Origin of the sequence: Streptomyces synnematoformans, assembly GCF_039531005.1 — a bacterium.
Lineage (GTDB): Bacteria > Actinomycetota > Actinomycetes > Streptomycetales > Streptomycetaceae > Streptomyces > Streptomyces synnematoformans.
Map to the genome: position 1 here is coordinate 1 of NZ_BAAAPF010000005.1, position 57,671 is coordinate 57,671.

Sequence of the window (57,671 nt, forward strand, 5' to 3'; positions counted from 1 at the left end):
CCGCGTGCCCGCCCCCCCCACCCCCGCGCCGCCCCGCACCCGCCCCCGCCTCGTGTCCCGACCGCCCCGGACCCGGCCCAGGAGGTCCGCGTGACCGCACCCCGCACCCCGGCCCCCGCCCCCGATCTCGCCGAGTTGGAGCGCGGCGCCCGGCGGGCGCCCGCGCCCGGCGGCGACCGCCCCCTCGTCGACTGCGACAACCTCGTGCGCATCTTCCACGCCGAAGGCGTCTAGGTGCAGGCCCTCCAGGGCCTCGACCTCGCCGTCGCCGAGGGCGAGATGACCGCGCTCGTCGGCGCCTCCGGCTCCGGCAAGTCCACCCTGCTCGGCATCCTCGCCGGCCTCGACGTGCCCACCGCAGGGCGCGCCCGCGTCGCCGGGCACGACCTGCTCGCCATGGGCCGCCGCGAGCGCCTCGCGTACCGCCGCCGCACCGTCGGCTTCGTCTGGCAGCAGGCCGCCCGCAACCTGCTGCCGTACCTGACCGCCCTGGAGAACGTCGCGCTGCCCATGGCGTACGCCCGTACCCCCCGCCGCGAGCGGCCGGGCCGGGCCGCGGACCTCCTCGACGCGCTCGGCGTCGGCGACTGCGCGCACCGGCGTCCCGCGGAGCTGTCCGGCGGCGAGCAGCAGCGCGTCGCCGTCGCCGTCGCCGCCGCGAACCGGCCGCGGGTGCTGCTGGCCGACGAGCCGACCGGGGAGCTGGACACCGCGAGCGGCGAACAGGTCTTCGCGGCGCTGCGCCGGGCCAACGGGGAGCTGGGCGCCACCGTGCTCGTCGTCACCCACGACCCGCTGGTCTCCCGCCAGGTGCGCCGCACGGTGCAGATCCGCGACGGGCGCACCGCCGCCGAGACGCTGCGGGACGGGGAGCTGACGGCCGCCGAGTACGCCGTGCTCGACCGCGTCGGCAGGCTGCAGCTGCCGCGCGAGTACGTCGAGCGGTACGGTCTGCGGCGGCGGGTGCGGCTGACCGCGGAGCCTGACCACGTGGGGGTCTGGCGGGCCGGCGGGCAGCCCGGCGAAGCGCACGACGCGGGCCGGACGCACGACGCGGGTGAAGCGCACGACGAGGGGGAGGACGCATGAGCGAGGACACCGGCAGAGACGCCGCGGCGGTACGGGATCGGGGCGCGGCCGGCGACCGCGACGGCGACCGTCGCGGCGACCGCGCCATGGTCGTCGTCCGGGACCTGCACCGCACGTACGGCAGCGGCGCCACCGCCGTGCACGCCCTGCGCGGGGTGTCGCTGCGGGTGCCGCGCGGCGAGCTGGTGGCGCTGAAGGGCCGCTCGGGCTCCGGCAAGACCACGCTGCTGAACCTCGTCGCGGGGCTCGACGTCGCCGACTCCGGCGGTATCGAGCTGGACGGCGTCGCGCTGTCCGGGCTCGGCGAGGCGGAGCTGCTGCGGCTGCGGCGGGACCGGATCGGGCTGGTCTTCCAGTCGTTCGGGCTGATCCCGATCCTGTCCGCGGCCGAGAACGTCGGGGTGCCGATGCGGCTGCGCAAGGTGCCGCCGCGGGAGCGGGAGGAGCGGGTGGAGCTGCTGCTCGCGCTGGTCGGGCTGGCGGACCACGCCTCGCAGCGGCCCGGGGAGCTGTCCGGCGGGCAGCAGCAGCGGGTGGCCATCGCCCGGGCGCTGGCGAACAAGCCGGCGCTGATCATCGCGGACGAGCCGACGGGGCAGCTGGACGCGGAGACGGGGCACGCGGTGATGGAGCTGCTGCGGGCGGTGGTGCGCGGCGAGAACGTCACGGCGCTGGTGGCCACGCACGACGCGGCGCTGCTGGACGTCGCGGACCGGGTGCTGGAGCTGCGCGACGGGACGATCACCGACCACGCGGACGACGCGGGCACGGCCCCGGCGGCGTCCCCGCAACCGTCCGCCACCTGACCCGGTGACCCGGGCCGGCGGCCCGGGCCGGGGGCCGACCTCCCGGCGGCCGGCGCCCACCCGGCCCGTACCCCACCCGCACCCGCCCACCCCTCCGCCCGCACCCCCGCCCCCGGTCCCGGCCCCCCGTCAGGGATACGTCAAGGTCCGCCGCGCGCCCCCCGCGCCGGGCGCACGCCCCCGCCCCGCGGCCGTACGCTCGACGGTGCCACACGCACGGAAGCGGACGGACAATCGAGTCATGACACGGGGCAAGCTGCGGATCTACCTGGGCGCCGCGCCGGGCGTCGGCAAGACCTACGCGATGCTCTCCGAGGCGCACCGCCGGCTGGAGCGCGGCACGGACGTCGTCGTCGGCTTCGTCGAGCACCACGGCCGGCCGCGCACCGAGGTGCTGCTGCACGGCCTGGAGCAGATACCGCGCCGGGAGCTGGACTACCGCGGCACGCGGTTCACCGAGATGGACGTGGACGCCGTCCTCGCCCGCCGCCCCGCCGTCGTGCTCGTGGACGAGATGGCGCACTCCAACGTGCCCGGCTCCCGCAACGAGAAGCGCTGGCAGGACATCAAGGTGCTGCTGCACGCGGGCGTCGACGTCATCTCGACCGTCAACATCCAGCACCTGGAGTCGCTGGGGGACGTCGTGGAGAACATCACCGGCGTACGGCAGCGCGAGACCGTCCCGGACGCCGTGGTCCGCCGCGCCGACCAGATCGAGCTTGTCGACATGTCGCCCGAGGCGCTGCGCCGCCGCATGGCCCACGGCAACATCTACGACCCCGGCAGGATCGACGCCGCGCTGTCCAACTACTTCCGCCCCGGCAACCTCACCGCCCTGCGCGAGCTGGCCCTGCTGTGGGTCGCCGACCGCGTCGACGACTACCTGCGCGAGTACCGCACCGAACACCACATACGCGACACCTGGCAGGCCCGCGAGCGCATCGTGGTCGGCCTCAGCGGCGGCCCCGAGGGCCGTACCCTCATCCGCCGCGGCGCCCGGCTGGCGACCAAGGGCGCGGGCGGCGAGATCATGGCCGTCTACATCGCCCACAGCGACGGCCTCACCCCCCTCACCACCGCCTCCCCCGAGGAGCTGGCCGTCCAGCGCACCCTCGTCGAGGATCTGGGCGGTACGTTCCACCACGTCATCGGCGACGACGTGCCGGACGCCCTGCTGGAGTTCGCGCGGGGTGTCAACGCCACCCAGATCGTGCTGGGCTCCAGCCGCCGCAAGGCGTGGCAGTACGTCTTCGGCCCCGGGGTCGGCGCCACCGTGGCCCGCGAGTCCGGGCCGGACCTCGACGTGCACATCGTCACCCACGGCGAGGTCGCCAAGGGCCGCGGGCTGCCGCTGTCCCGCGGCGCGCGCCTCGGCCGCGGCCGTATCGCCGCCGGCTGGCTGTCAGGACTGACCGGGCCCGCGCTGCTCACCTGGGTGATGCTGCGGCTCGACCGGGGCCTCGGGCTGGCCAACGAGGTGCTGCTGTTCCTCTTCGCCACCGTGCTGGCGGCCCTCCTCGGCGGCACCCTGCCGGCGCTGGCGTCCGCCGCCGTCGGCTCGCTGCTGCTGAACTACTACCTCACCCCGCCGGTGGAGACCTTCACCATCGCCGACGTGCGTAACATCGTCGCCCTCGGCGTCTTCTTCGGGGTCGCCGTCGCGGTGGCGTCCGTCGTCGACCTCGCCGCCCGCCGCACCTCCCAGGCCGCCCGGCTGCGCGCCGAGTCCGAGGTGATGTCGCTGCTCGCGGGCAGCGTGCTGCGCGGCGAGGCGTCGCTCGAATCGCTGCTGGACCGGGTGCGCGAGACGTTCGGCATGGAGTCCGTGTCGCTCTTCGAGCGGCAGCGCGACGAGGACGGCTGGACGTGCGTGGGCTGCGTCGGCAGCGACGGCGACGCCGGCGGGACGGCCAACCCCGACGACGCCGACGCCGACATGCCCGTCGGCGACGGCATGGCGCTGGCGCTCACCGGCCGCAAGCTGCCCGCCGCCGACCGCCGCGTCCTCGGCGCGTTCGCCGCCCAGGCCGCCGTCGTACTGGAACGGCAGCGGCTGGCCGCCGAAGCCGTGGAGGCCCGCAAGCTGGCCGAGGGCAACCGCATCCGCACCGCGCTCCTCGCCGCGGTCAGCCACGACCTGCGCACCCCGCTCGCCGCCATCAAGGCCGCCGTCACCTCGCTGCGCTCCGACGACGTGGCCTGGTCCCCGGAGGACGAGGCGGAGCTGCTCGCCGCCATCGAGGACGGCGCCGACCGGCTGGACGCCCTCGTCGGCAACCTGCTCGACATGTCCCGGCTGCAGACCGGCACCGTCACGCCGCTGCCGCGCGAGGTGGACCTCGACGAGGTGGTGCCGAAGGCGCTGGCCGGGGTGCCGGAGGGCAGCGTGACGCTGCGGGTCCCCGAGACCACGCCGATGGTCACCGTCGACGCCGGGCTGCTGGAGCGCTCGGTGGCGAACGTCGTCGAGAACGCGGTCAAGTACAGTCCGCCCGGCACGCCCGTCCTGGTGCAGGCGAGCGCCCTCGGCGACCGGGTGGAGCTGCGCGTGGCCGACCGCGGGCCCGGCGTCCCCGACAGCGGCAAGGACCGCATCTTCGAGCCCTTCCAGCGCTACGGGGACGCGCCGCGCGGCGCCGGCGTGGGCCTCGGGCTCGCGGTCGCCCGCGGCTTCGCCGAGGCGCTGGGCGGCACCCTCATCGCCGAGGACACCCCGGGCGGCGGGCTGACCATGGTGCTCACGCTGCGGGCGGCGCCCGGCCGCGGCACACCGGCGCCGGCCGAGCTGCCGGCCCAGGCGACGACGTGACGCCGCAGACCCGGCCGCAGAGGCCGCCGGCCCGGCCGCGAGCGGCTGCCGTCCGGCCGCACGCGCCGCCGGGGCGCCCCCGGGTCCGTACCCCCGCACACCCCCGCTGGAACGACTGGAACGAAAGGCGGCAGCCATGCACCGGGTGCTCGTGGTCGACGACGAGCCGCAGATCGTGCGCGCCCTGGTCATCAACCTCAAGGCGCGCGCGTACGAGGTGGACGCCGCCCAGGACGGCGCCACCGCGCTCAAGCTCGCCGCCGACCGCCGCCCCGACGTGATCGTCCTGGACCTCGGCCTGCCCGACATGGACGGCGTCGACGTCATCCGCGGCATCCGCGGCTGGACCCGGGTGCCGATCCTGGTGCTCTCCGCCCGGCACAGCTCCGACGAGAAGGTCGAGGCCCTCGACGCGGGCGCCGACGACTACGTGACCAAGCCCTTCGGCATGGACGAGCTGCTCGCCCGGCTGCGCGCCGCCGTCCGGCGCGCCGAGCCGTCCGCGCCCGCCGGCGACCCGGCCGTGGTCACCACGGGCACCTTCACCGTCGACCTCGCCGCCAAGAAGGTCAACCGCGACGGCGCCGACGTACGCCTCACGCCCACCGAGTGGCACCTGCTCGAAGTGCTCGTACGCAACGCGGGCCGGCTGGTCAGCCAGAAGCAGCTCCTCCAAGAGGTCTGGGGCCCCTCGTACGGCACGGAGACCAACTACCTGCGGGTCTACATGGCCCAGCTGCGCCGCAAGCTGGAGGCCGACCCCGCCCACCCGCGCCACTTCGTCACCGAGCCGGGCATGGGCTACCGCTTCGAGCAGTGAAACGGACCGCCCCGGACGGGTACCCTGCGGACATGGACCCCGCCCGCAGCGCCGACCGACCCGCCGGCCCGCTTCGCCGGCTGCTGGGCCGCCTCACCGGCGCCGCAGAGCCGCCGGCGGAGGACAGCCTGCCGCCCGACGAGGACACCGCGGAGGTCACACCCATCCGGCAGTGCCACGACCGCGCCGTGGTCACCGTCACCGGCAGTCTCCGCACCGTCACGCTGCAGCCGCGCGCCGGCGTCCCCGCACTTCAGGCGGAGCTGTTCGACGGCACCGACTCGCTCGACCTGGTCTGGCTGGGCCGCCGCGCCATCACCGGCATCGAGCCGGGCCGCAGCCTGACCGCCTCCGGCCGCATCGCCATGAGCCGCGGCCGGCGGGTGCTCTTCAACCCCAAGTACGAACTGCGACCCCTCGGACAGGAGCAGCGGTGACGTCATTCGAGAAGCCGGCCGACGACCGCGCCGGCGGGCCCGGCACGACCGGCGCCGGCCCGCCCGGGGCCGCGGCCGCGCCCGCTGCCGGGTCCGCCCCCGGGGCCGATGCCGGCGGGGACGCCTCCGACGTACCGCAGGGCGACTCGCACGCCGTCACCCAGGCCGCGATGGCCGAGGCGTTCGGCGGCGTCCGCGGCATGGTCGAGACCACGGTCCCCGGGCTCGTCTTCGTGCTCGTCTACACCATCGGCTCGGAGGTCAGGCCGTCCGCGCTGGCCGCGCTCGCGGTCGCGCTGCTCCTGGGCTTCTCCCGGCTGGTCACCCGCGGCACCCTCAAGCACGCCTTCAGCGGCGTCTTCGGCGTGGCCATCGGCGTCGCCTTCGCGATGATGACCGGCAACGCCAAGGACTTCTACCTCCCCGGCCTGCTCTACGGCCTCGGCCTGGCCCTGGCGTACATCCTCAGCACGCTCGCGGGCATGCCGCTGATCGGGCTGATCCTCGGGCCGCTGTTCCGCGAGAACCTGTCCTGGCGCACCCGCAACCCCGGCCGCAAGAAGGCGTACTCGAAGGCCAGCTACGCCTGGGGCCTGATCTTCCTGACCAAGTCCGCGATCCTCTTCCCGCTGTACTTCTGGGCCGACCCCAAGGAGTTCGGCTGGGTGATCGTGGCGCTGAAGATCCCGCCGCTGCTGCTGGCGGTCACGCTCACGTACATCTTCCTCAAGCAGGCGCCGCCGCCGATCGACGTGATCGCGGAGATGGAGGCGGAGGAGAAGGCGGAGGAGGAGCGGAAGAAACAGCGCCAGGCGGCAGAGCGGGAGTAGCCCCCGCCCTTGCTCGTGCCCGGCCGCGCCGCCGCCGGGTCAGCCTTCGCGCCGTACGGAAAGCAGCTCCTCCAGCTGCTCCTCGCGGGACTGCGCGGCGACGAAGAGCAGCTCGTCGCCCGCCTCCAGGGTGTCGTCCGGCTTCGGGGTGAGGACCGTGCTGCCGCGGATGATGGTCACCAGCGTGGTGTCCGCGGGCCAGTCGACGTCGCCGACGGTGGTGCCCGTGAGCGCCGACTCCTCCGGCAGGGTCAGCTCGACGAGGTTCGCGTCGCCGTGGCTGAAGCGCAGTAGCCGGACCAGGTCGCCGACGCTGACCGCCTCCTCCACCAGCGCGGACATCAGCCGGGGCGTGGAGACGGCGACGTCCACGCCCCACGCCTCGTTGAAGAGCCACTCGTTCCGCGGGTTGTTGACCCGGGCGACCACGCGCGGCACGCCGTACTCGGTCTTGGCGAGCAGCGACACGACGAGGTTCACCTTGTCGTCGCCGGTGGCCGCGATGACCACGCTGCAGCGCTGCAGCGCGGCCTCGTCCAGCGAGGCGATCTCGCAGGCGTCGGCGAGCAGCCACTCCGCCCGCGGCACCCGCTCCACGGCGATGGCGGTGGGCGTCTTGTCGATGAGCAGGACCTCGTGCCCGTTGTCCAGCAGCTCACCCGCGATCGAGCGGCCGACCGCGCCCGCGCCTGCGATAGCCACCCTCACTGTGCCGCTCCGTTCGCGCGTGCGCCGCTCACCGTCGGGCCTCCGTGTCCGGACCCTTGGCGCAGGCCGCCTCCACCTGCTCCACCTCGTCGGTCCGCATGATCACATGCACCAGGTCGCCGTCCTGCAGCACCGTCTTCGCGGTGGGCAGCACCGCCTCGCCCTGCCGGGTGATGAACGCGACCCGTACACCCGTCTCCTCCTGCAGCTCGGCCACCCGGTGCCCGATCCACGCCGCCGAGGTGTGCACCTCGGCCAGCTCGACCCGGCCGCTCGGGTCCCGCCACAGCGGCTCCGCCCCCGCGGGCAGCAGCCGGCGCAGCATCTGGTCGGCGGTCCAGCGGACGGTGGCGACCGTGGGGATGCCGAGCCGCTGGTAGACCTCGGCGCGGCGGGGGTCGTAGATACGGGCCGCGACGTTCTCGACGCCGAACATCTCGCGGGCGACGCGGGCGGCGATGATGTTCGAGTTGTCGCCGGAGCTGACCGCGGCGAAGGCCCCGGCCTCCTCGATCCCCGCGTCCTTGAGCGTGTCCTGGTCGAAGCCGATGCCGGTGATCCGGCGCCCGCCGAAGCCGGAGCCGAGCCGCCGGAAGGCGGTGGGATCACGGTCGATCACCGACACCGTGTGCCCCTGCTGCTCCAGCGTGCGCGCCAGGGTGGACCCCACCCGGCCGCACCCCATGATCACGATGTGCACGCGGCGTCCTTCCGCCATGTCGGCCGTTTCCGTTCAAGCTACACACCCTCCGGGCCCGCGGGCACCCCGGGTGGCGCCGCCCGGCGGGTGCGGGGAGCCGGGAGGCGCCCGTACGGTACGGGCACGGCGCGGCGCCTAGACTGGCGCCCGGCCGCAGTCCCGGCCGCCCCCTCCCGACCGCCGCTGCCCCAGGAGTCCGACCCGTGCCCGAAGAACCGCAGGCGCCCGCCACGTCCCCGAGCGCCGTGGGGGAGGAGTACGAGGTCGAGGTCGGCCCGGTGGCGCACGGCGGGCACTGCGTCGCCCGTACGGCCGAGGGCCAGGTGCTCTTCGTACGCCACACGCTGCCCGGCGAGCGGGTCGTCGCCCGCGTCACCGAGGGGCACGCCGGCGCACGCTTCCTGCGCGCGGACGCCGTACGGGTGCTGGAGCCCGCGAAGGACCGCATCGAGGCGCCCTGCCCCTACGCCGGCCCCGGCAGGTGCGGCGGCTGCGACTTCCAGCACGTCGCCCCGGGCGCGCAGCGGCGGCTGAAGGCCGACGTGCTCGCCGAGCAGCTGGACCGGCTCGCGGGGCTCACCGCCGAGGACGCGGGGTGGGACGGCACGGTGGAGCCGGTGCCGGGCGACAAGGTGCCGAAGGGCGAGGTGCCGGCGTGGCGGACCCGGGTGCACTACGCGATCGACCCCGACGGCCGGGCCGGCCTGCGCAGGCACCGCTCCCACGAGGTGCAGCCCGTCGACCGCTGCCTCATCGCGGCCCCCGAGGTCGAGGAGCTCGGCGTGCCGAGCCGGAGGTGGCCGCAGCTGGCCGCGGTCGAGGCCATCGCCGCCACCGGCTCCGGCGACCGCCAGGTCGTCCTCACCCCCCGCCCGGGCGGCCGGCTCCCCCTGGTCGAACTGGACCGCCCCGTCTCCGTCCTCCGCGCCGAGCCCGCCCGCACCCCCGGCGCCCCCGCCGCCGTCCACCGCGTCCACGGCCGCGACTTCGTCCGCGAACGCGCCGCGGGCCGCACCTGGCGCGTCGGCGCGGGCGGCTTCTGGCAGGTCCACCCGAAGGGCGCGGACCTGCTCGTCGAAACCGTGATGACGGGCCTGATGCCGAAGAAGGGCGACATGGCCCTCGACCTCTACTGCGGCGTCGGCCTCTTCGCCGGCGCCCTCGCCGAGCGCGTCGGCCCCAAGGGCGCGGTCCTCGGCGTCGAGTCGGGCAAACGCGCCGCCGCCGACGCCCGCCACAACCTCGCCGACCTCGACCGCGTCCGCATCGAACAGGGCAAGGTCGCCCGCGTCCTCCCCCGCACCGGCATCACCGAAGCGGACCTCGTGGTCCTGGACCCACCCCGCACCGGCGCCGGCCGCGAGGTGGTCACCCACATCACCACCCTCGCCCCCCGCCGCATCGCCTACGTCGCCTGCGACCCGGCGGCCCTGGCCCGGGACCTGACGTACTTCGCCACCGCGGGCTACACCCCGAAGTGGCTCCGCGCCTTCGACCTCTTCCCGATGACCCACCACATGGAGTGTGTGGCGATCCTCGTAAGGGCCGAAAGGGCCGCCTGACCTGCGGTTTTCGCGATGCGCATGATGTGCGTTGTGTGCGGTATGGGCGATATCTTGACGCTGAAATGACGCTCTCCGAGGTATCTTGACGCTCGTTGATCTTGCTCTGAGTGCCCCGATGAACTGGGCTGGTGGGCGCGGATCCTCCTGGTCCGGCGGGCCGGTAGCCGCCGAGGGCCTCACGGCGTGCGGCGTCGGCACGGCGTTTGAGACAGTGAGTGCCCACTGCCGGGCGCGACGTCGAGCAGGCGCTCGTCCGAGGTCGCGAGCCCTCCAGGACTCTTAATGGGTTTGGTCAAGCCGCCTAACGAGCTCGTGCATGGTTGGAGGTGACACGTCGACGGGTGCAGACTGCCCGGCGTTCACACTTGTTCATTGGTCGTGAGGGTGACCGACCGCTGGTGAGAGAGCAGTGCGGCGACCGCTTGGATGATGTCGCTCATGTGCTCGCGTCGACCGTGGTGGCGGGTGAGAGCTCGCCAGTTCTTGAGATGGGCGATGCCGTGCTCGACATGGATACGGCGCGAGGAATGGGCCTTGCGCCGTTGCTCGTGGATCTCCTCGTACCAGTCCGGGGCGTTCTTCTTGAACTTGCGGTGTGGCGGCGTCACCGCGCGTCCGCCGGTCCGGGCACCCAGGCCCTGGTAGCCGGCATCCGCAAGGATCTCCACCACAGGAGCGCCGGACAGGACTCTGACCAGCCCTAACTTGCGAGCATGCGTGATGTCCGCACAACTCGCGGGCTCAGCCGGGCTGCAGTACGGCAGGCGGCCGTCCGCGTCCGTGAAAACCATGGACTTGACAGCGTTCTGCTTGTTCTTGCCCGAGATGAACTTGTCCCGGTCCTTGCGTCCGGTTGGTCGATCACCTCGGCGAGCCTGCGGAGCCGAAGGCCGGGAGCGATGGTGCAGCCCTGCTGGGCCAGGAGCGGCCGTCATTCACCGATCGCACGCGTGATGGTGGCGCGGTCCACACCGAACCAGCAGGCCAGCACGTCGTGGGTGACGCCGTGGCGGAGGTGAACCAACGTGGCCAGGAGCCGGTCGACGAACACGAGCTTGTGCTTGGCCCCGGCGCCGACAGCCCTCCGCCGCGGAGGCGAAGCGAGTGCCGCCTGATGTCGTTCGTGCCACAACGGGCCGACCTCCGCGATGAGTTCGGCGATCACCTCTGAACTCAGGCCGGTGACCTGCTGACTGCGAATAACCGCTGCACGCATCGGGTTCCCCACCACGCAAACCATGATCCGCGATCAAGGTCTCGACGTGCCACCTCCAACCATGCACGAGCTCGTGAGCGGTCCGTACTCGGCCAGCGTGACAGGTGATCCGAGGCACCCATGACACTCGAATCCGCACAGAGACGAACAGCGGATGCCGACATAATCCTTGACGACCCATCAGCGGAGTATCTAGTCTCACTCTTCTGGGAGCGTTCCCACAGGCTGAGCGAACTGCCGTGTTCACGCCGCCTCTCCGGACGACCGGCGGGCGTTCACTTCCCTCCCCCACACGGAGGTCATGGTGCCCCACTCGAACCGGCGCTCCTGTGCGGCGCCCCGCTTCGCGTCTCTTCCCCGCTTCATGGCCTGGGCCGCGGTCGCCATTCTCGCGGCCGGCACTGTCGTCGGGGTTGCGGCTCCCGCCCAGGCGGTCAACACGACGTACTACGTGGACTCCGCCAGTGGCGCAGACTCCAACACCGGCCTTGACCAGTCCCATCCGTGGAAGAGTCTCAGCAAGGTCAATGCGACGACCTTCGGCGCAGGCGACCGCATCCTGCTCAAGGCCGGTGGCGTGTGGACCGGGCAGCTGTGGCCAAAGGGCTCCGGGGCAGCGGGTTCGCCCATCGTGATCGACTCCTACGGCAGCGGTGCCAAGCCCCGGATCAACGGCGCCGGCACGGTCGCCGACGCGGTACGCCTGTTCAACCAGCAGTACTGGACGATCCGCAACCTCGAGGTGACCAATACCGCCCCGCCGACCGGCACCCCCGGGGCCAATCTGGGCGACTTCCGCGGCATTCACGTCGGCGGCAACAACAGCCAGACCCTCGATGGGTTCGTCATTGACGCCGTCAACGTTCACGACGTCACCGGCCAGGTGAACTGGATCGGCGGCGACACGGCCGGCAACAAGCCGGGCATCACTTTCCGGACCGGTTGGGACGCGTCGAAGAAGACCGGAGGGATCGTCTTCGACACCACCGTGCCGAACATCGCCGCGCCGCCGAGCACGCCGACCATCCTCAACGACGTAGTGATCCAAAACTCGAGGATCTCCAACACGTCGTTCGCCGGAATCTCCGTCAAGCAGTACACGGGTTCGAGTCCGGGCGCGGTCGGGACCGGATGGGGCACCCGCGCCAGCGCCACGGACACGAAGTTCAAACCCCACACCAACTTCACGATCCGGGACAACTACATCACCCAGGCCGGCACGGCGTACGGCTGTAACGGCATCTACTTCACCGACGTGCGCGGTGGCACGATCGAACGCAACGTCGTGGACAAGACCGGCACCTCCGGCATCGAGACGTACTTCGCCGACGACGTCACGATCCAGTCCAACGAGGTCTTCGGCACCTCGAAGAAGGCGGGCGGGGCCGACTCCAACGGCATCGACGCCGACAAGGGCACCACCGGCCAGGTCGTGCAATACAACTACGTGCACGGCAACGGCGACGGCATCCTGCTGTGCCAGTTCTCCTTCGGCGACGTCGTGCTGCGCTACAACGTCATCACCAGCAACACCCGCTACCAGATCTACCTGCACTCCGACGCCGCCGCCAGGGCGCAGATCTACAACAACACCCTCTACAACGACGCCAGCAACTATCTGATCTACGGCTACGGCAAGTACCTGGACTCCAGGTATGCCATCAGCAACAACATCCTCTACTCGACCAGGGCGAACGCCACCCTCTCGACCAGCTCCACCGTCACCTACAGGAACAACCTCTACGGTGGAGCGACCCTGCCTGTCCCCGGCGGAGACTCCGGGGCCGTCGTGGCGAATCCGCAGTTCGTGTCCGCCCCGATCGACGCGCCCTCGGGCACGCCCGACACCGGTCCCGCTCTGGCCGCCGCGTACGAGCTCAAAGTCGCCGCGGGCTCCCCGGCGGTCAACCGTGGCGTGAGCATCGCCGGCAACGGCGGCCGTGACTACGAGGGGAACGCGCTCTACACCGGCGCTCCGGACATCGGCGCCTTCGAGCAGCCGAACGGCGGTGGCTCGACTACTCGTTATGAGGCGGAGACCTCGCCGGCGGTGTGCACGGGCACGATTGATGCCAACTGGTCGGGCTATTCCGGCAGCGGGTTCTGCAACGGCGACAACGCTGCCGGTGCGTACGCACAGTTCACGGTCAATGCGAGCACGGCGGGGACGGCGACGGTGAGCGTGCGATTCGCCAACGGGACCACGACCGACCGGCACGCTGACCTGGTGGTGAACGGCTCGACGGTGCAGACGGTGTCATTTCCGGGTACCGGGGCGTGGAGCACGTGGGGCATCAAGACGGCAACCATCTCGCTCGCTGCGGGCAGTAACACGATCCGGCTCAACCCGACCACGACCGGCGGCCTGGCCAACATCGACTACCTCGACGTCACGACGCCCTAGCTAGTGCTCTGACCGGGAAGGTTCACCGGGTTGGAGTCTCGAACCCAGGGATCTAGTCTCGGTGGGTGCGCAGTCCGACCCAACCCGCGTTGTCGCGCGCCGACGTCGAGTCGGTGCTGGCCGACGGCCTGGGTGCCGTCAGCATCGTCAATGCTGCCGAGCTGAGCGGCGGCACTTTCGCCACCGTTTGGCGGGCGGCGCTCGCCGACGGCCGGGAGGTCGTGGTCAAGGTGGGGCCGCCGTCGGCGGCTGGCCTGCTCGCATACGAGAGGGGGTTGATCCCGGCCGAGGCGGAGTATTTCCGCCTGGTGCGCGATCGCGCACCAGGCGTTCCGGTGCCGTCGGTCCTGGCCGTCTGCGACGACTGGATCATTACGACGCTGATGCCGGGCCGCCCGCTCGCCGACGAGGATGCGCCGCGTGCCCGCATCGAGTTGGGCGCGGCGGTCGCCGCCGTGCATGAGATCTCCGGCCCACACTTCGGCTACACCGGCGACCGGCCGTCCGGACAGGACTGGCCGACCGCCTTTGCCGCCATCGTCGCGGCGCTGCGGGCCGACGCCGCGGAGTGGAACGTGCCGTTGCCGCCGCTGGAGGGGGTGGTCGAGCGGCATCACGACGTGCTGGCCATGGTGACCCGTCCGGCCCTGCTGCACTTCGACCTGTGGGACGGCAACGTGCTGGTGTCCCCGTCGGGCGGGCTCGCCGGCCTGGTCGACGGTGAGCGCTACCTTTACGGGGATCCACTGCTGGATCTGGTGTCACCGGCGCTGTTCCGGCGGATCGAGGACGAGCCGGAGCACCCGTTCCTGCGCGGTTACCGCCCGGAGCCGTTCGACGCGGCCGCCCGGATCCGGCTGTCGCTCTACCGGCTTCACCTCTACGTCCTGATGATCGCCGAGGGCCCGAGCCGGGGCATCCAGCGCACCGACGGCCGCCACGACTACCTGACCGGCCTCTTGAACGCGGAGCTTGCCCTGCTCACCTCATGAGCGCGGGGAGCACCCCACCGAGGAGCCGGCCGAGGGGACCGTGCAGGGACCAACCCCGCGAGAGCGGAGGTGAGTCGTCGTTGACCCTGAGCACTGCGTTGCCGGCGTGGGCGTCCTGCCGCAGCCGCACCTCGCGCCACCAGTTCTGGGAGCGTTCGAGGATCAGCCATGAGCCGTCGTAGTACTCCGGCCACTTCGTCATGGAGTCGGACTCCGGATCGAAGCGGTACACCGGGCCGGTGATCGGCTCCTGCGGAGAGCCGGTCTCCGGCAGCCCGAAGCGCTCCGGGTGTTCGCCGGTGCGTTTGTGCCGGACGTCTGTCGGAAGCTGTGCGAAGTCGCAGGCTGATGCGCTGATTTTCGAGAACTTCCGAGCGGTTTGCCGCTGCGGTGCGCTCGGCACGGCGGGGTAACGCCGGCCGCTCAGCCGACGTCGCGAAGCCGGAGGCTCTGCCGGACCACGAGTGTCCCGGCCACCCGGAGTGGCTCCGGCTCCTCGCCGTCCGTGTCGAGGGCCCGGCGGATCGCCTCGGCGCCGACCCACTGGAAGGGCAGGGCGAGCGTGGTGAGACGGGGGGTGACGTCGGCCGCCAGCGGGATGTCGTCGAAGCCGACCACCGACATCTGCTCGGGCACCGGCACATCGGCGGCGTTCAGCGCCGCCAGCGCCCCGATCGCGATGAGATCGTTGATAGCCATGATCACGTCCACGACCGTGCCGTCGGCGAGCAAGGAGCGTGCGGCGTGGTGGCCGCCGCTGCGGCTGAGCTCGCAGGGCAGGACGCGGACGTCGGTGACCGGGGCGGGGCAGTCGGCGAGCCCTTCGAGGAACCCGGCTACCCGCTCGTCGGCGTTGAAGTGCCCGCGTGGCCCGCCGAGGACGGCGACGCGACGATGTCCCTGCTCGGCGACCAGGCGGCCGAGGGTTCGCGCACCGCCCCGATTGTCGAAGCCGATCCAGGGGAACGGCAGATCGGTCTCGCCGACGACGACCACGCGGCCGCCGTCGTCGGCGTACGACCGCAAGGCGTCCAGCAGTCGGCCGCCCAGCGCCGCGGCGTCGATGCGCCCGGAGGTGAGCACGAGCGCCCGGGGACGTACGGCCCGGGCCACCTCGATCGCCCGGAGCTGGCCCGCCACCGAGCCGCCGGTCGAGGAGACCGTGACGAAGGCGTCGGCCGCGGAAGCGGCCCGCTCCATCGCGGCGATCAGCAACGCGATGGTCGGCGTCGTCATGTCGTCGGCGAGCAGGCAGACGGCATCGCTGCCGCGCCGCATCGCGCGGGCGGCCGCGTCGGGCACGTAGTGCAGTTCGGACGCGGCGGCGAGCACACGCTCCCGGTAGTCCTGGCCGACCGGACGGGCGCTGCCGCCGAGCACGCGCGAGGCGGTCGCCACCGACACACCCGCCCGCCGGGCCACGTCCTGCAGCGTGATCGTCGGGCGCGCACCGTGGGGCATCGGCTGCTCCTCTCCGGTCACCTCGGACCAGCGCGGTGACCTTACCCGACGGCCCGCAGCGGCGTCGCCCGGCCGTCGGCCTTCCCGTCCGCCGGCGACGGGCGGTGCGTCCGAGGCGTGTCGGCCCCTGGCACCGCGCCTGCCGCAGCGGGCGACCAGTCGCGGTCGCCTACGAGGCAGGGCACGTCGAGCTACGGGCGCCGCGGGGTGCTGTCGCGGATGACGACCTCGGTCGCGACCGTCTCGGTCTGTGAGCCTGCCCGGTCGCCGAGGGCGAGACGCACCGCGCGAGCTCCCATCTCGACGAGGGGGGCCGCCACCGTCGTCAGCATCGGCATGACATCCACGGCCATGGGGATGTCGTCGAATCCGGCGACTCCGAGGTCGCGCCCCGGCGCCAGCCCTGAGTCCCGGAGCGCCGACATGGCGCCAACGGCCATCACGTCGCTGACGGCGACAACGGCGTCGATCCCGCCAAGCCCCCGCTCCACCAGAGACAACGCTGCCTGATAACCGCCGTCGCGCGTGAACGGCGCCTCGATGACGTCCCGCTTCGCGAGTACGATCCCGTCGGCCGCCGCGCCGCGCACGAGCCCGTCCGCGCGGTCCCGCGAGGTCCGCAGCTTGTCGGGTCCGCGGATCACCGCCAGTCGCCGGTAGCCGCGGCCGGCCAGAGCGGTCGTCAGCCGCTGTCCTGACTCCCCGTTGGCCAGCGAGATCGTCGGGAAGGGCAGGTCGGGCTGGCTGATCAGCACCGCCCGCCCGCCCGCGCCCTCGAACAGCCGCAGTTCCTCGGCGAGGGCGTCACGGTGCGGGCAGTCGGTGAGGCGGCTGCCGGCCACCACGATCGCCCGGGGCCGCTGCCCGCGCAGCTTCCGGACGAGCTCCACCTCGCGTTCCGGATCGCCGCCCGAGACGGCCATCGTGAGGGAGAGCCCGGCGTCGTCGGCGGCCCGCCTGGCACCCGCGGCGAGGGACGAGAAGTACGGATCGGCCACATCGCTGACGACCAGCGCCACCGCCATGGTGGAGCCGTGCGCGACCGCCCGGGCGGGGAAGTTCGGGGTGTAGTTCAGCTTCCCCGCCGCCGCCAGCACGCGGTCGCGCGCGCCCTCGTTGACCTTCCTGCTGCCGGGATGGATGGCCCGCGAGGCGGTGGCGTAGGAGACCCCGGCCTCCCGTGCCACGTCGTGCAGCGTGACGCGCCGTCCCCCGGTGGGGCCTGCCCGTCTGGGACCGGGCGGGTTCTGGTACACGCACGGAATCGTCTCACGTCGCGCTGCCGATGGTCAGGGACGAACGCCAGGTCACCGGCCCTTCCATCCCTTCGCCGGGGCTTCCGCGGCAGCTCTCCCGGCGACCCACACGCTGGCTCCCAGCGGTGCGTGGTGCCGGTTGAGAGACCCGCGGGCGGTGCATCACCGCGGCCGGTACCGGCTACACCTACCCCAACCCGGTGGAGCTCTCCGCGGAGAACAACAAGCCGTACCTGTTCTGGCGGGGCGGGAACTACAACCCGAACTGGTCGACCACGACCGGCGGCGACCAGTGGACCGACGCAGCCACTCTCGCCTCGGTTCCCGGCCAGCGGCCCTACGTGAAGGTGGCGTCGAACGACGCCGGCTCGGGCGGCGGGAAGTCATGGATTCACGACATCGCCGTCGACAGCCAGGGCCTACCCGTCATGACCTTCGCGCGGTTCCCCACGGACACAGACCACCGGTACCACTACGCGAAGTGGAACGGCACCGCTTGGGAGGACCGGGAGCTGACCGCCGCCGGCGGGACGATCGCCGAGAAGCCCGGTGAGATCAACTACTCCGGTGGCATCACGCTCGATCACACCAACCCGTCCGTAGTCCTCCTCTCCCGCCGGATCGGGTCCGTCAACGAGATCGAGCGCTGGACGACGACGAGCGGCGGAACGACGTGGGAGAGGGAGGCCGTCACCGCGGACTCCACGGTCACTCAGGTCCGGCCCATCGCCCCACGTGGCCTGGGCTCCGGGGAACGGCTGGGCATCCTGTGGATGGCAGGGCGCTATCCGAGCTACACCGAGTATCAGACGCACATCCAGGCGACCTCGTAGCCGGCGGTCGCCTGCTGTTGTCATGGACGTGACGCGATTCTATTCTCTCCGGAAGAAATGGGCGAGGATCGTCGAATATTCGATCGAAGCGCTTCGATGATAATTCGACGAGCACTGGAGAGAGGAAACGTCAATGGCTGCAAGAACAATGAAGGTCAAGGCCGTCCTCGTTGCCGTCTTACTGGCGGTGGCCGCGTTCATGGGCGGCGGCTCGGCGAAGCAGGCAGCTGCCGGCACAGCGGCTCCGTCGGACGCTTCGCAGATCGTTGCCGATATGGGCGCGGGCTGGAATCTGGGGAACCAGCTCGAAGCCAACGCCAACGGGTATCCCAGTGAAACGGCATGGGGCAATCCGAGGATAACCCAGGCCCTGATCGACAAGGTGCAGGCGGAAGGATTCAAAACCATCCGGATCCCGGTCTCCTACCTGCGCAACATAGGGCCTGGCCCAGATTATGCGATCGACTCATCCTGGCTGAACAGAGTCCAGGAAGTCGTCGACTACGCCTACAACCGAGGCATGTACGTGGTGATCAACATGCACGGTGACGGCTTCAAGACGATCGACGGTTCCTGGCTGATCTGTGACTCGTCCTCCCAAACGGAAATCAAGGACAAGTACCAGAAGGTATGGCAACAGATCGCGTCGAGGTTCCAGAGCTACGACGAGCACCTGATCCTGGAATCCATGAACGAAGAGTTCGACGGCCAGTACGGCCAACCGACTCAACCGTGCTACTCGAACATAAACGACTACAACCAGATCTTCGTGGACACGGTGCGGCAGGCCGGCGGTAACAACAGCTCACGGTGGCTGCTCATCCCCGGCTGGAACACGAACATCGACTACACCGCGGGCGACTACGGCTTCGCCCTGCCGACCGACGAGTATCGGTCCCCCTCCATCCCCGGCGATGAGCACCGGATCATGATCTCCGTGCACTACTACGATCCGTGGGACTTCACCGGAGAGGAAAGCGGAACCATCACGCAGTGGGGCCCGGCCGCGACCGATCCGTCAAAGACGTCCACCTGGGGGCAGGAGGACTTTCTGGACGGGCAGTTGAAGAAGATGTACGACAGGTTCGTCACGAAGGGATATCCGGTAGTCGTCGGCGAATACGGAGCGATCGACAAGTCGTCGTTCGACTCGGCGAGCAACACATACCGTGCTGACTTTGCGCGGACCCTGGCGGCCACAGCCAAGAAATACGGAGCAGTCAGCATCTACTGGGACAACGGTTTCAACGGACAGTACGGGTTCGGTCTGTTCGACCGAAACTCTCACGCCGTGACCCAACCGGGCATCATCAGCGCCATCATGAGCGGCGTCGGCGGCGGTTGACAGCACTCCGGGCCTGCCGTCCTGAACGGATGAGATCAAAAACCCGGCGACAGTTCTTCCCGGGACAGCGAAGGCGGCCGTTCTTCACGCTTCGAGGTGTCGAGCAACGAAGCACCGAGGAACGGCCGCCGAAGACGATGAGCAGGGATCCAGCGAGCGCGTCCAGGACGCGGCGGGCCGGAGAGTGGTTGAACAGCGCGCGGGCCTTGTCGATCACGATGCTGTAGAAGGCCGGCCAGGCGAAGGTCAACAGGCAGAAGACAAGCCCGAGCGCCAGCATCGCGGCAAGGACGCCACGGCCCTCGGGGGCGCCTCGCCGCCTCGCCATGCGGATCTGCGCGATCTCCAGCCAGACGCGGTTCTGGGCGGTGTGCTTGAGGGGCAGATTCCGCAGGCCGGTCGACCGGGCGGCCCGGATCCGGTCCTCCGTGCGGACCCGCAGCCGGTGACGGAGCTCGAGTTCGGCGATCGGCTGGCCGGTGGTGCTGGTGGCAAAGCAGATGAGTCGTTGCGACGCGGATCGCCCGAAGGGCGGTGTCACAGTCCCCGCCCATCGCGACTGCCAACGCGAGGTCCAGGAGGATCTTCCCGGGATCATGGACGGCCCGCGGCTTCCGCCAGGGCGCCAGCGCCGCGGATACCGCCTGGTCCAGGCCCGTCTTGCGGACCGTCTCCGTCAGCGGAACCGCACCGGCCTGCGAGACCACCTGCCGACCGTTTCCCTGGACACGGACACGCGGGCACGACGAGATAAGCTCGCTCACCTGGAGAGTGCTCTTTCCCTTGCAGCCAACAGGACCCTCAGCAAGTCCTACCGTTGCAGGTCAAGGGCACTTTCCGCGTTCCTGATCAACTCCTGGACAATCCACTTCGTGAAAACGCGAGGTTAGGGCATGTCCAGGGCGGTGGTGGCATCCCTGGTCTCGGCGCCGTCGACGACGGTACTCACCGAGTACGCGGCGCCGGCGGGGGCGCCCTCGTCGAGGCCGGCACATCGACGAGGGCGTGAGTCAGCGACGCTTCCGTCACTCCCACCCCATCGACACGCCGATGCTCTCCTCTTCCTTCACCGAATGGGCCCGCGGGGGCGCCGTGGAAGCCCTCAGAGCCTTCGTCGTCGAGGGACGCTGAGGGGGGCTCCTGGCCGAGACGGATCCCTGGAGCGGTTCGCCACGATCCCGGGGGACGGGGACACGTGAGGGACGTACTCGGTCGGCATGCTACTGGCGTTCGAAGGCCCAGACCGTGCCGGCGTCGGTGGACCCCGTGTTCCACCCCAGCTCGCCGGCCGAGGTCCCATACAGGTAAGACCTGTCGGAACGGTTGTTGTCGAGCCGGAACCCTCCCGACGCCGACTCCAGCGTCCACTGCGAATCGGGCCCGACGTAGCCGTCATTCCAGATCACCACACCGTCCGGCTCCGAATCGAGGTAGTTCCGCCCCGTCCGCGCGTTCCGGAACGACCAGACACCATCCGACTGCTGCACGGCGACCCAGTCCTGATCGTCGTACGAGGTGGCATCACCCAAGACCACGCGGTCATCCGCCTCCGAGTCCAGATACCCACCCGTCGCCACATTCCGGATCTTGTACGTGGCGCCATCGACAAGGTCACCGGTGTCGGCCTTCTTGTAGGCACGGAAGTAGTCGACGACGAATTCCTTGGGCTCCGGATCGTTGGGATTCACCGTGCCGTTCCATCCCGCGTTCTCGTACATGCTGAGCAGGAACGCCATCGGGTACGCCGGCGAGGCGTTGATCGTGTCCTTCAGCTCATTGTCGACATAGAGCTTGATCTGGGTCGGAGTCCACTCGAGAGCGTAGATGTGGAAATCCGTCGTCAGGTCGAACCCGGGGTAGATCGTGTGTTGGACTTCCGGGAGGCTGTCGTCAGACCACTTGTGCAGGCTGTAGTAGAAGCTCTCGAGGCCATGCCTGCCCGGCGCGTGCTCCTCGATGTCGATCTCTGAGCGCTCGCTTGAGGTGTCCTGTCGCCCGACCGTCCAGAACGCGGTGTGAGTTCCGTACCTCGCACTGGACTTGGCACGAATTTCGAAGTACCCGTACTGGGGCGTATACTTCATGATGGTGGGGATCGAGTGATCGTAGCGATCACCCTTGTGCAGGCCGGTCCTTTGCCCCGTCTGGATGCTCGAGACCTTCATCGGGTTGTCATTGTAGTAGGTCGGCTGATCGTCATCGATCTTCAGTACGAGGGCGTTGTCCCTGAAGGTGTAACGCGCCTCGGCCCGCCACTTCGGCGTTCTGGATTCGAGGTAGTTCGTGATCCACAGGTTGGTGTCGAGGCTGCCATCGAACTCGTCGTGCCGGTCGAGATCCCAACCGGGCTTCTCCAGCGGGTTCGGTGGGACGTCAGCCGCATCGGCCGACTGCGCGGCCGTCTCGGCCGGTTGCGTTGCCGCCCCGCCCAGTTGCGCGGTGGCAACGCTGAAGATCAGAACAGCGGCAAGCAGCGCCAAGGTTCGACGTACTCCTGCCAGTCGATGGATGCCCGGCTTCGCACTCGTCACGATCGCGACCTCCGTTGGCCTTCACCCGACCGCGCGCAGTGGTCTCTGGCGTGGCGCTTGCTGCGGCAGCCGCGTGGCGTCGGGGAGCAGACGGTGTCTCTGCGTGTGAGGGATCTGTCGTCCGGCAACACCGGAAAACGTATTCCGCATCGTCCTGCCGTGTGACAGCCATGTCAAGAGTCCACATCGGACGTGCCGTCGACCGCCTCCAGGCGGAGTGGCCGGCCAGCCACGCGGTCATCGAGGCACACCGGCGCGCCAGACCGACCCACCGGGATCGGCGGGCCGCAAGGGCGACGGCGAGCAGAACTTCCGGCGCCTGCTGCGCGGCCGCGGGCGACTACTCCGCACGGCGCTCTGCCCGCACCGGCCGCGACCGGCACCGGATCGGGTGGGCCAGGACCCGCACGACGTCCATGTCCACGACCAACTCGCCACCCGCGTCCGGTGCCGCGTCGCCAGCCAACTTCCATGCCCGCTCACGGACTTCATTCCGTACCGTCACATGGCCGGCAGTGCCCGGGAGCCCGCCCCGGCCAGGGCGTCGGCGAGCCGGGAGACGGCAGGGCCGGATGCGACCCGGGCCGAACACAGTGGGCTCGGCCCGCAGCATCGCCACGTCGGGCAGACAGTCCCGGCACCGGGCCTGCGGCCGAGGGGCGCAGCGTACGCGGCCGCCCAGGGAGGACAGGGTGCGCTCGATCACCCAGCGGTGCCGGCTGAGCCGGCCGGAGGGCTCCTTGCCGCGCCGGGCGATGCCCCGCTTACGGGACGCCGGGACTGGCGGCGGTCGCCGAGCGGAACTCATCCCGCGGGGGTTGTCCGGGTTCGCAAGGCCACCGGAGGGGCTCATCTGGTGCGGCTTTGGCGTGTGTTCACTTGTGCGGGGCCCCCTCCCCGGGAGTGGCGCTACGTTGTGTGCCGTCGGTCAGGTGGTGCGAGGGAGGCCAGCGACTGTGTTCGGGATCGCCCGGGGAGCGAAGGCTGATGAGCGTTGTGCTGACGTCGGTGCCGCGTTGGCTGGACGGGGTGCTCCCCGGCGGGTGACGAGATCGGCTCCGGTTGCTGTCCTGGTCATGGCCGTGATTGCTGCGGGGTGCGCATCAGATGGAGAGGGGCAGAGCGGCGACGGCTCGACATCTGAGCGTGGGCGCGAGGATGCCGGCTCGTCCCTCACCGTGATCGACACCGTTGACGTCGGCGGCGGCCCCCTTTCCGTAGCGGTCGACCCGGATGGTCGGTACGCCTACACGGCTGATGAGAAGGGCGTCTCGGTGGTCGATCTCGACCGTGGTGAGATGGTCGGCACGATCCCGATGGCTGTCGGGCCCAAGGAGATCCGGTTGAGCCCGGACGGTCACCAAGCTTTTGTTGCGAGCGGCTTCATCGCGGGTGCCGTGTCGTTCATCGACACCGCCCGGAGGAGGGTGACCGGCAGCGTTGCCGTCGACGGCGGGCCTCTCTACTCGCTGGCCGTCTCTCCCGACGGCCGTCAGGTCTATGCCGCCAACCGGGGAGGCGGGGTGGCGGTCATCGATACGAAAGCGCGGGAAGTGGAGACCAGGGCTTCGCTGCCGGATGCAGATCGTGGTGACGTGGTTCTCTCCCGCGACGGCCGTCGTGCTTACATCGCCAATTCCGCTCTCGGCCCGGGCGGAACAGCCAGCAAGACCGGGAACTCCGTCTCCGTGTTCGACACGGCGAAGGGCACCGTGGCCGCACGCGTCCCCGTCGACAGGGAGATGCCGTCCGACGTGGCGATCGCACCTGATGGCTGTTGCCTCTACGTCGCCCACTTTCCCAGCATGCCGCCTCCCACGGGATTTCCCGAGGGCTCTTCGGACTATGCCGCGGAGCAGGGCGCGTCCAATGCGTTGTCAGTGATCGACGCCGAAACCCGAACGGTGAGCGACACCATCCCGGTCGAGGGGAGGAGTACCGCGTTGGCCGTGGCTCCCGATGGCCGGCGTGTCTACGTGGGCAACGAGTCCGGCGCGGTCCAGGTGATCGACACCGGGAGTGGCGACGTGGCCACGACGTTCGACGTCGGTGACGACGTCAGCGGCATAGCGATCGCGCCCGATGGCCGTCATGCGTATGTCACGGAATCGCAGAGGGGCAAGCTCCACGTGATCGAACTGGCCACATAGCGGGGGCGGAGGCAACCTCGTCCACGCCGACCCGTTCGGGCGCGTACCCACCACTCCCACTTCACCCGACGGCAGTCGGACGGCGGGCCGGCAGAGGGTGGGGGGATCCGCTCCCGACGCGCGCGGGCGGCGTGGGCCGTGCGCGTGGCTCAGGCCCCGATGCCGGCAGGAGCCGGTCGGGTGGCGGTGGGTGTACCGTCTTGCGGTGCTTCCGCGTGCGGCTTCGTCGCGTCTCCACCATGACGCCCGTTTGACGCTCCGCGTCTTCGGAAGATGGCCGCTGACGTGCATGCTCTGGCGACCTCGCCCGGGTCGGTACCTTCCCGGCGGCCCGCCGCACGGAGTGCGTGGCGATGCCCCTGCGGGCCGGCGCGGCCGGCTGGGCTGCCGTGTCGTGAAACGGGTCGAAACGCATCCCACCGCGCTTGATTCGCCTAACTAACAGGAAATCGCCCGGCGAGAACGGCACGGCGAGGACTTCCCAGGGGTATTGCGGCGTTGCCTGAGGCCGCTTGGCATCTTCTTGCTACCCGTTTCCCGGGTGAATTCGTGTGAGATACATCTCCCGGACGGGAGTCCGACGCGTTAAAGTGGGCGCGCAGTGCCCGCCGGTGGCCGGTCGAGCAAGTCGTGCCCGGTGCCGGTGCTGTCCGTTCGTCAACTCAAGTTAACGGGGGAAACGTTGAGCGAGTCCAGTGCATATGTGGTCGTCGTGAACGGCGAGGAGCAGTACTCCATTTGGCTGGCCGGGCGGGACATACCCGACGGTTGGAAGTCGGTGGGAATGGCGGGTTCCAAGGATGAGTGCCTGGCATACATCGACACGGTATGGACGGATATGCGGCCGCTGAGCCTGCGGCAGGCGATGGCCGCAGACGACTAATTGTGGATGTCATTCCACCGGCGCGTGCCGCGTTCGACGCACTTGCGGCAGGCGTGAATACCGTATTGGCGAGAAATCCGAGGCTGGCGGTCGACTGGTGCCGGGCTGCCCTGGGGCTGCTGTCCGCCGTTCCGGACGGCGGACGGCAGCGGGCCGACCTGCTGTTGTCCATGGCGCGTGCGTACGCGCGCGTCGGTGAGCTGACACAGTGCCGTGCGGCTCTTGCGCAGTGGAGCGCGCTCGTCGGGCCGGACCAGGAGCTGGACCAGGCCGCCGACATCCTGGCGATCCTCTCACTCGCGGACGGCCGCTTCACCCACGCGCGCGTGATCCTGCGGGGAGCCGTGGGCCGTTCGGCCGCCGTGAACACCGGGAGTCTCCGGCTGGAGCTGGCGGCAACGGCCCTCTGGGATACCCGGTGGTCCTGGTCGGACGCCGCGCTGGCGGTGATCACGGAGGAGCAGCGCCTGCAGCGGGCGCACGCGTGGGTGCTGCTCGCCGTCGAGGCGCTCGACCGGGAGGAGGTCGATCACGCGCTGCGGCTGGTGAAGGACTCGGCGGATCTCGTCGACTCGCGGACCGACGAGGAACTGATCGAGCGTCCGGCCCTCATGTCCGACCTCGGGTGGGCCGAGACGCACCTCGGCCAGAGCGAGCGGGCCCGCCGGCGGTTCGAGCGGGGACTGCTGGTGTGCGAGGCGAGCGGCCAGTATCTGCCCGTCGCCCCGCTGCAGTCGGGACTCGCGGAGCTGGCGCTGCGGCAGGGAGCGCTGTCGGCCGCGACCGACAGGGCGGAGCGGGCGGTGGCGGTCGCGCGCTCCCTCGACCATCACGACCACTGGGCCATGGCCCTCGTCGTGCGGGCCGATGTCGCCCTCGCCGCGGGCCGCCACGATCGGGCGCTGGCCGACGCCGCGTGCGCGATGCGCGTCGTCGACCTGGACAGCCCGCAGTGGCGGCGGGCTCGTCTGGCCTGGGCCACCGCGGTCCTGGCGGCCGGCGACAGCAGGGCCTGTGTCCGTGCGGTACTGGATGTCGCGGGCGACGAACTCGGCGAACTCCCGGTGTGGGAGCGCCGGCGGGCGGCGCAGCTGCTCGGCCGGGCCGAGCGTGCCGCCGGACGGGTGCAGCACGCCGTCCGCTGGGAACGGGCCCGGGCCCGGTACGAGGCGCTGCTGGACATCCCCGAGAAGAGTGCCGCGGGGCCGGTGCTGGTGAGCCGGCGCGAGTTCGAGATCGCGCATCTGGTCAGCGAGGGCCGGACCAACCGGCAGATCGCCAGGCTGCTGGAGGTGAGCCACAAGACGGTGGAAACGCATCTCGCCCGCATCTTCGCCAAGTCCGGTGTCTCCAGCAGGGCCGAGCTGGCCGGCCTGACCGTCGCCAACCGGGTGGTCGCCCGCCCCCGCCCCTGACGGCGGGGCGGGCGCCCGCCCCGCCCTCCCGCGTACGAGCGCCCCGGGCTGCACCTCCGCAGCCCGGGGCGGCTACTTCACCACGGTGCCCGTACTGGTCATCACGAAGTCGCCGTGGTCGTTCCCGGGCATGGTGTCCTGAGGACGGTCGATCTCGTCGGCCAGCGACGGGACCTCCTCGATGCTGAAGCTGCGGTCGCGGACGCGCAGCGGGAACGGCTCGCCCGACTGCACCTCCAGGGTGATGTCGAGGCCCTCCCGGGGAACGGCCAGGAACTCCAGGCTCCACGGGGAGCCGGCGTCGGGGGCGTCCGCGCCACCGGTGACCTTCGTCCCGTTGACCACGGCGCTGCGCACCCGCAGGCCGGACGGGTTCGTCACGACGAGGACGGGCGGCAGCCGCCGCGAGGCGACCGAGAACCGAACGGTGCGCACACCGTCGGCGACGACGTTGCGGAGCACCTTGATCTCCGGGCTCGGGAGGTCGGCCGCCGGTGCCTTCCCGGTGCGGAACGGATAGCGGTTGCTGAAGAACTTCGGCAGCCGGCCGCTCTCGACGGACTCCGGCGCGTGGTCCTCGATCCACGCCTGGGGGACCGGATCGGTCGTACCCCAGCGGGCCCGCCCGGTGTCCGAGTCGAGGAGGTAGAAGAAGGTCCCCGGCTCCGGGTGCTCCTCGTCGAACCCTCCGGTGGCCAGGGAGGCGGACAGCAGCGCGACCGCCGTGACCGGGGCCACGGGCGCGGCCCACTTCACGAGCGTCCGCGGCACGGTGAAGGGGAGGCTGACGGGGGAGAGGAGCAGGACCAGCAGGGCCGCCGTGAGGAGGAAGACGGTCCAGGCGAACTCCAGCCCGGTGACGAGCAGCGCGAGATAGCCGGCGGGCACCAGGAGCAGGAGTCCGACGGCCGCCGCGACCGCGTACCCGACGTCGCGGAACGAGGGGTAGGCGAGCGCCGGCCCGACGGTGAGCAGGGGCAGGACGAACACGTACGCGGCCTCGGGCAGCAGCAGGAGGGCCGCGACCGTGAGCACCGCCCACCACACCGCGGCCGCCGCCGCGAGGTCCGCGGCACCCGCCTTCCTCCGGCACCACCGCAGCCACAGCGCCAGCGTGCAGGCGGTGAGGACCGCGAACGCCGCCAGGAAGAGCCCGTTGTTGTAGACGTCGCCGAGGGGGATGTCGTCGTAGCCGGGGTAGAACGCGCGGAGCGCCTGCCACAGCGCGAACGGTACGAGGCCGCCGAGCACCGTGCCGCCCGCCACGAGCGGCACGGCCGTGGCGAGCCGCCGCGGTGCGAGGAGGCCGCGCCGCACGCCGGTGACCACCCCGGCGCCCAGGAGCGCGAGGGCGAGGACGCCGAGCAGGTAGGTCACCCACAGGGGGTGGGAGACGATGCCGACCAGGGGGAGGGTGAAGTAGACCTCGTCCGCGGTGGACCGGGCGAGGTCGGACGAGGCGAGGTGGGCGCCGATCTCGGTGGCGTACTCGCCGTGATGCTGGAGGCTCTGCCGATCGACGTGCTCCAGTGAGTCGACCGGGGTGTGGTAGTGCATCAGTTCGCCGACGTACGCGAAGTTCATGGCCTGCAGGCCGGCATCCTCGAAGACCGTGAAGTCGGTGTGGTGGCCGAGCAGCCCGTAGACCGACTCGCTGACGGAACTGGCGACCGGCGTGTCCGTCTCGTTGAGCAGCCCGGCGGAGGCGCCGCTGGACTCGAACATGATGGACGGCCCGCTCCTGCCCCGCGCCTCGAAGTTGAGCGCGGCCCCCACGTCGTCCGCCCACCGGTGCTGTTCGACGAACGCCTGGGCGCCGAGGCTGCCGTACTCCTCGGCGTCGGTGAACAGCACCACGATGTCGTTCCGGGTCGGCCCGGCCGCCTTGAGGGCACGGGCCGCTTCGAGGAGCGCGGCGACGGCCACGCCGTCGTCGTTGGCCCCCGGGCTGTTGCCCACCGAGTCGTAGTGGGCCGCGAGCAGCACGGCCGGCCCGTCACCGGTGCCCTCCAGCCGCGCCACGACGTTCTCAAGACGCGCGCCGGTGACGTCTCCGGGCTCTTCCTCCTCGAACACCACGGCGCGCTGGACCTCGGCCGTCAGACCCGTCTTCCGGAGCGTCTCGACCAGGTAGTCGCGGACCTCGGCGGTGTAGGCGCCGCCGGTCGGGCGGGGATGCTGCGCGATCCGCTCCAGGTGCGGGTACGCGCGCTCCGCGGAGAACCGCGTGGCCGGTGCGTCGGCCGACGCCGCCGAGGGCGGCTGGACCGAGATCAGTGCCGCGATCCCGCAGAGCAGCGGGAGAAGGACCACCAGGGCCGCCCGCAGGACCGAGGCTCGTGTTCCAGGCATGCTCAGACTCTCCACTCGAAGGAAACCGGAAGACGGCGGTATCCGTTGACCTTGGTCGCCCGGAGCCGCTCGGGCTCTCCCGCGTGCCGGACCGCGGTGACGTGCTCGGCGAGGCGTTCCAGAAGCATCCGCAGCTCCAGCCGGGCCAGCGCGCCACCGATGCAGTAGTGGAGGCCGTGCCCGAACGAGAGGTGGCGGTTGGGCCGCCGGCGGATGTCGAACCGGTACGGGTCGGGGAAGACCCGCGCGTCCCGGTTGGCGGCGGCCAGCCAGCTGACCACCGCGGTGTCCGCGGGGACCGGCCGCCCGTTGACGACGGTGTCCCGGAGCGTGACCCGCAGCACGTGGGGCCCCGGCGTCGACCAGCGGAGCACCTCCTCCACGGCGGTCCTGACCGCCGCCGGGTCGGTGCGGAGGGCCTCCAGGGCGCCCGGTGACGCGGCGAGGCCGTCGAAGGCGCCGGTCACCGAGTGCTGTGTGGTCGCGTTCCCGGCGGCGAACACGTTGTCGCAGTTGATCAGTACGTCGTGCTCCGACATGCCGTGGCCGAGCAGGTGGCTGACGAGGTCGTCGCCCGGGGCGCGGCGCCGGTGCCGGACGAGGTCGGCGAAGTAGCCCATGATCTGCAGGTGGGCCGTCGAGGGCGACATCAGCCGGGGATCGTCCGGGGCACCGACCGCGAACTGCGTCAGATACCGGAGCCGTTCGTGGTCGGCGGCCGGCACGCCGAGAAGCTCGCACACCACGGTGTTGGGGAGCGCCGAACCCAGCGCCGCCGCGTCCGTGACCGGCTGTTCGCGGGCGGCCGTGACGAAGTCGCCGAGTTCCCGTGCGACGACCCGGGCGAGCGGCCCCGCGGTGGCACGGGCGAGGTGGCCGCCGATGACCCGCCGCAGCCGGTCGTGCGCCGCGCCCTCGCTCACCACGATCATCCGGCCGCCACCCGCGTCCGGCCGCTGCCGGTCGAATCCGATGAACATCCCGTACTCGGAGGTGAACGGGGCGTCCGCGGCGAGCACGGCCGTGCAGGCACGGTGCGAGAAGACCGACCAGAACCCGTTGTGCGTGGTGCTCGGGGGCGTCCACACCACGGCGTCGTCCGCCGCGAACCGCCGCCACAGCCCGGTCGGGTCGGTGGTGGCGTAGAACTCGTCGCTGCCGAGTTCGGCGACCGGGTACGCGGGGGACGTCACGTGTACACCTCGCTGCGGTGGCGCAGCTCGCGCAGGGGAGCGGCGAGGAGCGGGACGCCGGAGGCGAGCAGGGCCGCCGGGGCGAGCCAGAGGGTGTTCCGCGCTCCGGTCACCTCCGCCAGCACCCCCGCCACCAGCGCCCCCGCCGGGGTGGCCGCCATGGGGAGCAGGCGGTAGCTCGCGTTCATCCGGGCGTGCAGCTCCGGCGGGGTCAGCAGGTGCCGCAGGGTCATGGCCGAGGTGCCGACGACGCAGCTTCCCGCGCCCACCAGGAACAGCGCGAGGGCGGCGCAGAGTGCGGTGACCACGACGGAGGTCGCCAGCGGTACGAGGACGAACGGGACGGTGGCGAACACGATCCCGCCGAGCAGTGTGCCCCGGTAGCCGAACCGCCGCAGGATGCCGGGCGCCGCGAGGGTGCCGAGCACGCCGCCGACGCCGCCGAGCGAGAGCGCGGCCCCGTACCAGCCGGGGCCCACGCCGACGTCGTTGAGCAGATAGATCACCGAGGAGACGGTGGCCAGCTGCAGCGCGCCGGCATAGAGGGCCGCGTGGACGGCGAGGGAGCGGATGGGCGGGTTGCGGAACACCGCCCGCAGCCCTTCCCGGGTCTCGCCGACGAGGTCCCGCCGGCCCGGGGCGTCCGCCGGACCGTCCCGGTCACGTCTCGCCGTGGCCGCCGCCGGCTTCTCCCGGCCCCGGATGGAGGTCAGGGTGAGGGCGGAGGCCAGGAGGGTGACGACGCTGACGAACAGCACCGACACCGCGCCGATGAGCCCGGCGAGTACACCGGTGACCCCGGGTCCTGCGGTCCCGCTGAAGGCCCGGTTCACGTTCATCCTGCTGTGTGCGACGGAGAGTTCGGAGGGGGCCACCAGGGTGGGTACGTAGGCCGCCGAGGCGATGTCGTACAGCAGGGTCATCGCCCCGCCCGCGAGCGCCACGACGTACAGGTGGGTCCAGGTCAGCGAGTCCAGCGCGACGGCCAGGGGGATCGTGGCCACCAGTACCGCGCGGGCCACGTCCGTGGTGATCAGCACCGGGCGCCGGGCCGCCCGGTCCAGCCAGACGCCCGCCGGCAGGGCCAGCAGGAAGAACGGGATCAGATACAGGCTCTGCAGCAGTCCGATCTCCAGCCCCTCGGCCCCCAGACGTGCGACGGCGATGAGCGGCAGGGCCGTCATGGTCACCTGGGAGCCGAACTCCGTGAGGGAGTTGCCCGCCCAGAGACGTCCGAAGTCACGAGAAAGGGCTACAGCGCTCACGGAGCCTCCTGCTGATCGGTGAAACCCTCCCGCTCGCGGCCGCCGGTGCATCAGTCGGGTAAAGCACTGACGTCGCGGCTCCGCTCCGCGGTGCGAGGCTGGCCGGTGGACACGGGAGAACCGAGACCGCCCGAGGGAGGCCGCGCGATGACCGCATGGCAGGTCGTGTTGGAAGCCGCCGCCGCCCGCACGCCGGACCGGCCCGCCTTCACGTACCGGCCCGACGGCGAGGGGCCGGCGACGGAACTCACCTACGCGCAGCTGCACGAGCGTGCCACCGCGATCGCGGCGGACCTGACCGGCCGCGGTCTCGGCGGGGAACGGGTCCTCCTGCTCCACCCGTTCGGGCTGGAGTACGTGGAGACGTTCTTCGGCTGCCTCTACGCCGGGGCCGTCGCGGTCCCCACCTACCCGCCGAGCCGCCATCCGTCGTCGACCGCCCGCTTCTCGGCGGTGGCCGGGGACTGCGGCGCGCGGGTCGCGCTGACGACGGCGGCCCTGCGGGAGAAGCTGGGGCGCAGGAGCGACCTGGCGGCCGCCGCCGCGCTGGAGATGGTGGTCCCGGAGCCCTCGGCGCCGGCTCCCCGCAGCCGGCTCCCGCGGCCGCGCGGAGAGGACCTGGCCTTCCTTCAGTACACCTCGGGATCCACCGGCCGGCCGAAGGGCGTGATGCTCAGCCACGCCAACCTGCTCGCCAACACCGCCCTCATCCGGGACGCCCTCGGACTCGGCGAGCACACGCGCGCCGTCTCCTGGCTGCCCATGTACCACGACATGGGCCTGATCGGATCGGTCCTGGGCACCGTGTTCTGCGGCGGCTCGACCCTGCTGCTGTCGCCGTCGTCGTTCGCCCGGGACCCGGGGCGCTGGCTGAGCGCGATCAGCGACTTCGGGGCCACCGTGAGCGGCGGGCCCGACTTCGCGTACAACCTCTGTGTCGAGCGTGTCCCCGCCGAGGTCCGCGCGTCCCTGGACCTCTCCTCGTGGCAGGTCGCCTTCAGCGGCGCCGAGCCGATCCGGGAACGGACGCTGCGCTCGTTCGCGGCGGCGTTCGCCGACGCGGGCTTCTCCGCGGGCGCGTTCCTGCCCTGCTACGGCCTCGCCGAGGCGGCGCTGATCGTGACCGCGGGGGAGCGCGGGAGCGGCTTCAGGACGGCCGCGGCGAACGGTTCCGACGACGCCGTGGTCGGCTCCGGCGGGGCGCTCGCGGGCGTCGGCCTGCGGATCGTGGACCCGGAGACGGGGACCGCGGCACCGGGTGGGGCGGAGGGCGAGGTCGAGGTCAGCGGCGCCAGTGTGGCCGGCGGCTACTGGAACCGGCCGCGGGACTGGGCCGAGGTGTTCCGGGACGGCTGGCTGCGGACCGGGGACCTCGGCTTCCTGCGCAACGGCGAGCTGCACGTGACCGGCCGGGCCAAGGACCTCGTCATCGTGCGCGGCCGCAACCATCAGCCCCAGGACATCGAGTCGACGGCCGAGGGCGCCGACTCCCGCCTGCGCGTGCACGGCTGCGCCGCGTTCGCCGTGCCCGGCGCCGAGGCCGAGGAACTCGTCGTCGCCTGCGAGCTGCGCCGGGAGGCCGGCCGGGGCGATCTCGACGAGATCGCCCGCCGTGTCCGGATCGCGGTCGCCGCCGCCCACCAGGTACGGCCGCGGCACGTGGTCCTCGTCCCCTTCGCCGGGCTGTCCCGCACCTCCAGCGGCAAGATCGCCCGGCATGCCTGCCGGCAGCGGTTTCTGGACGGCACCCTGGCCTCGCTGGCCGCGGGCCCCACGGCCCGTACCGCGGAGCCGCAGGCGCCGGAGCCGGCCGGCGGGCCGGACGCGACGCCGGCCGGGGACGCCGCGCGACTGCGGGCGGAGATCGCCGCCCTGCTCGGCACCGGCGTGGACGACGTGTCCGTGGACGCCCCCCTCATCGACCTCGGGCTCGACTCCCTCGACGCGCTGACGGTCGCCCACCGGGTCGGCAGGCGGACCGGCCGGGACCTGGTGGCCGACACCCTGCTGCACCGCAGCATCCGCGAACTCGCCGCCCTGGGCACCCGCCCGCAGGACGGCCCCGCCCCGTCGGCCGAGCCGGGTGACCACCCGCTCTCCGCGCAGCAGCGCGGCATGCGCTACAGCCACGACCTGGCGCCGGAGAGCACGGCGTACCTGCTCGGCGCCGCGGTCGACGTCTACGGCCGCCTGGACGTGGCCGCGCTGCGCGCGGCGCTGGCCGGAACCGCCGACCGCCACTCCGCGCTGCGCACCACCTTCCCCGTGGTCGCCGGAGAACCCGTGCAACGGGTGCACGCGAGCCTCGGGCCCGGCTTCCACCGTGAGGAGGTGCCCCCGGCGCTGCTCGGCGAACGGACCGCGGCCGTCGCGAAGACGCCGCTGGACGTCGTCAACGGCCCGCTGGTACGGCTCCACGTGCTGCGGACGGGGCCGGACCGGCACCGGCTCGTCCTGGTGCTGCACCATCTGGTGTCCGACCTGTGGTCCGTCGACCTGGTGCTCCGCGAGGTCTGCGAGCGCTACACGGGCGCGGCGGTACGCACCGGCCCGGCGCCCGGGTTCGCCGAACTCGTCGACCGGGAGCGGAAGCTCTTGGCGGGACCGGAGGGCCGCAGGCTGGCCGACCACTGGCGCGCGGCCCTGCGCGGCGCGCCCGCCGACATCGGTCTGCGCACCGACCGGCCCCGCACGACGCTGCCCCGCCTGCGGGGCGCGTCCACCACCTTCACCGTGGACCCCGGTACCACGGCGCGTCTGCGCCGGCTCGCCCGCGAGAACGGCACGACCCTCTTCACCGTCCTCCTCGCCGCGTACTCGCTGCTGCTCTGGCGCTACTCGGGCCGGCACGACCTGCTGGTCGGCACACCGGTGCACGGGCGCGGCAGCACCAGGTCGGCCGAGGTCGTCGGCTGCTGCATCAACACCGTCCCGGTCCGCTGCCGGGTGGATCCGAACGGCTCCTTCGGCGAGTTGCTCGGCCGCGTGGGCGCGGCGAGCAGGGACGCGTTCGAGCACGCGGCGCTGCCGTTCGTCGAACTGGCCGACGCGGTCGACGCCCGGCGGGACCCCAGCCGGCCCCCGCTCGTCCAGGTGATGTTCGCGCTGCAGCAGGCCTTCGCCGGCGGCGATCTGCCGGTCGCCGCCATGGCCGTCAACCGGCCGGGCGTGACCGGGCGGTTCGGCGAGGCGGTCTGCGAATCGGTCGCCCTGCCCCGTACCGGCGCCATGGCCGATCTCGCGCTGCACCTCGCGGAGGTCGGCGACGGCCTCTCCGGCGAACTCGTCCACGACACCGACCTGTTCGACCACGGGACGGCGGCACGGATCGTCCGGCAGTTCGTGTCCGTGCTGGAGGCCGTCCTCGGCGGCCCGGGCGGGCCGGTGCGGGAGATCGCCACGGCGGAGCCGGCGGCGCTCACGGGTCCGCACGCCGACTACGCGGCCGACGACCACGTCCACCTCCGGGTCGCACGGCAGGCCCGGCTGCGCCCCGGGGCCGTGGCGGTCGCCACCGACGGGGAGGGGCTGACCTACGGCCGGCTCGACCGCTCCGCCGACGCGCTCGCCGGCGCGCTGGCCGCCCGGGGCGTCCGCCCGGGGCACGTGGTCGCGATCCGCCTGCCCCGCGGCGCGGAGTTCGTGGTGAGCATGCTGGCGGTGCTCAAGGCGGGCGCCGCCTACCTCCCGGTAGCGCCCGAGCTGCCGGAGGACCGGATCCGGTACATGCTGACGGACAGCGGTGCGCACCTGGTGATCAGCCGCTCGGGCCTCGCCCGGGCGGAGCCGCCCTGCCCGGTCCTCGACCTCGGCACCGACCTCGGCACCGCCGCACCCGGCGATCCGGACGGCACGCCTCCCGAGGTGCCGGTGCACCCCGAGTCCGCCGCGTACGTGCTCTACACCTCCGGCTCCACCGGGCGGCCCAAGGGCGTACAGGTGCCCCACCGGGCGCTGAACAACTTCCTCGCGGCGATGGCGCGGGTGGTGCCGATGGACGCCCGGACGCGCCTGCTGGCGCCGACCAGCATGTCTTTCGACATCTCCGTGCTGGAGGTCTATCTCCCCCTCGTCTCCGGCGGGACCTGCCATCTCGCCGACGGCGACACCGTCCGCGACGGCCACGCGCTGCGGGCCCGGCTGGACACGGGCGCCTTCACCCACATGCAGGCGACGCCGGTCACCTGGCAGCTCCTGACCGACGCCGGCTGGACACCGGATCCGGACCTCACCGTGATCACCGGAGGCGAGGCGCTGCCGCGTGAACTCGCCGCGCACCTGTGCGCGTCGGGCGGGCAGGTCCTCAACATGTACGGGCCGACCGAGACGACCGTGTGGTCGGCGTCCGCCCCCCTCACCCTCGCCGACACGGCGGACGCGCCGCCGATCGGCCTGCCCGTGGCGAACACCGCGGCCTACGTCCTCGACGAGCAGCTGAACCTCGTGCCGGCCGGCGCCGAGGGACAGCTGCATCTCGGCGGCCACGGCCTGGCCACCGGCTACCTCGGCCGGCCGGGGCTGACCGCGGGCAGCTTCCTGCCGGACCCCTTCCGCGACGTCCCCGGCGGGCGGATGTACGCCACCGGCGACCTCGTACGGGTGCGCGCCGACGGACGCGTCGAGTTCCTCGGCCGCATGGACCGGCAGGTGAAGATGAACGGGCTGCGCGTCGAACTCGGCGAGATCGAGGCGCAGCTGGACCGGGTGCCGGGGGTGCGGCGCTCGGTGGTCGAGGTGTGCCGCGGCGCCGCCGGCCCGATGCTGGTGGCCTACGTGACGGGCGACACGGCGGCGTCGGACCGGGAGATCCTGGGCGGCCTGAGGGCCGTGCTGCCGGGACACATGGTGCCCGCCGGGCTGGTCCGGCTGCCCCGCCTGCCGGTGAACTCCAGCGGAAAGGTGGACCGCGGCGCCCTCCCCCCGCCTCCGGCCGCGGCGGGCGGCGGCGAGGATCCCGCGACGGGCCCCGAGGAGCGGCGGATCGCCGCGGCTCTGGCCGAGTTGCTGCACCTGACGTCGGTCGACAGAACCGTCAGCATCTTCGACATCGGCGGGAACTCGCTGCTGATGACCCGGCTGGTGGCCCGCATCGACAAGGAGTTCGATGTGCGGCTGTCGCTCCGGCAGGTCATGGAGGACCCGACGGTGGCCGGTCTGGCCACGCAGGTCACCGCCCAGCGGCGTACGCCCGGCCGGCCCGCCGCGGCCCCGGTCGTCCCGGTCGACCGCAGCCGGTACGCGGCCCGCGGGAGGCGGGGCGGCTGAGCGGAGAGGCCGGGCGCGAGCGGCGCCCGCCCGCCGGGCTCCGGCCGGAGCCCGCGTGGATCAGGCCCCGCCGAAGGCGGTCGTCGTCGCCCCCGCCGTCTCGCCGCCGTCGATGACCAGCTCCTGCCCGGTCAGGAAGCCGGCCGCGGGAGACGCGAGATAGAAGAACGCCTCGGCGATCTCGGACGGGGCGGCATGGCGGCCGGCCGGTATCCGCCGGTTGGTCTCGGCGAGCATGGCGTCGGTGTACTCGGCGAGCTGCATGGGGGTGAGCACCGCTCCCGGACTCACGCACGCGGCGCGTACGTGCGGGCTCAGCTCCATCGCGAAGGTCCGGCAGAGCGCGGCCACACCCGCCTTGGTCGCGTTGTAGTCCGCGTAGAACGGGTACCCCCGCAGTCCGTTGACCGAGGCGGTGGCCAGCAGCACGCCCTCCTTCCGCCCGACCATGATGCGTGCCGCGGCCTGCCACAGGGCCAGTACGCCGAGCAGGTTCACCGAGGTCGTCCGCCGGGCCTGCTCCTCGGTCAGGTCCAGCACGCCGTGGCGGACGCTGACGCCGGCGTTGGCGATCACGACGTCCAGCCGCCCGCGTTCGTCGTACACCCTCGTCACCGCGCTGCCGACGGCGGCCCAGTCCGAGACGTCGGTCTCGATCCACTCACCGGGCGTGTCCTGCGGCGGAGCGATGTCGAGGTTGACGACGTGGTCGCCGGCCTCGGCGAAGCGCTGGGCGGTGGCCTCTCCGATTCCGCTGGATGCTCCCGAGATGACAACGGTCCGCACGTTTCCTCCAAGGTGTTCGACGACGATCAGTACAGGACGCGCCGGCTCCCGGCCGCCCGGGCACGTTCGAGGCGGCGCAGGTCGCGCCGGACGGTCAGCTTCTTCAGCCAGCGGTCGGTGCCGTCGTAACGTGCCGGGAACGACTTCCGGCCGTGTACGGCGAGGTAATTGTCGACGACGAGCAGGGAGCCGGTCTCCACGACGACCTCGCGCCGGACGCGGTGCAGCTCCGCCATCAGCGCGTCGAGCGCTTCCTCGGCCTCGGTGTCGCCGGGCCCGCACCGCATGAACGGGCGGTCGATCCGGAGATAGGGGTTCAGCCGGTCCCCGAAGAGGACGGGCACGGCGGGCGGCTGCTCGGACAGCGCCCGCACCTCGGCCAGGGCGGCGCCGTCCGGCGCCCGCTCGGCCAGCTGCCGCAGGTGCTCGCCGTCGGGAAGGATGCAGAACCGCGGTTCGGCCAGCACCTTGCGCGTCCGGTCGTCCAGCACGACGTCGCGCACCGACGAGAGCAGGGTCGGCACCCGGTCGTGGTTGCGCATGCCCAGCAGCAGCAGGTAGTCGCACCGGTCGGGGTGGAAGCCGTCCTCGGTGTGGAACTCCAGCAGCGCTTCGCTGCCGTGGCCGTTCTGCTGCTGTTCGTCACCGCGGATCGGCAGGATGTTCTGCACCATACGCCCGGACTGCAGCGTCGCCCAGGCGAACGGGTCGCCCAGGACCGCCCCGCACAGCGAGAGGAGGACCTCCGCCTTCCGCGTCGTGGTGACGCCCGCCGCGCTCTCCCAGTGCGGGGGCGTCGGCCCCGCCGTCTCCTCGGCCACCGGGAAGCCCCGTACGAGGCAGGCCTCGGCCGGCTCGGCGCGGCGGAAGTCCGTGAGCAGGCCGCGCAGTTGCCGGGGCAGCCGCTCGGCGAGCGGCCAGTGGCGGTCGTGGAATCCGGGGTCGCCGGGATCGCCTTCGCTCTCGTCGGCCAGCACGGCGAGTGCCGCGGCGTCGGCGGGGCTGAGGGTGTGTTCTACCAGAGCCATGGGGTGTTCCTTGGTGAGGGTCAGGTCGTGAAGACGGGAACAGTGCGGGCCTCCGCGAGGTAGGGCACCCCCGCGGTGTAGCCGCTCCCTGGCTGGTCGCCGAGCATCCGGACGGCCAGACGGTGGTGGGTGCGCCGCCAGCGCTCGTAGGCGGCGGCGAACCGCCGCCGCTCCCGCTCGACGTGCGCGGCGGCGCCCGGCGAGGAGCCGAGCGAGGCGAGCGCCTCGTCGACGGTGCGGCGGCCCTCCAGGACCTCGTCGCGCACCACCGGAACCGACTCGTACGCGGCGGACTCCAGCCGTCCGGGGTCGGGCCTGCGGCACAGCGACTCCAGCCGCTTGTAGTTGTTCGACTGGATGGCGCTGGCCCCCTCGGTGTGCAGGCGGAACGTCCGGAACGCTTCGACCTGCATCGTGGCGAGCAGCGAGAAGAGGGGCGCGGTCTCGTCGAACCGGTCCGCCAGATCGCCCAGGACGGCTCCGGCGCCGCGCGCGTCACCGGCGTCCAGCAGCGCCGGGACGGTGGCCAGATGCCGCGCGGAGATCGCGAAGTGCATCTCGAAGGACTGCAGGATCCTGAGGAACAGGTACTCGTCGTGGACGGTGTCGACCGGCAGCAGCGTGGTCCGCAGCAGGTGGGTCTCCTGCGGAGTGCCGTCCTCCGCGACCGCGGTGACGGCCGCCCGCGCGGCCTCGACGGGCTCTCCCTCCGGGATGTCCGGGCCGCCGGTCCGGGCGGCGAGCCGGGCGAGGCCGCGCAGCCCGTGCCGGCAGCGCAGAACGACCGTCCGCCGGTCCGGCCGCAGCCGCGGCAGGGGAACGTCCGCACCGTCCAGCGCCGCCAGCTCGAAGGCGAGGGCATCGGCCACGAGGCGTATGACCACCCGGTCGGTGACGGTGTCGGCCGGCGCGGGGAACAGCTCGATCGCCAGGTAGGAGCCGTAGTCGTAGCGGCCGTCGTGCTTGTCGAGGGCGACGTCCAGGAAGCGGGCGAGCGGGGAGTGCGCCGCGGTCCTGGTCCGGGCCTCCGCGAGGGCCGCGAGCAGCGCCGCGGCGACCCGTTCCTTGCCGACCCGCTGGAACTCGGACACCACGGCCGCGTACGGGAAGTCCTCGGGGACGGGCTCGCGGAGCCAGCGGAGCAGGGGCGCCGGGAGTTCCGCGGCGGTGCTCATTCCTGCGGCCGGGGCGCCGCCGCGCGGAGGGGCCGTTCGCGGTGTGCCTTCATCGGGCTTTCCCTTCGGGTTGGCGGTGGTTCCGGACCGGCCGCGGACGGGCCGGCGCAAGCGCCGCGGACGGGCCGGAACTCCGTTTCCGGCGGACGCCGGTGTCCTGCACAGGAGCCGATCGGTGAAAAAGCGGGGGACGCGCCGGACCGTAGTCGCTCTCTCCCGGCCGCGCCGAGTCGGGGATAACCCCGATAGCCCGGACACGGTCACGAGGCCGACCATCGACCGATGATGTGGGCCGGGTGACGGTCCGCCGCCCGCGAGGGGGTGTCACACGCGCGGCCGGCTTCCGCGGCAGCCGCCGTCGACCGGCCACCGACCGCCATCCGCCATGCGGCCGACGAAGCCGAACGAACGTGAGGATCCACGCCGATGTCCGACCACGAAACGTTCATGCTGCCCGCGTCCTTCGGCCAGGAGCGGCTGTGGCTGCACGAGCAGTCCGGCCTCCGAGAACAGATCTACAACGTGGCGGGCGGCCTGCGCTTCCGCGGGGCGCTCGACGTCGACCTGCTGCGGCGCTGCCTGAGCGCGATCGTCGAACGGCACGAGGTGCTCCGCACCGTGTTCCGCCTCTCCGACGGGGAGGTCGTCCAGGTGGTGGCGCCCTCCGCCGAGGTGGACGTGCGGCTCGTGCAGGCGTCCGGCGACCTGGACCCGGTCCTGCGGGAACTCTCCTACGAGCCCTTCGACCTGGCCGAGGGCCCGCTGTTCCGCTGCCACCTGCTGGACCTCGGCACCGGCGAACACATCCTCTACGTCGTCCTGCACCACATCGTCAGCGACGGCCGCTCCCGGGACGTGCTGCTCGGCGAGCTGAGCGAGCTGTACGCCGCGGGGGAGGCGGGCCGTGAGCCGAAGCTGCCCGAGCTGGAGATCCAGTACGGCGACTTCGCGGCCTGGCAGCGCAAGGTCCTGGAGTCCGAAGCCCTGGACGACCAGCTCGCCCACTGGCGCGAGCGGCTGGCCGGGGTCCCGGACCTCCTCCTGCCGCAGGACCACACCCGCCCGCCCCGCCCCACCTACGCGGTCGGGTCCGCCGACGTGGCCGTCTCCGCGCAGGTCGTGGAGCGGCTGCACCGGGCCGCCGGCGGCCTCACCCCGTTCATGATCGCGGTCGCCGGGTACGCGGCCCTGCTCGGCCGCTGGAGCGGCCAGTCGTCGGTGGTGGTCGCCATGCCCGTGTCCGGGCGGGAGGAGCCGGAGCTGCAGGGGCTCGTGGGCTTCTTCGTCAACACGGTTCCGGTACGCATCGACCTGGACGGCGACCTGTCGCTGGCCGAACTCCTCCGGCACACCCGGGAGCGGTGTCTGGAGGCGTTCGCCAACGCCTCGGTGCCCTTTGAGCGGATCATCGACGACGTCCGGCCCCAGCGGGGCGGCGGCCGGCTGCCGCTCGCCCGTGCCTGGGCCGTGCTGCAGGAGACGGTGGACATGCCGCCGCTGTTCGGCCGGGAGGTCACCCTGGTCCTTCCACCGGGGGAGGAGCACTCGCCGTTCGACGTGCTGCTGGAGCTGTGGAGCGAGGGCGGTGCGCTGACCGGACGGCTCTCCTGCGCGGCCGACGCGTTCACGCGGGGGACAGCCCGGGACCTGGCGCGCACGTTCGAGGCGATCATGCAGGCACCCGCCACGACCACCCTGGCCGCGCTGCCGTTTCTGGTGCGGCAGAGCGACCCGGTCACCGAGCCCGAGGCCGGCCCGGCCCCCGCCGGGGAACCGGACGGCGCCGTGGAGCAACTGCTGGCGCGGCTGTGGACCGAAGTCCTGGAAGTCGACGACGTGTCCGTCGAGGACGAGTTCTACGCCGCCGGCGGCAACTCGCTGCGGGCGATCCAGGTGGTGACGCGCGCGCGTGAGCACGGCGTCGAGGTCCCCGTGGACACGGTGCTCGGGGAGCACACGATCCGTGATCTCGCCCGCCGGGGCACGGTCCAGGAGCCCGGTGCGGACCACGCACCGGCCGGCGCCCCCGAGCCCGGTGCGGCGGAACCCGCGCCCGGCCCGACCCCGGGGACCGAGGCCCGATGAGCACGCGGCGTCGCCCCACACTCGCGGAGACCCGGCGGTCGCTGCGGCGCACCACCGGTGCGGCCGCCCCCGGCGCGGCCGCGCCGGGGGCCGACGGGATCAGGCCGGTCGCCGACCGCACCGGGCTGGCGCTGTCGTTCAACCAGGAACAGCAGTGGTTCCTCCACCGGTGGGAGCCGTCCCGCTCGGAGTACAACGCCACCGTCCCGGTGCGGCTGCGCGGCCCCCTCGACGTGGCGGCGCTGGCCCACGCCCTGCGCACGATCGTCGGACGGCACGAGATCCTGCGCACCTGCTACGGCGAGGAGGACGGGACTCCGCACCAGGTCGTCACCCCGCCCGGTGGCCCGGACCTGCGGGTGGTGGACGCGACCGGCCGCGCCGAGGAGAGCGTGACCGAACTGGTCGCCGGACTGGGGGACGAGCCGTTCGATCTCGCACGGGGGCCGGTGGTGCGCGCGACGCTGGTCCGGGTGGACGACGAGGACCACGTTCTGGTGCTCGTCGTCCATCACATCGCCTTCGACGGGGCGTCGCTCACGATCCTGGTCGAGGAGCTGGTCGCCTGCTACGCGGCCGCCGGCGACAACGCGGCGCCGGTCCTCCGCGACATCCCGGTGCAGTACGGGGACTTCGCGGCCTGGCAGCGCGGCGCCGCCGCCGAGCAGCTGAGGGCCCGGCAGCTCGGCTACTGGCGCGAGCGCCTGGCCGGTGCGGCGGTCCCCGTGCTTCCGGCGGACCGCCCCCGTCCCGCCAGGCCCAGCGGCGCCGGAGCGGTCCACTCCCTCTTCCTCCCCGCCCGGCTCGCCGACGACCTGGCCGCGCTGGCGAAGGACCGCCGGGTCTCCCCGCTCAGCGTCTACCTGACGGGCTTCAACGCGCTCCTCGCCGCGTACACCGGGCAGGCCGACCTGTGCGTCGGCTCGGTGTTCTCCGGGCGCACCCGGCGCCAGACCGACCGGCTGATCGGCTACTTCGCCAACACGCTCGTGCTGCGCACCTCCGCCGCGGGCAACCCGACCTACGGCGAACTGCTGCGCCGCACGCACGAGACGGTCGTCGGTGCGCACCTGAACCAGGACGTGCCCTTCCACCGGCTCGTCAAGGAACTGGGCGGCACCGGCCAACCGGGCCGCAACCCGCTGTTCGACGTGTGCTTCACCATGCACCACGCGATCGCCGAGTCGGTCCGCGTCGGGGACGTGGAGGTCGGCCCCTTCCCGCTGCCGCGGCGTACCTCGCAGTTCGACCTCACCGTGGAGATCACCGAGGTCATCGGCGAGGGCATCTGCCTGTGGGCGGAGTACGCCACCGACCTGTTCGACCCGGAGCGCATCGAGCGGCTCTGCGACGACTACCTGGGCGTCCTCACCGCGATGGCCGCGTCCCCGGAGAGCCGGATCGGAGCCGGCCGGGAGTCCCGGCTGCTGCACGAGCTGTTCGAGGACAGGGCCGCGGAACAGCCCGACGCCCCGGCGCTGCGCACCCCCGACCGCACGGTGAGCTACGCCGAACTCGACGCCGCCGCCAGCCGGCTGGCCGCGGTGCTGCGGGAGCACGGTGCCGGGCCGGACGTCCCGGTCGCCGTCCTGCTCGACTCCGGCGCCGAGCTGACCACCGCGGCGCTCGCGACCATGAAGTCCGGGGCCGCCTACCTTCCGCTGGACCCCCTCCACCCCCGCGAGCGGTGGGCGGACGCCCTGCGGCAGACCGGATGCCGCCTGGTGGTCGCCTCCGCCGAGCGGGCCCGCGAGCTGCCCGCCGCGGTCACCGTGGTCGAACCCGGCCGGCGGGACGGACCGGACGACGCACCGCCCTGCCCGGCACGTCCCGGCAACCTCGCCTACATCATCTTCACCTCCGGCTCCACGGGGCAGCCCAAGGGCGTGCTGATCGAGCACGCGGCGGCCGTCAACTTCGTCCGCGGCACACCCGGCCGGATCGCCCCCGGCCCCCGCGACCGGGTCGTGCAGTTCACCAGCCCGGCGTTCGACGTCAGCGTGTACGAGATGTTCGTGACGCTGGCCGGCGGCGGCTGCCTCGTCTCCGCGCCCAGGGCTGTCCTGCTCGACCCGCGGGCGCTGGCCGCCCTGATGCGGCGGGAACGGGTCAGCGTGTTCCTGTCGACGCCCGCCACCCTCTCCCTCCTGGACGGCTACGACCTGCCCGACCTGCGGAAGCTGTCGATCGGCGGCGAGGCGCCCAGCAGGGACCTGGTGCGCCGGTGGCGGGCGGACGGCCGTGTCGTGCAGAACGGCTACGGCCCCGCGGAGACCACCGTCGAGGCGTCCTGCGGGATTCTGGACGACCGGGACTGGGACGAGCTGCCCTCCATCGGCGGCGAGCGCGCCGGCTACCGGATCCACCTCCTGGACGAACACGGCGCTCCGGTGCCCGACGGAACCGCCGGGGAACTCCACATCGCCGGAGCCGGGCTCGCCCGGGGCTACCTCGGCCGGCCGGGACTGACCGCGGAGCGGTTCGTCCCCGACCCGTTCGGACCACCCGGCACGCGCATGTACCGGACCGGCGACCTGGCCCGCCGCCGCGGCGGCGGCCTGCAGATCCTCGGCCGCACCGACCGCCAGGTCAAGATCCACGGGCACCGTGTCGAGCCCGGCGAGATCGAGGTGGTGCTCGCCGACCACCCCGACATCGCCCAGGTCGCGGTGTCGGTGAACGACCGCGGGAACGGCGACAAGGACCTGGTCGCCCACGTGGTGCCCGCGGCCGGCGAGGCGCCGACGGCCGCGGCCGTCCGTTCGTTCCTGCGCGGCAGGCTGCCCCCGGTGATGATCCCCTCGCGGGTCGTCGCGGTGCCGGCGATGCCCGTCACCGTCGGCGGCAAGGTGGACCGTTCCCGGCTCGACGCCGGCACCGCCCGGACCCTGCCCGAGGTCTTCGAGCGGCAGGCGGCCCGCACCCCCGGGGCGCCCGCGGTGACCGACGGCACGCACGCCCTGACCTTCGCCGAGCTGGACGCCCGCGCCAACCGGCTCGCCCGGGTACTCCGCCGGCACGGCGCCGGCCCCGAGGAGATCGTGGCCGTGGCCACGGGCAAGTCGGCGGACACCGTCGCGGTCCTGCTGGCCGTGCTCAAGGCCGGGGCGACGTACCTGCCCCTCGCCGAGGACGCCCCCGCCCAGCGGTGCACCCTCGTCCTGGCCGACGCCGCCCCGCGCCTTCTGCTCCACTCGCGCGGCGCCCGCACCGCGGCCGGGGCCGCCGACGCCGAGGGCGTGCCCCGGCTGTGCCTGGACGAACTCGACGCCGACGGCGAGGATCCCGGCCCCCTCGGCCTGCGCACCGATCCGGCGCAGCGGGCCTACATCCTCTACACGTCGGGCACCACGGGCCGGCCCAACGGCGTCGCGGTCGAACACCGCAGCGTGGTCAGCCTGTTCCACTCGCACGGCAAGACCGTCTTCGCGCCCACCGCCGGCGACCGGCGGCTGCGCGTCGCGCTCTCCGCGCCGCTGGGATTCGACGCCTCCTGGTGCGGACTGCTGTGGATGCTGGCCGGGCACCATCTGCACCTGGTCGACGACGCGGTCCTCGGCGACACCGGGGCGTTCCTCACCACCGTCGAGAAGCACCGGATCGACGTCGTGGACGTCACCCCGACCTTCTGCGGCCACCTGCTGAACGCCGGGCTGTTCGCCCCCGGGCGGCACCGGCCCGGCGTGGTGCTGCTCGGCGGCGAGGCGGTCCCCGAACCGCTGTGGCGGCGCCTGCGCGCGCTGACCGGCGTGCGGGCGTTCAACCTGTACGGGCCGACCGAGTGCACGGTCGACATGCTCGTGTGCGGCCTGCACACGAGCGAGACCCCGGCGATCGGAACCCCGGTGGACGGCGCCGGGCTGCACGTTCTCGACGCAGACCTGCGTCCGGTCGAGGACGGCGCGGCCGGAGAGCTGTACGCGGCCGGCGCCTGCCTCGCCCGCGGCTACCACCGCCGGCCGGGCCTCACCGCGTCCCGGTTCCTGCCGGACCCGCTCGGCGGGCCGGGGGCACGGATGTACCGCACCGGCGACCTCGGCCGCCGCCGCGCCGACGGCCTGGTGGAGTTCCTCGGCCGCGCCGACGAGCAGGTGAAGGTCAGCGGGTTCCGCGTCGAACTCGGCGACGTCGCCGCCGCCCTCGCCGACCACCCCGACGTCGCGCAGGCCGCGGCGCACATCGTTGGCGGCGGGCACCTGTACGGCTACGCGGTGCCCGCTCCGGGCCTGGCCGTGGACCCGGCGGCCGTGCGCCGGCACGCGGCGGGCCGGCTGCCGTCGCACGCGCTGCCGGCGGGGGTCGTCGTCCTGCCCGAGCTGCCGCTGACCGCCAACGGCAAACTGGACCGGGCGCGCCTGCCCGACCCCGGTGCCAGGGTCGCGTCCCGGGCGCCGCGCACGCCGCGCGAGGAGATCCTGTGCGCCGTCTTCGCCGACGTCCTCGGGGTGGACGGGGTCGGCATCGACGACGGCTTCTTCGCGCTCGGCGGGCACTCCCTCCTCGCGACCCGGCTGGTCAGCAGGGTACGCAAGGCGCTCGGCGTCGAACTGCCGCTGCGGGTGCTGTTCGAGTCCCCCACCGTCGCCGAGCTGGGGCCGCGCCTGGCGGACGCGGGTGAGGCACGCCCCGAGCTGCGGGCCGTGCCGCGGCGCGAGGCCGTGCCGCTGTCGCACGCGCAGCAGCGGCTGTGGTTCCTCGCCGAGATGCAGCCGGACAGCCCGGCCTACCACATGCCGGTCGCGGTACGCCTGTCCGGCGAGCTGGACCCGGCGGCGCTGCGCGCGGCGCTCGCCGACGTGGTGCGGCGGCACGAGAGCCTGCGCACCGTCTTCCCCGCGGCGGCCGGGGAGCCGTACCAGCACGTCCTCGACCGGACACCGGACCTGCGGACGGAGACCGTGACGGAGCCGGAGCTGGCGGACCGGCTCAGCGAGGCGGCCGCGGCCCCCTTCGACCTGCGCGCCGACATTCCGCTGCGCGCGCACCTGTTCACCCTGGGCGCCCGGGAGCACGTCCTGCTGCTGGTGCTCCACCACATCGCCTGCGACGGCGCCTCCATGGGCCCGCTGATCAGCGACACGGCGGCCGCCTACGCCGCCCGCCGGACCGGCGGGGACGCCGGCCTGCCCCAGCTGCCCCTCCAGTACGCCGACTACACGCACTGGCAGACCGAGCTGCTCGGGCGGGAGAGCGACCCGGACAGCAGGATGTCCCGGCAACTCGGCTACTGGGGGGAGGCCCTGGCAGGGCTCCCCGAGGAACTGGCCCTGCCCACCGACCGGCCGCGGCCCGCGCGGCCCACCGGCCGCGGCGGTACCGTGCCTTTCAGCATCGCCCCCGACCTGCACCGGGACCTGCTGCGGGTGGCCGGGGGCAACAGGGCCACGCTCTTCCTGGTGATGCAGGCGGCGCTCGCCGCGCTGTACACCCGGCTCGGCGCGGGCGAGGACGTTCCCGTCGCCGTACCCACCACGGGACGCGACGATCCGCGGCTCGACGAGCTGGTCGGGTTCTTCGTCAACACGCTCGTGCTGCGCGCGGACACCTCCGGCGACCCGTCCTTCACCGCTCTCCTGGAGCGGGTGCGCGCGGTCGCCCTCGACGCCTACGCCAACGCCGAGGTCCCGTTCGAGCGGGTCGTCGACCAGCTCGGCCCCGTACGCTCGGCCGCCCGGCACCCCCTGGTGCAGACCATGATCGCCTTCGACCAGTTCCCGGACGGGCAGCTGGACGTCGAGGGCCTGACCATGCGCTGGGAGCAGGCCGAGGTCGCGGCGCCCAAGTTCGACCTGCTGTTCAACGTGCGGGCGCACGGAGCGCAGGGCGAGGCCGCCGGGATCGACCTGGGGCTCCAGTACAACGCCGACCTCTTCGAGCGCGCCACCGTCGAGCGCATCGGGGCCCGGTACCTCGCGGTCCTCTCCGCCGTCGCGGCCGACCCCGGCGTACGCATCGGTGACCTGCCCCTACTGGACGCGGCCGAACGGGACCGCGTGCTGACCGAGTGGAACGACACCCGCCGGCCGGTCCCGCCCCGCACCCTGCCGGACCTCATCGAGGCCCAGGTGGAGCGCACACCGGACGCCGAGGCCGTGCACGGCGCCCTCACCTACACCGCGCTGAACACCCGGGCGAACCGGCTGGCGCGGTGGCTCATCGCCCGCGGCGCGGGACCGGAGTCGGCCGTCGGCCTCGCCCTGCCGCGCTCGCCGGAGCTGGTGGTGGCCGTGGTCGCCGTCCTCAAGGCCGGTGCCGCCTACCTGCCGATCGACCGGGAACACCCCGCGGAGCGGATCGCCCTGCTCTCGTCCGAGGCGGACCTCGTCCTCAGCGAGCTGCCGGAGGACCTCGCGGCGTACTCCGGCAGCAACGTCGCCGACCGGGAGCGCACCGTCCCCCTACTCCCCGCGCACCCCGCCTTCGTCATCCACACCTCGGGTTCGACCGGCGCCCCCAAGGGCGTCGTCATGCCGGGCAGTGCGCTGGTGAACCTGCTGGCCTGGCACGCCGACCGGCTTCCCGGCGGGCCGGGGACGCGGACCGCCCAGACCGCGGCCAGCGGCTTCGACGTCTTCGCCCAGGAGGTCCTGTCCGTCCTGACCACCGGCCAGTGCCTGGTGGTGCCCGGGCGGGACCTGCGGATGGAACCGGAGGCCATGCGGGCCTGGCTGCGGGAGCAGCGCATCGACCGGTACTTCGCACCCAGCACCGTGATCGAGGCGGTGGCCGAGGCACCGGGGGAGGAGACCCCCGGGCTGGCCGACGTCGTCCAGGCCGGCGAGGCCCTCGTGCTGACCGACGCCGTCGAGCGCCTGCGCACCCGGGTCCGCGTCCACAACCACTACGGCCCCACCGAGACCCACGTCGTCACCACGTGGACGTCGCCGCCCGCGGACGAGCAGACCGCGCCGCTCCCGCCGATCGGCCGCCCGGTGTGGAACGTACGCTGCTACGTCCTGGACGACCGGCTGCAACCGGTCCCCGCCGGGGTGACCGGTGAACTCTACGTGGCGGGCGCCCAGCTGGCGCGCGGGTACCTGCGGCAGCCGGGGCGCACCGCCGCGTCGTTCCTGCCCGACCCGTTCGGCCGCGGCGGAGAGCGCATGTACCGCACCGGCGACCTGGCCCGCTGGTCGGGCTCGGGCGCCCTGGAGTACCTGGGACGGGCGGACCGGCAGATCTCCCTGCGCGGGTTCCGCATCGAGCCGGGCGAGATCGAGGCCGCGCTCAGCCGGCACCCCGCCGTCCGGCAGGCGGTGGTGCAGGTACGGGACCAGCGGCTGGTCGCCTACGTCGTCCCGGAGGCCGGGGAGGTCGACGGCGAGTCGCTGCGCGAGCACGTGGGCGCGATCGTGCCCAGGCACCTGGTGCCCGCGGCGTACGTCCCGCTCGACGCGCTGCCGCTCAGCCGCAACGGCAAGGTCGACGCGCGCGCGCTCCCCGACCCGCCCGCGGCGGCCGCCGGCGGCCCGGGGCGCGCGCGGACCCAGCGCGAGGAGATCCTCTGCGGACTCGTCGCCGAGGTGCTCGGCATCGACGCGGCCGGGCCGCACGACGACTTCTTCCAGCTGGGCGGCCACTCGCTGCTCGTGGCCACCCTCGTGCGCAGGATACGCACGGCCTTCGGCGCGGACCTGCCCGTGCGGGCCGTGTTCGACGCTCCGACCCCCGCCGGGCTTGCCCGGCTGCTCGAACGCGCCGCCCGGACCGGCTCCGGACAGCCGGCCGCGGCCCCGCTCACCCGCCGGCCGGACGGCGAACCGGCCCCGCTGTCCTACGCGCAGCAGCGGATCTGGTTCGTCGAGCGGCTCGGGTCCGCCGGCGACGCCTTCCACATCCCGTGCACCCTGCGGCTCACCGGGGATCTCGACGTCCCGGCGCTGCGCCGGTCGATCACGCACCTGATGCGGCGCCACGAAGTCCTGCGCACCGTGTCCGAGGAACGCGACGGGGTGCCGTGGGCGCGGGTGGTCGAGCCGCCCGCGGACGTGCTGCCGACCGTGGACGTCACCGAGGAGGAGGTCGCCGCCCGCTGCCGGCAGGAGCATGCGGTCCCGTTCGACCTGGCGCGCGACGTGCCGATCCGGTGGCTGCTGCTGCGCGTCCGGCCCGGCGAACACGTCCTGGCGGCGACGCTGCACCACATCGCCGGGGACGGCCTGTCCCTGCGGGTGCTGACGCGGGAGCTCTCCGAGATGTACCGGGCCGGCGGCTCGGCCGCGGGCCTCGCGCCGCTGCCCGTGCAGTACGCCGACTACGCGTACTGGCAGCGCCGTCTCCCGCTGGCGGACCAGCTGGCCGGCTGGCACGCCGACCTGGCCGACGCCCCGCTGCTGGACCTGCCGACCGACCGGCCCCGGCCCCGGGTGCAGACCTTCACCGGCGGCCGGGTCCACGCCGAACTGGACCCCGAGAGCGCCGCCCGCCTGCGGGCCGTCGGCCGCCCGGCCGGGGCGACCCTGTTCATGACGCTGCTCGCCGCCTTCCAGCTCTTGCTGGGCCGGGCCGCGGGACAGCGCGACGTCGTCGTCGGCACCCCCGTGTCGGGCCGGCACCACGCCGAGGTGGAGCAGCTGGTCGGCTGCTTCCTGAACATGCTGCCGCTGCGCACGGACCTGTCCGGGAACCCCGGGTTCCGTGACCTCCTGGACCGCGTCCGCGACCACGTGCTGGAGGTGTTCGACCGGCAGGACGTGCCGTTCGAGCAGATCGTCGAGGCCGTCGCGCCGGAACGCGACCTCAGCCGCCAGCCGCTCTTCCAGGTCATGCTCAACATGCTCCCCGGGGCCGCGCCGGTGACCGACCTCGCGGACGTGACGGTGACGGCCGACCTGCCGGACGAGACGGCGTCGAAGCTGGACCTCACGCTGTACGTGGACGACGAGGGCCCCGGGCTGTCGTTCTCGCTGGTCCACAACACCGACCTGTTCCTGCCGGAGCGCATGGAGCGGCTCCTCGGACAGTACGTGTCCCTGCTGGAGCAGATCGCGGCGGAACCGGACCGCCCCGTCGAGGAGTACCGGCTCCAGCACCCGGCGGCGGCCCCCGTGCGGCCCGCGCCGGTGCTGCCGCGGCGTGCCGAGCACGCCGTGCACCACCTCGTCGAAGCACAAGCGGACCGCGCACCGGAGGCGGTCGCGCTCACCGACGCCGCCGGGACCTGGACTTACCGGGAACTGGACGAGCGGGCCAACGCGCTCGCCGCCGAACTGTCCGGCGCCGGGATCCGGCCGGGCGAGCGGGTCGCCCTGGACGGCCCGCGGTCCGCGGCACTGGTGTGCGCGACGGTCGGCGTGCTGAAGGCCGGGGCGGCGTTCGTCCTGCTCGACCCCGCGGACCCGCCGGCCAGACGCGGTCGGCTGCTGGCCGCCTCCGGGGCCCGCGCGCTGGTCCGGCTCGGGCCGGCGGCGGATCTGGACGCACCGGTGGTGCTGCGGACCGACCTCACCGCGACGGCGCCGCGGCCCGGTGTCCCGGTCGGTCCGTGGGACGCCGCGTACCTCGCGTTCACCTCCGGGACCGCGGGCACCCCCAGGGGCGTGATCGGCACGCACGCCCCGCTGACCCACTTCTTCGACCGGCAGGCGCGCGAGTTCGGCCTCGGCCCCGGCGACCGGTGGAGCGCGCTGGGCGGGCTCGGGCACGACCCGTTCCTGCGCGAGGCGCTCGGACCGCTGACCCTCGGCGGCACGGTGTGCGTACCGGACGAGGAGCAGGCGCGGTCCCCCGAACGGCTCGTACGCTGGCTGCTCCGGCAGCAGGTCACCGTCGCCCACCTCACCCCGGGCCTCGGCGAGCTGGTCGCGCGGCCGGGCCGGGAACTGCCCGACCTGCGGTACGTCTTCTTCGGCGGCGACCGGCTGACCGCCCGGCACGTCGAGGACCTCCCGGCGCCGAACGCCGAGTTCGTCAACCTCTACGGCACCACCGAGACACCGCAGGCGGTCTCCTGGCACCGGGTCCCCCGCCCGCCCCGCGACCCGATCCCGGTCGGCACCGGAATCGACGGGGTGGACCTGCAGGTGCGGACACCCGGCGGGTTCCCGGCGGGTGTCGACGAGACCGGCGAGATCGTCGTCCGTACGCCGTACCTGTCGGCCGGATACGACGGCGATCCGGCCGGCACCGCGGCCCGGTTCGGCGAGCAGGACGGGGAGCGCACCTACCGCACCGGCGACCTCGGCCGCCGGTGCGCCGACGGCGCGGTCCTGGTGCTCGGCCGGGCGGACGACCAGGTGAACCTGCGCGGCCATCGGGTGGAGCCCGGCGAGATCGAGGCCGCCCTGAGATCCGCACCCGGCGTCCGCACGGCCGCCGTCCTCCCGCGGGACGACCGGCTGATCGGCTACGTGACCGGCCCGGACGCCTCGACCGAGGCCGTCCGCCGGCATCTGCGCACCCTGCTCCCCACGCCCGTGGTGCCCACGGTGACGGTCCTGACCGAACTGCCCCTCACGCCGAGGGGGAAGCTGGACCGCTCCCGGCTGCCCGCCGCCGGACGGACCGCCGACGCCGGCGCCGTCGCCGTCCCGCCCCTGGCCGGGCTGGAGAGCGACATCGCCCGCGTCTGGAACGAGGTGCTCTCCCGGCCAGGAACGGGCAGGCAGGACGACTTCTTCGACGCCGGCGGCAACTCCCTCCTCCTCGTCCGGGTCCAGACCCGGCTGGAGGAACTGCTCGGCCGGCGGGTCCCCCTGGCCGGCCTCTTCCAGCACACGACCCCCGCATCCCTCGCCCGGTGGCTGCAGGGTGACGACCGCACCACCGGTCCGGTCGTCACCCTGCAGCCCGCCGGAGACGCGCCCCCGTTCTTCTGCGTCCACCCGGTCGAGGGCGGCGTGGGCGGGTTCCGCCTGCTCGCGAACGCCCTCGGCACGGAACGGCCGTTCCACGCGCTGCAGGCCCCCGGCGTGGACGGCGAGCGGGAGCCCTGCCGGGACGTCCGCGAACTCGCCAGCCACCACGCCCGGCACATCCGGGAACTGCGGCCCGACGGCCCGATCCTGCTCGGCGGCTGGTCCTTCGGCGGTGTGGTCGCCACCGAAGTGGCCAGGCAGCTCGGGGAGGCGGGACGTGCGGTGGGGCCGGTCGTGCTCCTGGACAGCAGGGCACCTGGCCGGATGGCCCGTCAGATGGAGGGCCTCGTGGACTTCCTCGACCGCTGCGAACCGCACCTGCCGGCACTGTCCCGGCTGCTCGACGCGCCGCAATCGCACGCCGCGGGGAACGGGGCGGACACGTCCGGCGTGCCGGCGGATCTCGTCGAGGAACTGCTCTCCACGGACCCCGACTCCGTGCACCGCCTCCTGCTGCTCGACACACACGCCCGGGAGGTCGCCCGCGCACACGTCCACGCCATGAGCCGGTACCGGCCGGAACCCGTGCGCACCCCCCTGGTGCTGCTCCGCGCGGCCGACCGCTCCGGAGACCTGACCCGCGACCCCGCACTCGGCTGGCAGGACCTCGCCCGGGCCCCCCTGACCATCCACGAGGTTCCCGGAGACCACTTCTCCCTGCTGACGGAACCGCACGTGACGACGCTGGCGGCCCGCCTGCGCACCGTGCTCGCGGACGCCGACCGCCGATGACGCCCGCCCCGGAGGAGACCACACGACAGCGGGAGCGCACTGCCGCGCGCCCCGGCCGCGGTGACGCGCCGGCCCGGTCAGCCCGTGGCCGCCCCGTCGAGCGCGACCCACACGGAACCGGCCACGGCCAGCGGTCGTCCGTGCGCCGTGCCGTACAGGGCGGTGCTGATGGCGGCGGTGCGCCTGTCCAGGCGCTCCAGCCGGCCCACCAGAACGAGCCGCGCACCGGCGAGCGGGAGTTCACCGACGGCCGCGGTCATCCGGCCGAGCACCCGGGGCCTGCGCGCCGGGTCGGCGGTCCAGCCGCCCGGGCAGTCGAGCGCGCTCCACACGAACTCCGCGCGGATCCGGCCGTTCTCGTCGGCCAGGTCCGGCCCCGGGGTCCAGGCGCACGCCACCGTGCCGGGACTGCCCGCGACCGGCCCCGGCCGCAGGCCCATCCCGTCGCGGGGGCGTGCGGTGCCGCACACGAAGCAGCCGGGGAAGGGATGCCCGGCACCGTCGAACGCCGCCTCGGCCGCCCCGGCCTGCGCCGGCCCCACCGGCGGCGGGGCCGGGAGGCCGGCGCCGCCGCCCGCCACGGACGCGACGAGGTCGTCTCCGTGCCAGGCGTGCCCGCGCCTGCCGGAGACCCGGTAGGTCAGCGGAGAGTCCAGCGGCACCGGCAGATGCAGCGTGACCGCGGCGCAGCCGTCCAGGTGCCCCGCGGCCTCCGCAAGGGCGGCCAGCCGGCCGCAGGCGTAGCCGCCGTTGGCGCTGTCGGGCGGCCCGTTGAAGCGCCGGGCGATGACGAGATCCGGTACGGGCGACAAGGGATCCTCCCGGATCGGGGCGCGGGGCGTACGAACGACCCTAGAACCCGGCCGACCTCCCCGGCAGGGGCCGCGGGGCGGCGGCCCGTCAGGAAAGTTCCGGACTGTCTGCGAGCCCGCGTTCCTTGCCAGTCTGTCCCCGCCACCGGGGTGCCGCCGGACCGCGCCCTGCGGGGCGCCCGCCCGGCTGCCGACCAAGACCGCAACGCCTACGTGTGGAGACGGCCATGCAGAAATCCCCGCCGACCATCTTTCCCATGGCCTCCGCGCAGGAACGCCTGTGGGTCGTCGAGCAGCTCACTCCGGGCACGAGCGCGTACACGATCCCCCTGGCCGTTCGGCTGAAGGGCCCGCTGGACCGGGAGGCGCTGCACGGAGCGCTTCGGCGGGTGACCGACCGGCACGAGGCGCTGCGCACCCGGTTCGACCAGCTCGACGGCGAGGCCGTGCAGATCGTCGACGCACGCGTGGACGTCGGGCTGCCGCTGACCGAGGTCACCGAGGAGGAACTCGACGCGGCGCTCACCGCCGAGTCGGCCCGCCCCTTCGATCTGGCGGAGGGGCCGCTGCTGCGCGCCCGGCTGCTGCGGCTGGCGGCCGACGACCACGTCCTCGCCCTCAGTGTGCACCACCTGGTCTCCGACATGTGGTCGTGCGGCATCCTGCTGCAGGAGACGGGGGCCTTGTACGCGGCCCTCACCGCCGGCGCGCCCGACGGCCACGGCCTGCCGGAACCCGAGGTGCACTACCCGGACTTCTCGGTGTGGGAGGCCGAGCACCTGGCCCCGGAGCGCCTGGGGTCCCAGCTGGCGTACTGGCGCGAGCGGCTCAAGGACGCGCCCCGGCTGCTCGACCTCCCCCTGGACCGGCCACGGCCCGCCGCGCAGACCCTGCGCGGCCGCCAGCTGCCGGTCGCCCTGTCCCGCGAACTGTCCCGCGCCGTGGCGGCGGCGGCCCGCGCCGCCGGCAGCACGCCGTTCATGGTGCTGCTGGCCGCGTTCAAGGTGCTGCTCGCCAGGAGCACCGGCCAGCAGGACGTCGTGGTGAGCACGGGCGTCGCCACCCGCACCCCGGAGACGGAGCGGACCATGGGCTGCTTCGTCAACACCGTGCCGCTGCGCACCTCGCTCGACGGCGCCCACACGTTCGCCGACCTGCTGGGACGGGTCCGGGCCACCACGCTGGCCGCCCTGGACAACCAGGACCTGCCCTTCCAGCGGCTGGTCGAGGAGCTGCAGATTCCGCGTGACCTGAGCGTCAACCCGCTGGCGCAGGTGCTGTTCCTGCTGCAGAACGCCCCGGAGCCGGTCCTCGACCTGCCGGGGCTGGAGGCCGTGGCCGCCGGCATCGAGCGCAACGGCACCCAGTGCGACCTGAACGTCCAGCTGCGCGAGGTGGACGGTGCCTTCACCGGGTTCATCGAGTACGCGACGGACCTCTTCGACGAGTCGACGGTCCGCCGGCTCTGGGAGCACTACGAGGTGCTGCTCACCGCCGCCACCGCGGATCCCGACGCCCGCCTCGACTCCCTTCCGTGGCTCACGCCCGCGGAGGTGGAGCGCGCGGTGGCGGGGTGGAACGCCACCGGGGCGCCCGCGCCGGAGGAATGCCTGCACGAACTGGTCGAGCGGCAGGTGCGGGAGCGCCCCGACGCGCCCGCGCTCGTCTGGTCCGGGGGCGCCCTCACCTACGGCGAGCTGGACGAGCGGGCGGAACGACTGGCGACGCGGCTGCGCGGGGCGGGGGTCGGGCCGAACGTCGCGGTCGCCGTCTGCCTCGACCGCACCGCGGAGGTGGCCGTGTCGGTGCTCGGCACGCTCAAGGCCGGCGGCGCGTACGTGCCGCTGGACGCCGCCTATCCGGCGGAGCGGCTGGAGTTCATGCTCCGCGACGCCCGCCCCGCCGTGCTGCTGACGGACGAGGACCGTCTGGGCAGGCTGCCCGTGGCCGCGGCTCCGGGCGGCGGCGGGGAGCCGGGGCCGGTCGTGCTGCTGCCCGGAGACTGGGACCGGGAGACCGAGGCGGCAGGGGACGGGAAGACCGCGGCGGCCCGGCCGGACGACCTCGCGTACATCATCTACACGTCCGGCTCCACCGGCCGGCCCAAGGGCATCGCGGTCACCCACCGCGGCGCCGCCAACAACATCGCCGACCTCAACCGCCGCCAGTCGGTCGGCCCCGGCGACTCCGTACTGTCCCTGTCGTCGCTGAGCTTCGACATGTCGGTGTACGAACTCCTCGGCATGCAGGCGGCGGGCGGCACCACGGTGCTGCCCGACGCCGCGTCGGCGAAGGACCCGCGGCACTGGGCGGAGCTGGTGGAGCGGCACGCGGTCACCGTGTGGAACTCCGCGCCCAGCCTGCTGGAGTCCCTGGTGGACTCCTACGGCTCCGCGCGCCCCGCCGCGCCCTCGCTGCGCACCGCCTTCCTCGGCGGGGACTGGGTGCCGGTGTCCCTGCCGGACCGGGCCCGCGCGCTCTTCCCGGACCTCGACGTCGTCGTGATGGGCGGTGCCACCGAAGCGTCGATCCACTCCATCGTCCACCGGGTCGTGCGGACCGACCCCGGGTGGGTCCACATCCCGTACGGGCGTCCCATGGACAACCAGCAGGCGCTGATCGTCGACGAGCGCGGAGAACCGGTCCCCGTCGGGGTGGCGGGTGAGCTGTGCCTGGCCGGAACAGGCCTGTCCCGGGGGTATCTGGGACGCCCGGCGCTGACCGCGGAGCGCTTCGTCCCGCACCCGTACGCGGGCGTCTTCCCGGCCGTCCCCCCGGGGGCCAGGCTGTACCGGACCGGTGACCTGGCCCGGTACGCGGAGGACGGCCTGATCCACCTCGTCGGGCGGCTCGACCACCAGGTGAAGGTGCGGGGCTTCCGGATCGAACTCGGCGAGGTCGACGCGGCCCTCGGCCGCCACCCGGGCCTGGCCGAGTCGGTGACCGTCGTCCGCACCGACGACGCCGGGCACGGCGTGGGGCTGACCGCCTACGTGGTGCCCGCCGGCCAGGACGGTCCCGACGCCGGGGAGCTGCGGACCCACCTCGCGGCCCGGCTTCCGGACTACATGATCCCCGACGCCTTCGTGCAGCTCGGCACCCTGCCGCTGTCGGCGAACGGGAAGGTCGACCGCTCGGCGCTGCCGGATGCCGATCCGGTGCGGCTGGGCACGTCCACGCCCTACGTGGCCTGCAGCACCCCGCTGGAGCACGCGCTCGCGGACATCTGGGCCGACGTGCTCGGGGCAGAACGCGTCGGTGTCCACGACGACTTCTTCGAACGCGGCGGCAACTCCCTGGGCGTCACGCAGATCGCGTACGCGCTCAGCGACCACCTGCGGATCGACGTGTCGCTGCGCGACGTCTTCGAGGCGCGGACCCTCGCCGACCAGGCCGCCGTGGCCGAGAGCACGGCCCGGGCGGCCGGCGCCGACGCACAGGCCCTCGCGGAGATCTATCTGCACGTGCGGTCCCTGGACGGCGCGCAGACCCGGGCCATGCTGGACGGCCTTGAGGAGGAGACCTCCTGATGGCAGGCATCCTGCACCGGACCCTCGCGCACGGCGCCGACGTGCTCCAGGCCCGCGACGAGGAGCTGTACGGGCTGCTGCAGCGCGAGCAGGTCCGCCAGCACGAGACGCTCGCCATGGTCGCGGCGGCCAGCACGGCCGACCCCGCCGTCCTGGTGTGCGAGGCGAGCGCCGCCGGCAACGTGACCGCCGAGGGGTACCCCGGGGCCCGCTACCACGCGGGCTGCGAACTCGTCGACGAGGTCGAGCGGCTCGCCGTGCGCCGCGCGAAGCAGGCCTTCGGCGCCGCCCACGCCAACGTCCAGCCGCACTCCGGTTCCACCGCCAACCAGGTGGTGCTGG

General features: G+C 73.0%; 33 protein-coding genes and 6 pseudogenes (1 of these 39 running past the window's edge). 20 read left to right on the forward strand and 19 right to left on the reverse strand.

The genetic code is table 11. The features are described from left to right. The first annotated feature begins 90 nt into the window (after window positions 1-90). From ABD317_RS02700 to ABD317_RS02725, 6 genes and pseudogenes are all read left to right on the forward strand, one after another. Window positions 91-1,089 (forward strand): annotated as a pseudogene (locus ABD317_RS02700) (ABC transporter ATP-binding protein). After that, complete coding sequence (locus ABD317_RS02705; RefSeq protein ID WP_425582250.1) at window positions 1,086-1,895, forward strand: ABC transporter ATP-binding protein; 810 nt, start codon at window positions 1,086-1,088, stop codon at window positions 1,893-1,895. Before ABD317_RS02700 ends, ABD317_RS02705 begins: the two are co-directional and overlap by 4 nt. Window positions 1,896-2,136: 241 nt before the next feature. Then, a complete protein-coding gene (locus ABD317_RS02710) occupies window positions 2,137-4,704 on the forward strand; it encodes a DUF4118 domain-containing protein (RefSeq protein ID WP_344287427.1) in 2,568 nt (855 codons plus the stop codon). 136 nt (window positions 4,705-4,840) lie between these two features. Beyond that, on the forward strand, window positions 4,841-5,524 hold the full coding sequence (locus ABD317_RS02715; RefSeq protein ID WP_027752580.1) for a response regulator: 684 nt from the start codon (window positions 4,841-4,843) through the stop codon (window positions 5,522-5,524). A gap of 32 nt (window positions 5,525-5,556) precedes the next feature. Then, window positions 5,557-5,961: an OB-fold nucleic acid binding domain-containing protein gene (locus ABD317_RS02720; RefSeq protein WP_344287431.1), complete on the forward strand. Its 405-nt coding sequence runs from the start codon at window positions 5,557-5,559 to the stop codon at window positions 5,959-5,961. Further along, window positions 5,958-6,791, forward strand: coding sequence for a DUF3159 domain-containing protein (locus ABD317_RS02725; RefSeq protein WP_344287433.1), 834 nt, complete (start codon window positions 5,958-5,960; stop codon window positions 6,789-6,791). The genes ABD317_RS02720 and ABD317_RS02725 overlap by 4 nt, the downstream gene beginning before the upstream one ends. A 39-nt stretch (window positions 6,792-6,830) precedes the next feature. Here the strand turns inward: ABD317_RS02725 and ABD317_RS02730 are convergent, their stop codons facing one another. Both ABD317_RS02730 and ABD317_RS02735 read right to left on the reverse strand, forming a co-directional pair. Continuing rightward, window positions 6,831-7,499: a potassium channel family protein gene (locus ABD317_RS02730; protein ID WP_344287435.1), complete on the reverse strand. Its 669-nt coding sequence runs from the start codon at window positions 7,497-7,499 to the stop codon at window positions 6,831-6,833. 28 nt (window positions 7,500-7,527) lie between these two features. Then, window positions 7,528-8,199, reverse strand: a complete 672-nt coding sequence (locus ABD317_RS02735) for an NAD-binding protein (protein ID WP_027752576.1) — start codon at window positions 8,197-8,199, stop codon at window positions 7,528-7,530. A gap of 203 nt (window positions 8,200-8,402) precedes the next feature. Between ABD317_RS02735 and ABD317_RS02740 the strand changes: the two genes are divergently transcribed. After that, window positions 8,403-9,761, forward strand: coding sequence for a class I SAM-dependent RNA methyltransferase (locus tag ABD317_RS02740; RefSeq protein WP_344287437.1), 1,359 nt, complete (start codon window positions 8,403-8,405; stop codon window positions 9,759-9,761). A gap of 362 nt (window positions 9,762-10,123) precedes the next feature. Here the strand turns inward: ABD317_RS02740 and ABD317_RS02745 are convergent, their stop codons facing one another. Together ABD317_RS02745 and ABD317_RS02750 are read right to left on the reverse strand one after the other, a co-directional pair. Next, a complete protein-coding gene (locus tag ABD317_RS02745; RefSeq protein ID WP_344287439.1) occupies window positions 10,124-10,699 on the reverse strand; it encodes a transposase family protein in 576 nt (191 codons plus the stop codon). After that, window positions 10,696-10,995: a helix-turn-helix domain-containing protein gene (locus tag ABD317_RS02750; protein WP_344287441.1), complete on the reverse strand. Its 300-nt coding sequence runs from the start codon at window positions 10,993-10,995 to the stop codon at window positions 10,696-10,698. Before ABD317_RS02750 ends, ABD317_RS02745 begins: the two co-directional genes overlap by 4 nt. Before the next feature lie 349 nt (window positions 10,996-11,344). Here ABD317_RS02750 and ABD317_RS37695 point away from each other — a divergent pair. The 3 genes and pseudogenes from ABD317_RS37695 to ABD317_RS02760 form a co-directional block, all read left to right on the forward strand. Continuing rightward, window positions 11,345-12,706: pseudogene (locus ABD317_RS37695) on the forward strand (right-handed parallel beta-helix repeat-containing protein); the annotation flags it as partial. Between the two features lie 255 nt (window positions 12,707-12,961). Further along, window positions 12,962-13,378: pseudogene (locus ABD317_RS37700) on the forward strand (carbohydrate-binding protein); the annotation flags it as partial. Between the two features lie 71 nt (window positions 13,379-13,449). Next, complete coding sequence (locus tag ABD317_RS02760) at window positions 13,450-14,376, forward strand: phosphotransferase family protein (RefSeq protein ID WP_344287445.1); 927 nt, start codon at window positions 13,450-13,452, stop codon at window positions 14,374-14,376. On the opposite strand, the gene ABD317_RS02765 is transcribed toward ABD317_RS02760, so the two are convergent. The 3 genes from ABD317_RS02765 to ABD317_RS02775 all read right to left on the reverse strand — a co-directional run bounded on the left by ABD317_RS02765 (window position 14,366) and on the right by ABD317_RS02775 (window position 17,024). Further along, a complete protein-coding gene (locus ABD317_RS02765; protein WP_344287447.1) occupies window positions 14,366-14,578 on the reverse strand; it encodes a hypothetical protein in 213 nt (70 codons plus the stop codon). The genes ABD317_RS02760 and ABD317_RS02765 overlap by 11 nt on opposite strands. A gap of 221 nt (window positions 14,579-14,799) precedes the next feature. Then, the gene (locus ABD317_RS02770; RefSeq protein ID WP_344287449.1) at window positions 14,800-15,837 is read right to left on the reverse strand and encodes a LacI family DNA-binding transcriptional regulator; all 1,038 of its coding nucleotides are present in this window, start codon (window positions 15,835-15,837) and stop codon (window positions 14,800-14,802) included. A 191-nt stretch (window positions 15,838-16,028) separates the two neighbouring features. Beyond that, the gene (locus ABD317_RS02775; RefSeq protein ID WP_344287451.1) at window positions 16,029-17,024 is read right to left on the reverse strand and encodes a LacI family DNA-binding transcriptional regulator; all 996 of its coding nucleotides are present in this window, start codon (window positions 17,022-17,024) and stop codon (window positions 16,029-16,031) included. 269 nt (window positions 17,025-17,293) lie between these two features. Here ABD317_RS02775 and ABD317_RS02780 point away from each other — a divergent pair, with 269 nt between their 5' ends. Both ABD317_RS02780 and ABD317_RS02785 read left to right on the forward strand, forming a co-directional pair. Further along, window positions 17,294-17,926, forward strand: coding sequence for a BNR-4 repeat-containing protein (locus ABD317_RS02780; RefSeq protein ID WP_344287453.1), 633 nt, complete (start codon window positions 17,294-17,296; stop codon window positions 17,924-17,926). Window positions 17,927-18,059: 133 nt separating this feature from the next. After that, window positions 18,060-19,271: a glycoside hydrolase family 5 protein gene (locus ABD317_RS02785; RefSeq protein WP_344287455.1), complete on the forward strand. Its 1,212-nt coding sequence runs from the start codon at window positions 18,060-18,062 to the stop codon at window positions 19,269-19,271. On the opposite strand, the gene ABD317_RS02790 is transcribed toward ABD317_RS02785, so the two are convergent. The 5 genes and pseudogenes from ABD317_RS02790 to ABD317_RS02810 all read right to left on the reverse strand — a co-directional run. Further along, on the reverse strand, window positions 19,246-19,812 hold the full coding sequence (locus ABD317_RS02790; protein WP_344287508.1) for a hypothetical protein: 567 nt from the start codon (window positions 19,810-19,812) through the stop codon (window positions 19,246-19,248). The genes ABD317_RS02785 and ABD317_RS02790 overlap by 26 nt on opposite strands. Then, window positions 19,787-20,035, reverse strand: a pseudogene (locus ABD317_RS02795) (transposase); the annotation flags it as partial. The gene ABD317_RS02790 and the pseudogene ABD317_RS02795, both read right to left, overlap by 26 nt. 456 nt (window positions 20,036-20,491) lie before the next feature. Then, on the reverse strand, window positions 20,492-21,802 hold the full coding sequence (locus ABD317_RS02800) for a family 16 glycosylhydrolase (RefSeq protein WP_344287457.1): 1,311 nt from the start codon (window positions 21,800-21,802) through the stop codon (window positions 20,492-20,494). Window positions 21,803-22,193: 391 nt separating this feature from the next. Further along, a pseudogene (locus tag ABD317_RS02805) lies at window positions 22,194-22,436 on the reverse strand (IS1380 family transposase); the annotation flags it as partial. Between the two features lie 18 nt (window positions 22,437-22,454). Further along, window positions 22,455-22,571: pseudogene (locus ABD317_RS02810) on the reverse strand (IS5/IS1182 family transposase); the annotation flags it as partial. Between the two features lie 307 nt (window positions 22,572-22,878). Here ABD317_RS02810 and ABD317_RS02815 point away from each other — a divergent pair. The 3 genes from ABD317_RS02815 (at window position 22,879) to ABD317_RS02825 (ending at window position 26,250) form a co-directional block, all read left to right on the forward strand. Beyond that, entirely contained in the window at window positions 22,879-23,952 is a 1,074-nt protein-coding gene (locus ABD317_RS02815; protein ID WP_344287459.1) for a beta-propeller fold lactonase family protein, read from the forward strand. Window positions 23,953-24,598: 646 nt separating this feature from the next. Next, the gene (locus ABD317_RS02820; protein WP_425582252.1) at window positions 24,599-24,835 is read left to right on the forward strand and encodes an MbtH family protein; all 237 of its coding nucleotides are present in this window, start codon (window positions 24,599-24,601) and stop codon (window positions 24,833-24,835) included. 170 nt (window positions 24,836-25,005) lie between these two features. Next, window positions 25,006-26,250 (forward strand): LuxR C-terminal-related transcriptional regulator, encoded by a 1,245-nt coding sequence (locus ABD317_RS02825; RefSeq protein ID WP_344287461.1) that lies wholly within the window; start codon window positions 25,006-25,008, stop codon window positions 26,248-26,250. Window positions 26,251-26,322: 72 nt separating this feature from the next. On the opposite strand, the gene ABD317_RS02830 is transcribed toward ABD317_RS02825, so the two are convergent. The 3 genes from ABD317_RS02830 to ABD317_RS02840 are packed head-to-tail and all read right to left on the reverse strand — an operon-like array spanning window position 26,323 to window position 31,060. After that, window positions 26,323-28,602 (reverse strand): M20/M25/M40 family metallo-hydrolase, encoded by a 2,280-nt coding sequence (locus ABD317_RS02830; protein ID WP_344287463.1) that lies wholly within the window; start codon window positions 28,600-28,602, stop codon window positions 26,323-26,325. Window positions 28,603-28,604: 2 nt separating this feature from the next. Beyond that, complete coding sequence (locus ABD317_RS02835; RefSeq protein ID WP_344287465.1) at window positions 28,605-29,795, reverse strand: cytochrome P450; 1,191 nt, start codon at window positions 29,793-29,795, stop codon at window positions 28,605-28,607. Further along, window positions 29,792-31,060, reverse strand: a complete 1,269-nt coding sequence (locus ABD317_RS02840) for an MFS transporter (protein WP_344287467.1) — start codon at window positions 31,058-31,060, stop codon at window positions 29,792-29,794. Before ABD317_RS02840 ends, ABD317_RS02835 begins: the two co-directional genes overlap by 4 nt. 147 nt (window positions 31,061-31,207) lie before the next feature. On the opposite strand from ABD317_RS02840, the gene ABD317_RS02845 reads away from it, so the two are divergent. Further along, on the forward strand, window positions 31,208-36,325 hold the full coding sequence (locus ABD317_RS02845) for an amino acid adenylation domain-containing protein (protein WP_344287469.1): 5,118 nt from the start codon (window positions 31,208-31,210) through the stop codon (window positions 36,323-36,325). A 60-nt stretch (window positions 36,326-36,385) separates the two neighbouring features. Here ABD317_RS02845 and ABD317_RS02850 read toward each other — a convergent pair whose 3' ends face one another. From ABD317_RS02850 to ABD317_RS02860, 3 genes are read right to left on the reverse strand one after another with little or no spacing between them, the layout of a single operon-like run. Then, entirely contained in the window at window positions 36,386-37,111 is a 726-nt protein-coding gene (locus tag ABD317_RS02850) for an SDR family oxidoreductase (RefSeq protein ID WP_027752561.1), read from the reverse strand. A gap of 26 nt (window positions 37,112-37,137) precedes the next feature. Further along, window positions 37,138-38,139 (reverse strand): guanitoxin biosynthesis L-enduracididine beta-hydroxylase GntD, encoded by a 1,002-nt coding sequence (gntD, locus tag ABD317_RS02855; protein WP_344287471.1) that lies wholly within the window; start codon window positions 38,137-38,139, stop codon window positions 37,138-37,140. Window positions 38,140-38,159: 20 nt separating this feature from the next. Further along, window positions 38,160-39,314, reverse strand: a complete 1,155-nt coding sequence (locus ABD317_RS02860; protein WP_344287473.1) for a tryptophan 2,3-dioxygenase — start codon at window positions 39,312-39,314, stop codon at window positions 38,160-38,162. A gap of 426 nt (window positions 39,315-39,740) precedes the next feature. Between ABD317_RS02860 and ABD317_RS02865 the strand changes: the two genes are divergently transcribed. After that, the gene (locus ABD317_RS02865) at window positions 39,741-41,399 is read left to right on the forward strand and encodes a condensation domain-containing protein (RefSeq protein ID WP_344287475.1); all 1,659 of its coding nucleotides are present in this window, start codon (window positions 39,741-39,743) and stop codon (window positions 41,397-41,399) included. Next, the gene (locus ABD317_RS02870) at window positions 41,396-52,987 is read left to right on the forward strand and encodes an amino acid adenylation domain-containing protein (protein WP_344287477.1); all 11,592 of its coding nucleotides are present in this window, start codon (window positions 41,396-41,398) and stop codon (window positions 52,985-52,987) included. Before ABD317_RS02865 ends, ABD317_RS02870 begins: the two co-directional genes overlap by 4 nt. 77 nt (window positions 52,988-53,064) lie before the next feature. Here the strand turns inward: ABD317_RS02870 and ABD317_RS02875 are convergent, their stop codons facing one another. Further along, on the reverse strand, window positions 53,065-53,799 hold the full coding sequence (locus tag ABD317_RS02875; RefSeq protein ID WP_344287479.1) for a hypothetical protein: 735 nt from the start codon (window positions 53,797-53,799) through the stop codon (window positions 53,065-53,067). Window positions 53,800-54,056: 257 nt separating this feature from the next. On the opposite strand from ABD317_RS02875, the gene ABD317_RS02880 reads away from it, so the two are divergent. Then, complete coding sequence (locus ABD317_RS02880) at window positions 54,057-57,329, forward strand: non-ribosomal peptide synthetase (protein WP_344287481.1); 3,273 nt, start codon at window positions 54,057-54,059, stop codon at window positions 57,327-57,329. Beyond that, window positions 57,329-57,671, forward strand: partial view of a serine hydroxymethyltransferase gene (locus tag ABD317_RS02885; RefSeq protein WP_344287483.1) — the start only. Its footprint extends 1,043 nt past the window's final position; the window shows 343 of its 1,386 coding nt (coding positions 1-343); its start codon is at window positions 57,329-57,331; the stop codon falls past the right edge of the window. Before ABD317_RS02880 ends, ABD317_RS02885 begins: the two co-directional genes overlap by 1 nt.

Excerpts from the sequence above, each read along its gene's own strand:
- ABD317_RS02825 (WP_344287461.1), top strand. The coding sequence starts at position 25,006 with ATGGCGCGTGCGTACGCGCGCGTCGGTGAGCTGACACAGTGCCGTGCG.
- ABD317_RS02745 (WP_344287439.1), bottom strand. The coding sequence starts at position 10,699 with ATGACGGCCGCTCCTGGCCCAGCAGGGCTGCACCATCGCTCCCGGCCT.
- ABD317_RS02705 (WP_425582250.1), top strand. The coding sequence starts at position 1,086 with ATGAGCGAGGACACCGGCAGAGACGCCGCGGCGGTACGGGATCGGGGC.
- gntD (WP_344287471.1), bottom strand. The coding sequence starts at position 38,139 with ATGGCTCTGGTAGAACACACCCTCAGCCCCGCCGACGCCGCGGCACTC.
- ABD317_RS02865 (WP_344287475.1), top strand. The coding sequence starts at position 39,741 with ATGTCCGACCACGAAACGTTCATGCTGCCCGCGTCCTTCGGCCAGGAG.
- ABD317_RS02880 (WP_344287481.1), top strand. The coding sequence starts at position 54,057 with ATGGCCTCCGCGCAGGAACGCCTGTGGGTCGTCGAGCAGCTCACTCCG.
- ABD317_RS02870 (WP_344287477.1), top strand. The coding sequence starts at position 41,396 with ATGAGCACGCGGCGTCGCCCCACACTCGCGGAGACCCGGCGGTCGCTG.
- ABD317_RS02765 (WP_344287447.1), bottom strand. The coding sequence starts at position 14,578 with ATGACGAAGTGGCCGGAGTACTACGACGGCTCATGGCTGATCCTCGAA.
- ABD317_RS02770 (WP_344287449.1), bottom strand. The coding sequence starts at position 15,837 with ATGCCCCACGGTGCGCGCCCGACGATCACGCTGCAGGACGTGGCCCGG.
- ABD317_RS02845 (WP_344287469.1), top strand. The coding sequence starts at position 31,208 with ATGACCGCATGGCAGGTCGTGTTGGAAGCCGCCGCCGCCCGCACGCCG.
- ABD317_RS02860 (WP_344287473.1), bottom strand. The coding sequence starts at position 39,314 with ATGAGCACCGCCGCGGAACTCCCGGCGCCCCTGCTCCGCTGGCTCCGC.
- ABD317_RS02715 (WP_027752580.1), top strand. The coding sequence starts at position 4,841 with ATGCACCGGGTGCTCGTGGTCGACGACGAGCCGCAGATCGTGCGCGCC.
- ABD317_RS02785 (WP_344287455.1), top strand. The coding sequence starts at position 18,060 with ATGGCTGCAAGAACAATGAAGGTCAAGGCCGTCCTCGTTGCCGTCTTA.
- ABD317_RS02720 (WP_344287431.1), top strand. The coding sequence starts at position 5,557 with ATGGACCCCGCCCGCAGCGCCGACCGACCCGCCGGCCCGCTTCGCCGG.
- ABD317_RS02710 (WP_344287427.1), top strand. The coding sequence starts at position 2,137 with ATGACACGGGGCAAGCTGCGGATCTACCTGGGCGCCGCGCCGGGCGTC.
- ABD317_RS02830 (WP_344287463.1), bottom strand. The coding sequence starts at position 28,602 with ATGCCTGGAACACGAGCCTCGGTCCTGCGGGCGGCCCTGGTGGTCCTT.
- ABD317_RS02815 (WP_344287459.1), top strand. The coding sequence starts at position 22,879 with ATGGCCGTGATTGCTGCGGGGTGCGCATCAGATGGAGAGGGGCAGAGC.